This is a genomic window from Paenibacillus oryzisoli (assembly GCF_001653565.1).
In the GTDB taxonomy this organism is placed as follows: Bacteria; Bacillota; Bacilli; order Paenibacillales; family NBRC-103111; genus Paenibacillus_E; species Paenibacillus_E oryzisoli.
In genome coordinates this window covers 115,344-171,514 of sequence record NZ_LYPB01000074.1, presented here as the reverse complement: position 1 = coordinate 171,514, position 56,171 = coordinate 115,344, and the positions used below count along the sequence as shown (strand labels likewise).

The following is a 56,171-nucleotide window of genomic DNA, read 5'->3' as shown; positions in this document are numbered from 1 at the left end:
TGGTCCTGAGAAGGAAAAGACGAAACAAAAAGAAAAGAATAGAGATCCGTATATTAATCAAGCAGAAGAGCAATTGCGAGACATTTATCGGACATCCGTGAAAATTAAGAGTCAGCAGGATAAAGGAAAGATCGAGTTGCTCTATTATTCAAAGGACGATCTCAACCGACTGCTAGAGCTGTTGCAAGGTAAAATCTCTTAGAAATTGCTAGCGTACCTATGGGGAGGCTGTCTGTTCATTAATTATGAACGGATTGTCTCCTATGTTTTTCTTTCGAACAGAAGGAACAAACTAAGGTATGCTATCTTTTTGACCATATGGATGGATTTGTAGAACCTACTTCTGAAAGCAGACGTCTCATTCATGAAGGATCTGCTACAGAGTAGGGATTTCTCGAAAGGGGCTGGAGACATGAAAGACGTAATGTATTTCGATCAAGCAGCATCTTCGTGGCCAAAGCCACCAGCGGTAATGGATGCCATGATGCAATGCATGCAGGAGTATGCAGCTAATCCTGGCAGAGGCAGCCATCAGATGGCTGTGAAGGCAAGCCGCACGTTGTTCGAGGCAAGGAAGAATCTAGCTAAGTTATTCGGTGTGAAAAACCCAAACGATATTTCATTTGCACTTAATACAACACATGCACTAAACCAAGCGATCAAAGGGTTTGTTAAGCCTGGTGATCATGTGATTTGTACGCATGTTGAACACAATTCGGTGAGAAGACCGCTAGAATATTTAAAAGCCTCTGCTGGTGTTGAGCTTACTTATTTGACACATGATGAGCAGGGGAGTATGCAATTAAATGAGTTGAAAGAAGCGTTCCGCTCGAATACGACACTCGTTGTGGTAACTCACAGCTCTAATCTATTAGGCACAATTATGCCAATTGGAGAGATTGGGGAGCTCTGTAGAAGCCATGGTGCGAAGCTGCTTGTAGACGCGGCTCAGAGCGCCGGTGTACTGCCAATTCATGTCGCAGATATGAATATCGACATGCTCGCCTTCCCGGGCCACAAGGGGCTCCTGGGGCCTCAAGGGACGGGTGGGCTATACACCCATCCGGATATTGATTTGGAACCATTGCTGCATGGTGGTACGGGCAGTCAATCAGAGGCCATTCGCCAGCCGACGGTACGGCCTGATCGTTATGAAGCAGGGACTCAGAACACGCCAGGCATCGCTGGGTTGAATGAAGGTGTCAAGTTCATCCTAGGGGAAACCGTGGACAAGATTCATGCGAAAGAATGGGCGCATACGCAACAATTAATGGAAGGGCTACTGGGAATTGAAGGAGTTACGATTCTAGGGCCGAAGCTTGGACAAAATAAAACAGGAATCGTTTCCTTTAACATTCAAGATGTGGATTCATCGGAAGTTGCTTTCATCCTCGACCAGTCATTCCAAATTGCCGTACGTTCGGGCTATCATTGTACGCCACTTGCACATGAAGTTGCCGGCAGTTTGGCCAAAGGAGCTGTACGGTCGAGTATCGGGTATTTTACGACGGACGAAGAAATAACAGCACTCATTGAAGCTGTCAAAGAGATTCAAGCGCAATATGCGAAGTAGAAAGAGGGTTAAGGCATGGGGGAACTGTTTGGCTTGAATGCAGAATACGTAATGTTAGTTTGTTTCGCATTCATTCTAGTATTGTTGGTTATGGTTATCATTATTTCAATTCGTTTGTCATCCTTGAGGAAACGATACACACGAATGATGAATGGCTCAAGTGCGGAGAACATGGAGCAGTTACTCATTGATATGCAGAATGCGCTGAATGAGCAAAAGGCCGAATCCGTAAAGGCCTCGACCCAAATCTCTACTATTCAGCAGTCCATGAAGAAGATGACATCGAATATAAAAGTTCGTCGCTACAATGCCTTCAATGAAGGAGGTAGTGATCTCAGTTTCTCGTTGGCGATGCTGAACGAAGAGCAAGATGGTGTGATCATTACTGGCATACATAGTCGAGAGCAAATGTATGTATATGCTAAGCCAATCGCAAAGGGGCAATCTAGCTACACGCTAAGTCCAGAAGAGAAGGAAACACTTACTCAAACTTTAAAGCAGTCGTAGCACTTGGTGCAAAGGATTGTGTCCGTCTTATCGAAGCGTAGAGGGCATCGCCAATGACAGTCGCCATATTCATAACGAGGCTAAGCCGCGTATTTTGCAAGACGAAATATTCCATGAAGCCGCCAACGTTAACAATCCCAGTCACATGAATATCACCAACAGGAGGCAAATCTTTGTTGACTCCGGCACCTGGCTTGAGTGGCCCATGAGCGACTTGAATGCAGCCGACACTGGCAACTTGCCCTAAACATGCATCGACAGCAACGATGAAGGGGTTCTGGAATTGCTTGTGAATGGTTTCAACGGTTTCAGCTAAATTCATTGCATGGACAGGTTCATCTAAGGTGCCGAACAAATGTAGATTGCGAAGTGTGGTCGTACGATTTAAATGAGAGCCAACGAGAGGTCCGAGCGCATCACCTGTTGAACGATCTGTTCCTACGCAAATGACAACGATAGGTTGATAGGTTGGTAGTTTACTGAAAATAGATTGCAAATGCTTAGCGAGAAGATGCGGCGTGTTGGAATCGGTATGTTGAATTTTCAAAGGTTCTTGTACTGGGGTTTTATCGCCGTCGAATCCAAAGTTGAATTTCATGATATCCCTCCAAAGTAGTCCATCTTTTTTTACTAGTATATGGAGAGAGAGGCACATTTATACGTAGAGAGGAGAGGTTTCTCTGGAATTTTCTATTATGTTGCTAGCTTTCGATTCTACCCAACAAGCACTACGAGCTGAGATGTTGCTAGAATATGCAGATATTGAGATCGATATCAGGCCTACACCGAAAGAAATTACAGCAGGGTGCGCGCTTTCTATTGAATTCCCAGGAGCAGATCTTATGCGAGTTCAAGAGATTATAGAGAGCGAGAACGTCGAGATCAGAGGCATTTATTTTAAAAAAGAAGATGGATATGGTACCATAGTAGAAAAGTAAGGAGGCTTACTAGTGGCTTTTGAAACACATTATTTTGAAGATTTGATGCATTGGATTCGGGAGCATGTTAGTAAACCTGAAATTGTTGCCTCGATATTTTGGATCGCTATTAAAATTATACTTATCTATGTCATTGCTAGAATTGTCATCAAGGTTGCTGACAAAACAATAGATCATATGGTCATTGCGAGAGAGAAGTCACCGCTCAAGATTGATAGACGAAGATCGAATACGATTTCTATCCTAATACATAATCTTATCGCTTATACAGTAAATCTAGTTGCTATTATGTTGATTTTGGGCCAAGTCGGATTGAATTTAGGCCCCTTACTCGCGGGAGCAGGTGTTCTTGGGCTAGCAATAGGGTTTGGAGCACAGAGTTTGGTGAAGGATGTTATTACAGGGTTCTTTATTATCTTCGAAGATCAATTCGGTGTTGGCGATGTGATTCAAATCGATCAATTCAAAGGAACTGTTGAGGAAATAGGCATTCGTGTGACTCGGATCAAGAGCTGGACCGGTGAGGTTCACATCATCCCTAACGGAAACATTAAACAAGTGACCAACTTTTCCACTTATAATTCGATTGCGATCGTCGATGTATCACTCGCCTATGACGCTGATATTGATCGTGCGATAGTCTTATTAAATGAAGTTGTTGCTGAAGTGTATGAGCGCACAGAGAATATCGTTAAAGTCCCACAAGTACTTGGTGTGCAGATGGTTGGTACTACGGATTTGAAGATACGAGTGATTGCAGAATGTACGCCGAACAAACAAGGTGAAGTTGGGCGAATTCTAAATGCAGAAATTAAGAAGTATCTAGATACCCATGGCATCAAACAGGAAAAGGTGGAGGGGAACTAAGATGGATAAGAAGGAATACCAACTTGGCGATGTTGTACAAATGAAAAAGCCCCATCCATGCGGTACAAATGAAATGGAAATTATTCGAATGGGGATGGATATTCGGATTAAATGTGTAGGCTGTAAGCACAGTGTCTTAGTGCCGAGAACGAAGTTCGAAAGCAAGCTCAAAAAAATATTGCGCAGTAGTGCGGTGACAGAAGAAGAGTCGAGCTAACTTTTCATAAAATATAGGAAAGCACTTGCGAGAGACAGACTTTTTTGATACAATAAGTCCTGTTCTCATTTCTTGGAAAGGTACCCAAGTGGTCCAAGGGGGCTGACTCGAAATCAGTTAGGCGTCGCGAGGCGTGCGTGGGTTCGACTCCCACTCTTTCCGTACTAGAACACACCAGATGAAAGCCGTTTATATCCTTAGGGGGTATGGGCGGCTTTTTTAATTTATCTGTTTCGACATCGCATTAATGGTTTATATGAAAGGGAAGGGATAGAAAGTAAAGAATTGAAGCAACCTAACAGTTAGGTTATGGCTAATCGCTATGTAGGAGGACGAGATATATGAAGAAATGGATGCTAACTCTAGCAGTGATTGCTGTGATGGCCTCAGGCTGCTCTAAGAAGGACGATACGTCGACAAGTACCCCAACAGTTAGTCCAACAGTAAGTGCGACGGTACAGCCCTCAGCAGGGGCCTCAGCGACGCCTAGTGGGACGAATGGGGGAGGTGCTGTGACAACGGCACCTACAACTACACCAAAGGGAACTACAGGCGTTGGTGCGGCAGAGTCACCTTCCCCGATAACGAAGGAGCAAATTGAGAAGATCACTTTGACGGCGACTTACGATGAAGTGGTCAAACAGACAGGCACCAAAGGTGTGTTAGTTAAGGATGAGAATGGGAAGAAGACGTACCAGTATGTCATTACGAATCAGCCAGGGTATTACGCGGAGATTGTATTCTTTAGCGATGGCAAAATCTCGGAGAAGCGTGTATTTCAGAAGTAGCGTCTGGTCGATGGCCTTTGAATTGGAGTTGCTTTAACAGGAAATAGGAGAGAAGCAGTGGGCTATAAACTAGTCTGCTGCTTTTTTTATGGGAATCTGTCTATAAGAGGTTAATGTTACGAATAGGCGGTTTTGGAACGAAAAATATGTAAAAGTAGTTCGAAAGAAACGTCAACTATACCTTGTAAGAAATTGCTATAATTGTGGCAATTACAGGTGGTGGAGCGTTTTGAGCGACGATAGTAGTGGACACTCTACCTGGCAACAGAACCGTATCCAGATGAATCGATTATCTCATACCAGCATGCTGGTTGAAGGAAGGGAGTCTAGCCAATGAAATTCGCAGCGTTCAGCGGTGTGTTGATGGACCACAGTATACAAGAGGCAATGAAGATTACGAAGGAATTGGGCTTAGACGGAATTGAGATTGCAGCCCGCGATCATCATCTGTCGCCGACGACGAGCAGAAGCCGACTGAAGGAACTGCGCACATTATCCGAAGAATTGCAGCTGGCTATTCCCGCTATAGCCAGCTATACAGGCAGATTCTCAACGATCAGCGATCAGGAAGCGTCCGCGACTTTCGATGACTTCCGGCGTTTGCTTGAGGCAGCAGACCAGTTAGGGGCTACCATGATTCGCGTATTGACGGGAGGGCCTAATGCTTTCCTGGCGCACGAGTACCATTACGCAAAGGCCGCCTATTGGCTGGAGCGTTGCGCCGAAGATGCGAAGGCATATAACATGGACGTGCTGGTGGAATTGCATAATGAATCTCTCGTCGAGACGGCGGACGATGCGCTGAAGCTTCTTCAGCTCGTAAAGATGGATCGAATCGGCTTTATCCATGATGCAGGCAACATGTACATTACAGATACCGATTATGGGTATGAATCGGTGAAGAAGCTGGGCAAGCATTTGAAGCATGTACATGTCAAAGACGAACGCAGGACTTCGGACGGCAGTGAGCCAGGCGCTTTCTCGAACAGGACTCACAGAGGCATAGAGAATTTCGTGCCTTGTCTGTTGGGTAAGGGCGAAGCGGATCATAGCGCATTGTTTGAATCGCTGCGGGAAATCGGTTATAAGGACTGGGTAACGTTGGAGTGCCATACGCAGGGATCCGGATTCGAACGTCTACAGCATGATTTTCAAATTGCTCAGAAGCTGGCTAGTGGCCAAATACCTATGTAAGAGGTAGACTCTATAAAATAGAGGCCGACCCTCAGTCAGTTACGACTGCAGGGGCGGCCTTTTCAAACTTTTTAATAGAAGAAGCTACATCCGCTTGCCGCCTTTTTTATGCCACTTGCGATTATGATTGCTCGTTGCCGGAAAAGTGTCACCTTTTCTCAATGTAACCGTCTTGGGATTGTTAATCCCCATATGGAAGGCATTCTCGCCAATTTCCATATATTCGCCGTCGTTCGGAACATGATCGCCTTCATTAAAATGTGTCCATTCACCCATGACTGAATCACCTCTTGATTAGAATAACAATCGTAGTTAGATTGCCCTTAATTAGCCCGAGCATGTAATTTATTTCTTACCAGCTTCCTCCTCCAAAAAACGTAATATCGAAACTTGTAATTTATCGCCCGATTTGCTATAGTATTCAGGTGCGAGTTTTGAATAAGAATCCTCGCTCCTTGCTCCTTCACTTGCCTAGCAAGTTTGAATAGGAGCCGCTTAGTCCAAAAGGAGGTGAAATACATGCGCAAATATGAATTGATGTACATCATTCGTACTGACGTTGAGCAAGAAGTTGTTCAATCTACGGTTGAAAAGTTTCAAGGCATCATCTCGAACGGTGGGGGAGAAATCTCCAAACATGACCTGATGGGTAAACGCCGTCTTGCGTATGAGATCAATAAGTTCCGTGACGGGCACTACGTGCTTGTACACTTCAACGCAGAACCTGCTGTTGTAACTGAACTTGATCGCGTACTTAAGATTTCGGACGAAGTTATTCGTCACTTAATCGTAAACGACGTAGCTTAATCAATGCCAGTATTTTCGTCAGGAGGGTTATTCCATGTTGAACCGTGTCATTCTTATCGGTCGATTGACCAGAGATCCAGAGCTTCGTTATACACCAGCTGGGGTAGCAGTTACCCAATTCACACTTGCTGTAGATCGTCCTTTCACGAGCGGTGGCTCGAAAGAACGTGAAGCGGACTTTATCAATATCGTCACGTGGAGGCAGCTTGCCGAAACATGCGCGAATTACTTGCGTAAAGGTCGTTTAACAGCAGTTGAAGGACGCATTCAAGTGCGTAACTACGACAACAATGAAGGAAAGCGTGTTTACGTGACCGAAATTATTGCCGACAATGTACGTTTCCTTGAATCAAGCGGCGGCGGGAATCGCGAAGAAGGCGGATCCTCTAATGCAAATGCAGGCGGCTATAGCGGCGGCGGAAGCAGCAATCGTGGCGGTGGATCGCGCGAGCAGCAGGATCCTTTCATAGATGACGGAAAACCGATCGATATTTCCGATGATGATTTGCCATTTTAAACGTAGAAAGGACTGAAGAGACACAATGGCTTTCCAAAAAAGAGACAACAATGGTGATGATCGTGCTGATCGCAAATTTGCTCCTCGTGGCAAAGGCGGTAAAGGCAAGCGCCGTAAAGTTTGTTACTTCACAGTAAACAAAATCAAGCACATTGACTATAAAGATATCGAGACTCTTAAAAAGTTCATCAGTGAGCGCGGGAAGATTCTTCCTAGACGTGTAACTGGAACTTCCGCTAAGTACCAACGTGCTTTGACGATCGCTATCAAGCGTTCCCGTACAATCGCGTTGCTTCCTTACACAACGGAATAGGTTTCGGAATAAAGAGCAATCGGGCAACCGGTTGCTCTTTTTATTATGAACGAGAAGCGAGCCCACAAGGGCTCGCTTCTTTGGCGTTGGCCTTCTTTTGCCACCACCAGACCCAAGACACCTAGATTAATAATAACTACAAATCAAGCTAATATTCTGCTTACATACAACCTGCATACTGAGGTTAAGAACAAGCTTTCACCAATCGAAGGGAGATAGGAACCATGCCAACTGTACAGCTCGATGAAAAGAAGAACGTAACCATCTTTGAGGATCAGCTTGTAGCCACAGAGAAACGCCCTTGGTTTGGGAGCATGCCTAGTCAACTGGCCGAAGACTTCTCGTTCGTTGTGATGGGGGACCGTTGCGGAATGGCGACGGAGGGAGTATTTGAGAAAGCGCTTGACATGGTGAAGGATTTGAAACCTGACTTTGTCTTGGCGGTGGGTGATTTGATCGAAGGTTATTGGAATAACGCCGCGGATACGCATCAAGAATGGGATGAAATAGACGGCAAAATAGCCGCGATGGGACTGCCGTTCTTCCCCGTCATCGGCAATCACGACTATAGCAATGCCACGATGGCAGAGGTATGGCGCGAGCGTAAGGGCTTGGACTACTACGCATTTCGTGTAGGGGATTCACTGTTCTTATCCTTAAATACAGAGAAAACGCCAGATGAGTTCTCGGACACCTTTATCGATATCATCAAGCGAGTAACTGCGGACGTAAAGCGCGTACCTGAACGGTCCAATGAATACATGAGTGCTTTTATCAATGAACTAAAGGAGGGACTTTCGCCTGAGGAGTTACAAGGTTTCGGCAAGATCAAGCTGAGTCTTGGTGAGGAGCAACTGGCTTACTTTAGACGCGTATTGGCAAACAATGCGGATGCCAAGTGGACGTTCGTCAACATGCATAAGCCAGGTTGGAAATCAGAAAGCAGTGAATACCAGGAGCTCATTCAGATGCTAGGGGATCGCCCTTACACCATTTTTGCCGGGCACCTGCATGCGATGGAGTATTCACGCGTAGGCCATGCCGAGTTCATACAGCTGGGTAGAACAGGTGGTCTTGCACATGGGGACGGGTCAAATCCGGGGGATGAGAATGTCGTACTATGGGTAACCATGCGCGGAGGTGTTCCTACTTATCGAGTTATTCATCTTGATGGTGTCAACGAACTAACATCTTATCAGCCACATCAACACGTTCACGGGGAGAGTATCTAACAATGACAACGATGACAACAATGACAACAATGGAACCGATTTTCTTCATTCATTTAACGGATATACATATTAGCGTACCTGGAAAGAAACCATTATTCGACCTCGAAATGTCACATAAACTGCGCGCTGCTTGTGCTGAAATTCGCACATTGGAGACGAAACCATCCTTCGTGGTAATTAGCGGCGATTTGACGCATGACGGAGATTTGGAAGACTATCGTTTTCTCAAAAAACTACTAGATGAAGAAGAGGCGCTTCTTGGTATTCCCATTCATGTCGCATTAGGCAACCATGATTTCCGCGAGCCTTTCCGTGAGGGTTACTTAGAGGAAGAGCCTTCGAACGAATCCTATTACTATAGCTTCATGGCCAATGGTCTCCGCATCGTAATGTTAAATACGCAAGTGCCAGGTACCCATGGGGGTAGGCTTGATGAAGTGCAACTTGCTTGGCTTAAGGGGTTGCTAGCTGAACCTGCACCATCGGGTACGATCATTGTCCACCATCATCCAGTTATGGGAACACCTACGGTCATCATGGATGATCACTTGTTGGAAAATCCGCAGGATTTGGAAAACGTCATTGAAGGCAGTGATGTCATTGGTTTATTGTCCGGACACATTCATTATCATAATGTCGGGACATTGCGTGGTATTTTGTGTGCGGCTGCAGATGGTCTGGCTTTCGGTCTAGATCCGTCAGCTTCGAGCAACATGCGCTTCATCGATAGATCGGGCTACAACTTGATTACCGTGAAGAATGGGCAAATGAGCGTACAACCCATGACCCTTCCTGGAGAGCAGCGCTTGCTCTATGAACTGAATGTAACCAAGATTCATGCTGAGGCCTAATCCAACCTATAGAACGATAATAAGAAGGAGCTGTGACATGTCACGAGCCAAAACAAAGATCATGATGTTACTTTCATTAACTGTACTGGTAACTGCAGCATGTGGAAATGGCAAGGAGAGTGCCTCAACCGGTCCGGTTACGATTTCTTTCTATAGCTACAACTTAGCGATTGCTAGCCAAAAGGAAGGCACGCAGCAACTGATTACGGAATTCGAAGCGGCCCATCCGAACATTAAGATTGATGCGATTCCGGTATCTTCTACGGAAATTAATACGAAGGTACAGGCGGATATCGCGGCTGGTTCGCGACCTGACGTGGCACAGCTCGTATTCGATGGTTTGGATTATGCAGTTCAGAACTACAATGCGAAGGCATTGGAGGATATCGTACCTGCTGATGAGCTGAAGAAGAACTTCGAAGGCTTCTCGCCAAACGGGCTGAAATTAGGCCAATTGAAGGGCAAAACCTACGGACTTCCTTTTACATTCAGTACACCGGTCTTATTCTATAACGCGAAGCTATTCAAGGATGCGGGTCTTGACCCCGAAAATCCTCCCAAAACATGGGAGGAAGTGAAGACTTATGCGCTGCAGATTGCAGCCAAAACGAAAGCGTCAGGTGTGCATGTTGGCGGCGCTGCCGGAGCGGACTGGATTGTCCAAGCATTGATCGGCAGCAACGGCGGCAAGGTCCTATCGGATGATCGCAAGACGATCCAGTTCGGTGAACCCGCAGCGATCGGTGCGATCAAGATGTGGCAGGATCTCGTTCAAAGCGGCGCAAGCGACAAGATGAACGACACCGAAGTGATTCAAGCGTTCAGCGAATCGAAAGTGGGGATGTTGCTGTATACGAGCGCTTTACAGAGCGCATTGCTCAGCGCTTCCAAAGCGGGAGGCTGGGACCTGAAAGCTATCCAGATGCCCTCTTTCGGAAGTAAACCTACAACACCTGTAAACTCAGGAAGTGCTCTGTTCGTGTTATCGGATGATAAAGTGAAACAGCAAGCAGCATGGGAGTTCCTTAAGTTTGTTACGAGTGAGCGAGGGTATACGATCATTACGTCCAAAATCGGTTACCTGCCACTTCGTCCAGCGATTGTTGAAGATCCGAAGTACTTGAAAGACTGGGTCGCAGCCAATCCGCTGGTGAAACCAAATCTAGACCAACTTACTCGCTTACAGCCGTGGGTATCCTATCCAGGTTCGAAATGGAGTCAGATTGAGACAATCTTGCTTGAAGGCGTGCAGAAATCGATTCAAGGTTCGGGAGATGCCACGTCCATTATGCAGGATGCTCAGAAACGTGCACAATCTCTAATGCCATAATTGGTGTGAAGACAGGAGGCAGGAGGCAGCCGTATCCTTCTGTCTTCTGCCACATTCAGGAGGGATACCATGAATAGCAATGCAATCACGAGGACGGTTTCCAAGGCACGTCCGAAGTCGGTGCAGCGGGTAAAAAGACCGTTTCCTTATAAAAAGTTGATTCCCTATTTATATTTGTTGCCAGTTATGATTTCGATTGGTTTCTGGATCTATCGTCCCTTAATCGAGACCTTCCAGCTCAGCTTCTACGAATGGAACATGCTGCCCACATCACCGAAGGAATTCATGGGATTGGATAACTTCGAGAAGCTAGTTACGCTGCCCGAGATGAGTAGAGCTTTATTGAACACGTTATTTTACACGGTGGGTGTTATGCCATTTTCGCTCATTTTACCGCTGCTGATTGCAATCTCTACAGATAACATTGGGCAGCGTACTCGCAATGCGTACCGTGCATTAATTTTCGTGCCGATGATCATGGCACCTGTTGCGGTATCGGCTGTGTGGAACTGGATTATGAACCCGATGGGCGGCATTCTTAATAAAACGTTGCAGGCTGTCCTGCACATTCAGGAACCGATACGATTCTTCACCGATGAGCGATGGGCAATCTGGTCAATCACGTTCATCACGGGTTGGAAGTTACTCAGCTTCAGTACGTTGATCTTCTCAGCGGCGATGACGGGGATTAATAAGGATTACATAGAAGCCGCTAGAATCGATCGAGCGAATCGTTGGCAAATCATTTGGCATGTGCTGTTACCGCTATTGTCACCTACGATTATGTTTATGGCGATGCTCAGTACGTTGTTTGCTGCAGAATGGAGTTTCTCTTATGTCAATGTCTTGACGCAGGGAGGACCTTTAAATTCAACAACAAACATTTATTACTTGCTATGGACGTACGGGTTCAAAACGTTCTCCGTAGGTTGGAGTTCGGCAGCTGCTGTGTGCGTGTTTATTGGTTCGGGGCTTATTTCATTAGGTTTCATGAAACTATCCAAAAAGCTCTCGTTTTACGACAATTAAAGGAGGAGCTCCATGAAGAATCCGCGATTGAATGGATCCCGCAGCGCAACTGTTGGCAAACATACCGTTCTGATATTGCTTAGCTTTCTTGCCATTTTCCCATTCTATTGGATGTTGAATACATCCTTTAAACCAGCGGGTGAAGTGTACTCCACGTCACTGCTTCCTACACACTGGACGTTCGATAACTACGTGCAGGCATGGCACGCTATTCCGATGGCTCATATGATGACGAATTCCATTATCGTAGCTATTAGTCAAACAGCAGCCCAATTACTAACGAGTATATTGGCAGCTTATGCGTTCACACGCTGGGATTTCCGTGGCAAAGGCTTTTTCTACGGCTTAATTTCATTAACCTGGCTGGTTCCGTTTCAAGTCATCATGATTCCTAATTATGTAGTCATTAGCGGCTGGGGGCTGCGTAACTCCTTGATGGGGTTAATCATCCCTAACGTCGTGTCCGCATTCGCGGTACTCCAGCTGTACAACACGTTCAAATCGTTTCCGCGAACATTAATTGAAGCCGCTCATCTGGACGGGGCATCCGACTGGAGCGTGCTGTGGCGCACGATCTTCCCGAATCTGCGTGCATCGATTGCTTCTATAGGTGTGTTATTATTCATTTCCTCATGGAATGACTACTTCTGGCCGCTACTGGTTACGAACAAACCGGAGCATGCTACGCTCCAAATCGGATTACAGTCGTTCATGTCCACAGATGCTAATCTGTGGGGACCGATGATGGCGGCGACAACCATGGCGAGCTTACCCATTCTTCTGCTTTATTTTATTCTACAGCGTCAAATTATTGATTCGTTCGTCAAAGGCGGTTTGCGTTAATGAGTTCATTATTTGCACCACCAGGGTATCTTCTTCCTTCGAAAAGCGTGGCAAAACCATCGCTAGAAAAAAAAGCTTACCAAGAAATTCGGAATCAGATTATCCATGCGAATTATTTGCCTGGTACCCTTTTGTCAGAGAATGAATTGGCAGAACAGTTGAATATGAGTCGGACACCGATTCGGGCAGCTATTTCCTTATTGGAGCAAGAAGGATTCGTGGAGTCGGTTCGAGGCCGGGGCGTTTTTGTTAAAAATATTTCGTTCAAAGAGTTTTGTGACATGTTTGAAGTATTGGTTTCGATGCAGATTTATGTATGTGATGTTGCTGAAAAGCGCGGGCTTACCTTTGACTTGCCGTCATTACGAGGCCATTTGGATAGTCAAATTCAAGCAGCAGACAACGGTGACCATTGGCTCTATTACGAAAGTTCATTGTTATTTATAGAGACGATTCTAACTACCGTCAACAACCACAACATGATGCAGATCCTAGAGCAGATTAAAGGCAAATACATGTGCAAAGTCGTTTCTTATCGCACGATGAATCCGCAGTCACTATCTAACCCAAGACAGGGGAGAAGGATTAACACCCGCATTTATGAAGCGCTGCTGCAAGGGAACATTCTAGATGCAAGAGAAGCGATCTATGAAGTGAATGAGATTTTGTATGAGCAATTGAAACAATTCGATATTTGATGTACATAAAATATGCATTGAAGGCGGAGGAATTAGGATGACGACACATATGGCTAATGAGCAACGCGTTCTACAGGTTGAAGGCGCGTATAACTTGCGCGATCTAGGCGGATACAAGACCAAGGACGGGCGAATGACGCGTTGGGGAATATTCTTTCGAGCGGATGGGTTGCACAAACTGAGTACACTTAGCCAACAGGAACTGGTGGACAGGGGGGTACGGACGATTATTGATTTGCGAAATGCGCACGAGCTTGAGGAAAAGAAGAACGTATTCGCTGATTCCCAGCAAGTGAGCTATCATAATGTAAGCTTGATCAACCCCGCCACATCGAGTCTTACGCAAATTCGCAATCTAGGTGATTTATATATTAACTTGCTTCAAACTTCACAAGCCCAGTTGTTACGTGTTTTCACTTTGCTTGCAGAGGGGGGTATATACGGAAGTCTCTTTCATTGCGCAGCAGGTAAAGATCGGACGGGTGTTGTTTCAGCCCTATTATTGGACCTCGGAAATGTTCCACATGAAACAATTTTAGAAGATTATGTGCTTACGAATGCTTGTATATCGCCGATTTTGGAGGAATTGCGTAAGGGGAAACCAGCAAATGTACCTGATGATATGTACGAGAGCTTCTTAGGTTGTGACCCTGCTTATATGGTGAGCTTGTTGTCCCATTTGGAGCTTCGGTACGGCAATGCGGAGCATTATTTACGAACAATTGGGTTATCCGAAGGGCAAATCCTGACGTTGAAAGAGCAATTACTTACTAATTGAGGGAGGGAGTAATTCCGATCCCTAACCTCTAATTTCGTTCCATTTCTTCTAAAAGCATACAATTCCCTAACAAGGCAGCTGTTAAGATCAGCTGTCTTGTTCTATGGCTACAGAGAGCTGGATTAGAGGCTTTCTTTTCTAGTACCTTTTTGTGGTATAATTGATCAATATCGTTTCTGCTGAGATGAGGAGTGATGACGGTTGCTGAATAGGGATAAAGAAGTTGACCTAGCCAGACGGGCCAAAGTCATTGAGTGGCTCAAAACAGAAGTCGTAGATCATGTTGCTCACCTGCTCAAAGGCATGTGGGAAGGCAGTCATGTTAAGATGGTCGATGGATTAGCCAGTTTGATTTCGAGCGGTTACATTTTAGGCCGCAGACTGGGGATTTCTTATCGCAGTTTGGACGAAGCTATTGTTGAGAAAATGAAGAAGCACCGCCAAGAGGGCCATCAACTTGAGGACTGGTACGGCGACATTTCATCGCTCGAAGAACATTTACGTAAGAGGTGAGCCCGGTTGGGGAATCGAAGTTGGCAGAGTGTCATTTGGAGCGTTGTTATGATTATTTCATTGCTATCGCTGATGACACCATTTATTATTTTCACATGTAGTTTTCTGTTGGTACCCGTTCTTATGTTATATGTCAAAACAAGTACGAAGCGTTTCGTCCTAAGTTATGTACTCAGTCTGCTCGTTGTCTACATACTTACCCAGTGGATAGGTCTCTATTTAATAACGATTGCGTTATTCATACTACCTCCTGTGTTAGTGATGGGGAACCTATACAAACGTAAAGCACCAGCAAGATCCGTATTAACTGCGGGTATCGTTACCGTCTTGGCGGAGTCGTTATTAAGCTTGCTGCTAGGATTTGCTTTAGGTCTTGATCCGGTTACGAAGTTTAAGCAATTCATGATAGATAGTATTGCAACGATGCCGAGTAGCATTCAGGATATTCTACCTAAGGATCAAGACTGGTATGTTGGATTTATCGTGCAGGTTATCCCGTTGTATTTGATTTTTGTAGCGCTGTTCATTACGTTTGTGACGCATGGCGTAACGCGGTGGTTCTTGAACAAAACGGGAGAAGGTATCCCTGGTTTGCGCCCAATAAGAGAATGGAAGCTGCAAAGATCACTTGTCTGGATTTATTTAGTGGCTTTTGTCCTAGATTTATTCTCAAAGCCCGATGCAAGCTCGCTCATTTCAACACTGCTGATGAATGCGATGCCGCTGTTGATGCTCGTGTTCGCGGTTCAAGCGATAGGCTTTTTGTTCTTTGTGGCTCATGCGAATAAATGGAAACCGATCTTGCCTATTGTGGCTATTATCATTCTAATCTTTATGCCTCCACTATTTATCGTTTACAGCTTATTAGGGGTATTTGATGTTGCGTTTCCAATCCGTGAACGGTTTAAGAAAAATTTATAGGATTAGGGGCTAGTTCGAATGCCGAAGTTCCTTTTGAAGCGGTGGCACGGTCAGCATATTGTGTGGATGTTTGTTCTGCTCATTGTCTTGACAGCCATTATCTATATGTTCAAATGGTGGTTGGGCCTAACGGCTTTCTTACTCTGTGGAGCAATGGCGTATTTTACGCTGCAAGCGGAGACCGCTTTCCGCAAAGAATTGAATACGTACGTCGGGACGATAACCCATCGGGTGAAAAAAGCTGGCAATGAAGTCATGAGCGGGCTGCCGATCGGTATTATTCTTTACAATGAAGAGAAACGCATAGAGTGGCACAACCCTTTTATAGCGAAAATGCTAGGGCAAGACTCGGTGATTGGTGAGTCGCTCTTCGATTACTTTCCCGATCTCAAGAATAAGAAAGACAAAGCCGAAACACTAGAGCTTAAAGTTGGCCAATTTATTTATCAAGTGTTATCCAAACCCGAAGAAAGACTCCTCTATCTGCGTGAAATTACAGAGCAAGCTCTGCTGGCGAAGAAATACGAAGATAGCAAAACGGCGATTGGTATCGTGATGATGGATAACTTGGAGGAAGCAACACAAGGTCTGGATGATCAGACACGCAGCCTTCTGTTGGCCAAGGTTACTGGTGAAATTACCGAGTGGGCTCAGAAGAATCAGCTGTATTTACGCCGGACTTCATCGGATCGATTCCTTATCTTGATGGATCAGAAGGCGTTGCGACAGTTAGAACAAACGCGTTTTGAACTACTCGACGATGTCCGCGATCTTACGATTGAGAATAAGCTGCCGCTCACGCTCAGTATCGGGATTGCATCAGGGGCTGAACAGCTTACAGAACTTGGTCAGATGGCGCAAATGGGTCTAGACATGTCGCTCGGCCGCGGTGGCGATCAGGTTACGGTGAAGGTCGGACAGCGATTGTCTTTCTATGGTGGGAGAACGAACGCGGTCGAGAAACGTACGCGAGTTAGAGCAAGGGTGATCTCACATGCTCTGCGCGACCTGATGAAAGATAGTGACAAAGTCATCATCATGGGTCATCGATTCGCAGATATGGATTCCATCGGCGCGGCGATTGGTGTGCTCAAGGCGGTCCAAGTCGTCGGCAAAGAAGGCTATATCGTGCTAGAAGGCGTGAATCCAGCCATTCAGAAGGTGATGGAGACGATATCGGCCGATGAACGGCTGCATCGTTGGTTTATTACACCGGAACAGGGCATGGCGATTACGACACAGCGCTCTCTTGCGGTTGTGGTGGATACACACAAGGCTTCCATGGTTGCCGAGCCTAAGCTGCTACAGCTGACACACAGGGTCGTGGTGGTCGATCATCACCGTAGGAGTGAGGAGTTCATCCATGATGCTACACTCGTCTATATGGAGCCCTACGCGTCCTCTACGTGCGAACTAGTGACCGAACTGCTGCAGTATATTAACGAGAAGCTATCGATGGAGGTTCTAGAGGCCACGATGCTGCTCGCGGGTATTGTTGTAGATACGAAGAGTTTCAGTCTTCGGACAGGTGCTCGAACTTTCGAAGCGGCGTCGTATCTGCGACGCAATGGGGCAGATTCCGCTCTCATTCAGAAGCTGTTGAAGGAAGATTTGGATTCTTATATCGAGCGTTCCGAGATTATTAAGCATACAGAAACCATCTATGAACACGTAGCTTTGGCAGTTGCTGAGCCATCACGTAAATATTCTCAGTTGATGATCGCGCAAGTTGCTGATACATTGTTAAATATGACGAATATTATGGCTTCCTTCGTAATTGCCGAACGGCCGGATGGTTTAATTGGAATCAGTGCAAGATCGCTAGGCCAAATGAACGTTCAAGTTGTGATGGAGCGACTAGGTGGCGGCGGGCATTTAACCAATGCAGCGACGCAAACAGATTGCTCATTAGAAGAAGCAACGAAACGATTAAAACAAGTACTAGCCGATATACAGGAAGAGGAGGGACTTTTCGAATGAAAGTAATTTTACTCAAAGACGTTAAAGGCCAAGGTAAGAAGGGCGAAGTGAAGGAAGTATCCGAAGGGTACGCACAGAATTTCCTAATCGCACAAGGACTTGCAGCTCCAGCAACTCAGGGTACAGTCAAAGTGTTAGATAATCAGAAGAAAGCCGAGCAACGCCGCAAGGATCAAGAGAAGGCAGATGCACAGGCGTTAGGCGAGAAACTTAGTGAGATGACTGTTCAAATTAAAGCGAAGTCTGGCGAAGGTGGACGTTTGTTCGGAGCCATTCCTAGTAAACAGATTGCAGAAGTACTTGAGAAACAGTATAAAATCGTGATCGATAAGCGTAAAATTGTGCTGGAAGAACCGATTCGTACGCTAGGCGTAACGAAAGTTCCAATTAAGCTGCATGCGGAAGTAACATCTAGTGTGAACGTTCAAGTAACGGAAGAGAAGTAAGCTGATCTAGGGCAGGGTATATAGCTTTATGAATCGTATAACGTGTAATGAACAAGAGTCCCAGTCTGGGGCTCTTCTCTCTTGTAGACATAAACTAGTTCCACTATGAAATATGACAATGAAAGGCGGGCACAGTAGCATGAGCAACGGAGATAATATGTTTATGGATCGTGTTCCGCCTCAAAATATAGAAGCTGAGCAAGCCGTCTTAGGTGCGATCTTAATTAACGCAGATGCATTGATTACCGCGATGGAGCGGATATCTAGCGATGATTTCTATCGCGGCGCTCATCAGCGTATATTCGAGGCGATAGTTGAGCTCGCGGAAGATCAAGAACCCGTCGATCTCATTACGCTTACAGCGCTTCTTCAAAACAAGCAGCAGCTTGAGGAGATCGGCGGCGTAACGTACTTGTCCGAGTTGGCGAACGCGGTGCCAACCGCTGCCAATATCGACTATTACGCGGCAATCGTCGAGGAGAAGTCGATGCTTCGCCGCTTGATTCGGACAGCGACGCAGATCGTCACCAATGGCTATGCCAATGAGGACGATGTCGGGGCGATGCTCAGTGAGGCGGAATCTAAGATCCTGGAGATTTCGCAGCGGCGCAGTTCCAGTGGGTTCGTCGTCATTCGCGACGTACTCATGGAAGTATTCGAGAAGGTCGAGCAGCTCTACTCGAACAAGGGTGGGTCGACGGGAATCCCGTCAGGATTCATTGACCTCGACAAGATGACGTCTGGCTTCCAGCGCTCAGACTTGATTATTCTGGCGGCGCGTCCTTCCGTAGGGAAGACCGCGTTCGCACTGAACGTGGCGCAGAATGTCGGCGTCCGGGCCAAAGAGACCGTCGCCATCTTCTCGCTCGAGATGGGCGCCGCGCAGCTCGTACAACGTATGGTGTGCGCCGAAGCGAACGTCGATGCGAACCGGATGCGTACGGGGAACCTGGAAGGAGACGACTGGGAGAAGCTGACGATGGCGATCGGCGCTTTGTCCGAGGCGAATGTTTACATTGACGATACGCCGACGATTACGGTTGCGGACATCCGGGCGAAGTGCCGCCGACTGCAGCAGGAGAAGGGTCTCGGTATGATCCTCATCGACTACTTGCAGCTGATTGCCGGCCGTGGCGGTAAAGGCGGAGACAACCGTCAGCAGGAGGTCTCTGAGATCTCGCGTACACTGAAACAAATTGCCCGTGAGCTGAATGTTCCGGTCATCGCGCTCTCGCAGCTGAGCCGTGGCGTTGAGCAGCGGCAGGACAAGCGTCCGATGATGTCTGACCTTCGGGAATCCGGTTCCATTGAGCAAGATGCCGACATCGTAGCGTTCCTCTACCGGGACGATTACTACGATAAGGAATCCGAGAAGAAGAACATTATCGAGATTATTATTGCCAAACAGCGGAATGGTCCCGTAGGTACCGTCGAGCTGGCTTTCCTGAAACAATTCAATAAATTCGTGAATATGGATCGCACGCATCAAGAAGCAGCAGCCGCGCAGTATTGACGGCTGTTTTTTTGTTGCCTCGAGGGGTAGTCCATGGCAAGGTTGTCAGGTTGAGGAATCAGGGCATCCGGTGGGATGAGCTAGTGAGGATGGGGAAATGGGTAATTAGATGATGTGGATATATGGCGAGCGGAGTATTGTAGGCGTAGAGATAGCATGGCAACGGTGCAGAAAAGTAGTAGCTAGTTGTGTGTTGGATGGTGAGTATGTTGCATCAATCATAATCACACGTAATTCTCCCGTCTCTCAAAAATGCAAAAATACAACTTTTTTGGCCGATTTGTAGGTGGAATTGGGAAATCAGTGCAAATAGGCAATCTTTTTAACGTATATCTTGATAAATCCCTGAAATCAGTCCAAATTGATGCCTTTTTGCATCAATTTCTGATAATGGAGGGGGAAACTCATTTAGAAAGTGCTCTTTTGCACTTTTGAATGCGATAGGAGGACATAACAGGCGAGTTCACAGACATTTGTTGCCTATTAACCCTGCGTCTTTATTGCACATACTTCTCCAAAATCCCATGACCTCTAAATACGCCGCGACCTACCCTACACGAAATGACTACTGAACACGCCACATCTATTCCTACACCACATGCCTAAGTTTACTTAACATCTTGCTCCCTACATTACGCAACTTTCTTTATCCTCCTCACTACTTACTCATATGGGAAGATGGGGAGAAGTCCTGAACCGCACTATAAGTGCGTGTACACCGAAAGCATTTGCATATTTCGATCAAAAGACATAAAAATTCCCCGTAAGAGGAATCTTATGGGGAACAGAATCCATATGAAATGGGCAAAGCCAGAGGTTTTCCTGCTTCTAGTGGCAGCATCGAAATAGTTTGCCTAATATCCGAACAATTATACAGACACCCCTATAATCGTTCGTTTTTCATTGACTTTGACATGGGGGACTGCTACACTAGAGACGGTGAAAAAACCTTGATCGACGAGCCAGCCGTAGGCAGGTAACTCGAAATAAGGTCGTTTTTTCATGCCGAAGGGTGGGTTTCCTTCCTGCAGATCACTGCCGAAGAGACCAGATCTTCCTTTGCGGTGAGTAAGTGAGAGTTAGCTCTCTTGTCTGTTGCCGCGTGTAGCAGTGAATAGAGGTAGTTGTATCACCAGAATCGCCAGAGGGAAAGTGTAATGGACGCTGAACGCTTTAGCGCTTTAATGAAGTCCAACTTTCCACTGTGGTCTTACAGCCATAACGGCTCATTATGGGTGACTTGTCACCGTACGGAGGTAAGTGCATATGTCAACGGTTGTTGTTGTCGGTACGCAATGGGGAGATGAAGGTAAAGGTAAAATCACGGATTTCTTAGCGGAATCTGCTGAAGTTGTCGCTCGTTATCAAGGTGGTAACAATGCAGGCCACACGATCATTATTAGCGGGAAAAAGTACAAGCTGACGATGATTCCTTCCGGTATTTTTTACAAAGATAAAGCTTGTGTAATCGGGAATGGGATGGTTATTAATCCGGCTGCACTCATTGAAGAAATTAATTACATTCATGATAATGGTTTTACAACAACGAACTTGAACATCAGTGACCGCGCGCATGTTATTATGCCGTATCACTTAGTGCTTGACGGTCTGGAAGAGGATCGTAAAGGCGATAGCAAAATTGGTACGACGCGTAAAGGAATCGGCCCTGCTTACATGGATAAAGCTGCTCGTAACGGTATTCGTATCGCAGATTTGATGGATGCGGAAGAGTTCGAATTGAAGCTTCGTCGTATCGTTGCTGAGAAGAACGTATTGATCGAGCAAGTCTACGGTTCAACAGGTCTTGATGTGGAGCCAATCCTTAGAGAATACCTCGAGTACGCAGAAGTGATTCGTCCATATGTAAAAGATACGTCTGTGATCCTGAACGAATATATCGACCAAGGTCGTCGCGTGTTGTTCGAAGGCGCGCAAGGCGTAATGTTGGATATCGACCAAGGAACATACCCGTATGTAACTTCCTCCAACCCAACAGCTGGCGGCGTATGTATCGGATCCGGCGTAGGCCCAACGAAGATTCACAATATTATCGGTGTGGCTAAAGCTTATACGACACGTGTCGGCGACGGTCCTTTCCCAACGGAATTGGACAATGAAATTGGCGCTTGGATTCGTGAAAAAGGTTTCGAGTACGGTACGGTAACGGGTCGTCCTCGTCGTGTTGGCTGGTTCGACAGTGTTGTCGTGCGTCACGCAAGACGCGTGAGCGGTATCACGGGCTTGTCCTTGAACTCCATCGACGTTCTAACAGGTCTTGAAACGGTCAAAATCTGCACAGGCTACATGTACCGCGGTGAGTTGATTGAGCACTACCCAGCGAGCTTGAAAGCTATCTCAGAGTGCGAAGCGGTGTATGAAGAGCTTCCAGGTTGGACAGAAGACGTCTCTGAAGCGCGTACGCTTAGCGACCTTCCTGAGAATGCAAGACACTATGTAGAGCGTGTTTCTCAGCTAACAGGTATCCCAATCGCAATCTTCTCCGTAGGTCGTAACCGTGAGCAAACGAATCTGGTTCGTCCTATCTACGCTTAATTCATAGATAAAGTAAATAATCCTCTAGGCTGCTTATGCAGCTTAGGGGATTTTTCTTTTTCCAATAGGGATATAATGGCAGGGTTTTCGTCCATACTGGGAAGAGAAGCTTATCTTTCGTGTGAGCAATGTTAGGAGTGATACAACGACTATGAAACTATTAACTTGGTTAAGTAAAATCGTCATAAGCACCGTCCTTATTACATCAATTACGATGTTTACAACATGGTATGTCGTAAACATGTACGTGGAGGATATATTTCGACAGTATCAGCTACCCACGATGGGTAAAAAGATTCAATTTGGTGAATTTACGTCAAGATTGGCGGAAGAGCTGAATATAGTTAAGGGGAAAGACGGGGGGAAGAAGGCTGCGTTAGGGGAGACACCTACAACGAAGCCAACGCCTTCTCCTAGTCCCAACCCGTCAGGGGCGTTTCCAAGCCCGAGTTCAAGTCCAAATCCGAATGATCAACAACCTGTAGATGGTATTAGTTCGTCAAGCGGTGTAGGTGCATCTACAACGAATCAGGACGAGGCGATAGCCGTGATGGGAAGCGCTCGAACGGAGGAGAGCGAGAAGAGGGAGCTTGTTATGTCCACAGAGGATTTTGCGAAGAAGAAAGAAGCCCTCTCCAGCGATGATAAAATGAAAATATTTTCACTTGTAGTTGCTAAGCTGCCACAGACAGAGGTGCAGACACTCTCCGGAATTCTGGAAAATGGGATTACGACGGAAGAGCTTGATGAAGTAAATGCGACACTTAAGAAGTATTTGAACGACAAAGAGCTAGCCCAGTTAACAGACATTTTAAACAAGTATTAGGTTAAAGGGGAGTTGCTGACCCATGGATCGATTCCGTAGCTTCCCTACTAAGTTTCATGCCTTTTCGTCATTTCTCATAACTAGCAGGTAAATTAGTTGGGATTTCGAACAAAAATATAGACTTTTAGCGACTTCTTTTGGTGGTGGACACGAATCTATCACATGGTGATCGAGTATTTTGTTGAAATAGGCACGGAAAGTGTGTTAAATTTAACAAAAGAAAGACAACATAATGGATATTATGTCTAATCAAGGTTTATTTATGTATCTACGAGTATGTACTCTAGGGATGCAGGACCGTTCAAAGGGAGAAGATCATGACAGGTTTCAGGGGAATGCGTTTTGTCATGGATCTCGTTAAGAGATTCACGCCTAAGCGAGAAAGCTTGACCGGAAATGAATCATTATCAGACAAGCAGCTAGAGGAAGTTCAGCCAGTCGATGCAACGACATCCACGACACTATCGGTAATCAAGCGACATAAATGGTCTCTCGGACTTGGCGTAGGAGTTATTGCACTTACAGGTGCGATTACGTTCACCGGACATCAGTATGTAGAAGCGGGCATGGATGAAGTGTATCATGTGATGCTAAACAATCAAGAAGTCGGTATCGTTAGCGATATTAAGATAATTGATGAATATAAGAAGAACAAACCGTTAGATATTCAGAAGGATTTTCCAGATGTTCATGTCGTGCTCAAAACAGATGGTATCACCTACACGTCTGAAAGGGCTTACAATATGAAAACGGACGATTCTGCTGTTATTTCCTCCTTGAATCAATTGCTCATACCGCAACCTATGGGTGTGGCACTGAAAGTGGATGGTAAGACAGTAGCAATTGTGAAGGATCAGGCGACAGCCGATCAGATTCTGAATCAAGTTAGCGAGCCATTTACACCCAAAGGGAAAAATAGTGAAAAAGTAGCCGCCTTATCTACCGGTCTAGGTGAGGATATCTCAACAGCACCATCGGAGCTCGAAAAGGTGGAATTCGTTCAAAAGATTGATAAAGAGGAAGTTCCTATCGATCCGACGGAGTTAGCGAAGCCAGAAGATGTCGTGAAAACTCTGCAAACTGGCAATGTTGCACCAGCGAAGTACACGGTTGTTGAAGGTGACTGTGTTTCTTGTATTGCGAAGAAGTTAGGTATCACCAAGCAATTTATTTATGATAATAACCCGGGCATTCAAGATGATAAGCTCAAGATTGGGAATCAATTAGACGTTACAGTACTGAAACCAACACTCTCTGTGAAAACGACGGAGAAAATCGTTAAGAATCAAGAGATTCAGTACGATACCGAGTATGTGAAAGACGATTCGATGCGCTTAGGCGTTGTCCAACCGATTTCGCCAGGGAAGAATGGGCTTAAGAAAGTAACGATTCAAGTGACGAAAGTCGATGGTCTTATGACCGAAGAGCAAGTCGTGAATGAGGAAATTATTGATCAACCGGTCACCGCTAAGGTGAAAAAAGGGACGAAAGTCATCAAAGGTGAAGGTACAGGGAAGTTCGCATGGCCTGTCATTTCGCCTAGTATCTCCAGTACATTCGGTTATCGTTGGGGCAAGTTACATAAGGGCATCGACATCACAGGTAACAGAAATATTATGGCTGCCGATAATGGCAAAGTCATCGAAACAGGTTATAAGTCAGATTACGGCAATTATATTATTATTAACCATCTCAACGGATATGAAACACTTTATGGACATTTAAGCCAAATTACTACGAAATCAGGCACCATCGTCGAGAAGGGCGAGAAGATTGGCATTATGGGAAGCACAGGCGACTCGACTGGTGTGCATTTGCACTTTGAAGTTCACAGCAGCGGCAACCTGGAAAATCCTTTGAAATATTTGAATCGTTAGTTTGAAAAAATAGAGGCAAGGTCGAACCGGACAACTCGGGGGCCTTGTCTCTTTTTAGTTAAATGTATGTTAAAATGAGGGAGAGTATGTAGGAAATAACGGGTTGATCAATGGATCTAACTCTGGCAGTTGCACGTGAGTAGGCGTAGCAGTGTCAGTACCTTTATAGTAGGCGGTGGACGTATGTTTGGGAAAATTCTCGTGGTGGATGATGAACAACCAATTGCAGATATTTTGAAGTTCAACCTGGAGAAAGAGGGCTATCAAGTCATCTGTGCGTACGATGGTGGAAGCGCTGTAGAGCTTGCGTTCTCCGAACAGCCGGATCTGATTCTGCTTGACCTCATGCTGCCTGTCAAGGATGGCATGGATGTATGCCGTGAGGTGCGCTCTAAGCTCAATACGCCGATCATTATGCTGACAGCGAAGGATACGGAGCTGGACAAGGTTTTGGGCTTAGAGATGGGCGCAGACGACTATGTGACGAAGCCATTCGGCACCAGGGAGCTGCTGGCCCGTGTGAAGGCGCATCTGCGGAGACAGACGAAGGTGCAGACTGCACCGAATGAGCCGGAGGCGCAGCGCAATGGGATGCGCATTCATGCGCTTTTTATCGATAACGACATGTACATGGTGTATAAGGATGGAACCCCCCTTGATCTGACACATCGGGAGTTTGAGCTCATTCAATATTTGGCCAAGAATTCAGGCAAAGTGATGACCCGTGAGCATCTGCTGCAAGCGGTGTGGGGCTTTGAATATTTCGGCGACGTGCGAACCGTCGATGTGACGATTCGTCGCCTGCGCGAGAAGCTGGAGACAGATCCAAGTCGTCCAGAGTATATCATGACGCGCAGGGGCCTTGGCTACTTAATGCGCAGTCCTAAAGCCGGAGGCTTCTAAGCATGAAGGGCATCCGCTTCTTTCAATCGATTCAAGCGAAGCTAATTATTATTTATGTCCTGCTGATTCTGATTGCGATGCAGCTCATTGGGGTGTATTTCTATAAGACGGTAGAAACATATTTTAAGAATGATTTCTTAGCATCCCGCAATAGTCAGGTCACGCTGCTTGCTGGCTTCGTTGAATCGTATTTGACGGGGGATCAGGACAGCAAGAATGCGACGGAAGGTAAGAAAACCTACGCGGATTTAAATGAATTCGTAAGCAATCTTTTTTCTATTAATAATGCGGAAATTCAAATTATTGATGCGAATGGTAACGTAATCTCCACATCGGTTGCAAGCCATTTGAAGCAAAAAAATACACAGCCAGAAGTCATTCGGGCTTTGCAAGGGATTAAGGATAATCAGCGGATTTTCACGGACGAGGATGGGTATCGGAAGGTCATTATTGCGAAGCCAGTAGGCAGCGGGGCACGTGTCTTAGGGGCGGTGTATATCATCGCCTCCATGGAAGATGTGTACAAGACCATTCGCTCTATTAATCGGATTCTCATTTCGGCGACGTTGATTGCTCTAGGATTGACTGGCTTATTAGGCGTTCTCTTAACGAGCACGATTACGAACCCTATCAAAGAGATTACGAAACAAGCCACAGCTGTAGCTGAGGGTAATTTCGATCAACAAGTAGTGATTCAGGGGACGGATGAGATCGGTCAACTGGGACAAACCTTTAATTTTATGATGAACCGACTGAAAGAGGCACTCTCCCTCAATGAAGAAGAGAAGGAGAAACTGGCTTCTATTCTGACCAATATGAATGACGGCGTTATCGCTACGGATGATAGAGGGCAAGTGATTGTCTTGAATCGCCGGGCGAAGCAGATTCTCCAAGTGGAAGAGGAGACAACGCTGGGCTTGGATATCTCGGAAGTTATCGGGATTCCGATAGACACGATCCGCGGTTTGGTTACGGGGCAAGTGAATACGACGCTGCTTGATATTCAGCTCCCAGACGATGAGGATGAACAGCTGTCGGTTCGTATTACTTTTACGCCGATTCACCGCCGGGGAGAAGGTCAGCACGGGATTATTGCGGTGCTGCAGGACGTAACGGATCAGGAGAAGCTAGAGCAAGCGAGACGAGAGTTCGTAGCGAACGTCTCTCATGAGCTGCGCACGCCGCTGACGACGATCAAGAGCTACCTCGAGGCGCTCGATGACGGAGCGATCGAGGAGCCACAGCTTGCCTCACGCTTCATCAGCGTGACACGCAGCGAGACCGAGCGGATGATCCGCTTGGTAACGGATCTGTTGCATCTCTCGCGACTGGATTCGAAGCAGTCGATGATGAGCAAGTCCTCGACGCTCGTCAGCGAGATGCTGGAGGAGGTCGCGGACCGGTTCTCTTTTCAGCTGCAACAACGGAAAATTCAAATAATGTTACACGTGGAACATGGCGTAACAAGCCTATTGCTGGATCGCGACAAAATTGATCAAGTGCTCGATAATTTGGTATCCAATGCGATTAAATATACCGGTGACGAAGGTAAGATTCGCTTGGAGGCTCGCAAGATTGATAAAGATATACTGGAAATATCGGTGCAAGACAACGGGATGGGGATTCCGAAGAAGGACCTTTCCCGAATTTTCGACCGTTTCTATCGTGTGGATAAAGCGCGCTCTCGTAATATGGGAGGGACAGGCCTCGGTCTGTCCATTGCCCGGGAAATAGTGAAGGCGCATGGTGGAACGATTGCACTAGAGTCAGAGTTGGGCCAAGGAACGCGCGTCATATTTACGTTGCCGATCAGGCAGGAAGAGGAGGGGGAAGTATGATAGAGAGCCTGAAATCGGTCCTGCTCGTTCTATTGATTGGAACAAGCTTGTATCAGAGCTTTATCTTAGCTTCTTACAGCCCTCCGAAGATTGAGCCGATTAGGCAAAGCAACTACGTACAGACAGAGACTCTCGGCAAGCAAGCGGAGTTATCTGATATGTTATTTCCTGATCAGCTCATCATTCACTTAGGCAATCAGCAGCATTCTGTCTTGTATCCAAGTAATTACTACTACACCCGATTGCTCGATAATATTAAGCAGCGTAGTTTCAAAGGATTCCGCAAAACGTCAATGTACCTCGTCAACGTGAACTGGGAAGAAGTTCGGACGAAGCAGCTTGGTGTGGAGATTCGATTCAGAGAAGGCATTCCATTCTCCATTCTGCAACAGTTGTTCCGAATTGAAGGGGAAGTCCCCGTTGAAAATGATAAAATTACGAAGATTTGGATTTACTCCAAGGGGACGAATGATGAGGTTCGTGCGTTCTTTTTCACAGATTCGCCAGGTGTGGGATATGAAGTCATTGGCGCGGATTTCACGAGCAAAGACGTTGAGAATTTCGTCGCATATGGGGAGCCAACGAATTTATTCAAAGCAATGAATGGCGGCGATTATTATCTACCGTTAAAGGCGTTGCATGTACCCAGCTATACGTTCCCGTATACGCAGCTTACGGCAGATCAACTGAAGCAAAGCTTGTTCGTAGATCCAGGCATTACTCGCTATTTGAAAGAGCGGGATGGCTCCGAGATATACACGGATAGTAAGCGTGGTTTCCAATTGAATCGAGATCAGCGATGGGTGACCTATTTCGATCCCGTAGCACCAGCAGCTAGCAAAACCGAGGTGTTGGAAGATTTGATGGCTGGCATCAAATTTATTAATCAGCATATTGGTTGGGATGGCAAATACATGGTAGCTCGCACACCAGAGAAACTGTTGGACAACCAGACGTTCATATTCCGTCAATACTACGAATCCCTTCCGATTGTAACCCCGCAGCCAGAAGGATTTGGAACAATGAATATGCAAGTACAGAAAGGTGTTATCTCAGGATTTGAACGCTCGATGGTGATTCCTGATCTGAAATCGGGTCAGCGCAAAGAGAATGAATTGATGTCAGTCGAGGCAATAGAGCAACGCTTGCAGTACTATCAACGCCGATCTAGCATCATTTCGATATTCCCAGCGTATCGTCCGGCTGTTCTGGAGAAGACCTTAACCTTAACGAGCACGTGGGCAATCGAATTGCGCGATGGAACGTATGATTTTATTGAATAGACAAGATGACAGGGAATGGTTGGTGAGATTATGAATTGGAGTAGGGCTAAGACGATTTTGATCGCGTCATTTCTGCTGTTGAATATGATTCTTGGCTTCCAGCTGTGGTCCACCAATCGTTCCAACCAGACTGGCGTATCTTCGGATCCATCTAGTACTGTGGAGGATTTGAACCGTGCGCTCCGCAACAAAAATATTCGGCTTACGGACGAGCTTCCTTCAGATCCGCCTAAGTTGAAAGTCATCACGGTGAAGTATGACGACAGTATCAAGCCTGGCGAGGAGAAAACGCTCAAAACCCCTATTTACATGAGTGCGCTGCTAGGAAAAGGCGCTAGTAAGGAAGTTCAGTCACTTTCGGAGATTCCAAACTTCGCGATGTATCAGTTGGATTCAGCGATTAGCCGAGAAGGTATCTATGTATTCTCGCAACTGTATGCGAAGATTCCAATTTTTGACGTGATGGTTGAATTGAATGAGAAAAATGGAGAAATTACCAGTTACCGTCAAGCTTTCGTTGAAGTAGAATCAGAGGTAGAACAGACGGAGCAGAAGATGATTTCAGCTCAATTGGCGGTCCGCAGCTTGGTGGACAATTATTTAAGCGATGGTTCCATTATTACCGAGGTTCGATTAGGGTATCATGGACAACCATATAACTCGCAAACACAGCCCATGTATCCACATTGGCGGGTAACGATTGATAACGGAGATATTTATTATTTGCAAGCGTTCAATGGCGCGGTGGAAAAGGGAGCTGGACTTACCCCATTCGGCCTGAAAGGTGAGGGAGAGACATCCGCTGCTTCATCAGCCTCGGGTGCCAAGAACACGCCGAAGAAGTAACCATAGTACGGAATAAGAACTGGCACATGGATAGGTATAGTGGTATAGAGGAGTAGGGAAGATGGGAATTCGATTTACGGTGTTATCAAGTGGTTCAACGGGAAATGCAACAGTAGTCGATAACGGCGAGGTTAAGCTGTTAGTTGACGTAGGTTTCAGTGCGAAGAAGATGGAGCTGTTAATGAAGGAGCGGGAGCTCGCCGCGAGCAGTATTGACGGTATTCTCGTCACGCACGAGCATTCTGATCATATTAAGGGACTCGGTGCATTCGCTCGGAAATATGATGTGCCGATATACGCTAACGAGAAGACTTGGGTGGAGCTAGATCGTCAAATTGGCGTGATCGCTGAAGGCAATAAGCGTGTGATGGACACAGGCGGCCTAGAGGAGTTCGGCTCATTGAAGGTGGAATCCTTCGGGATTTCGCATGATGCCGCGGAGCCGGTGGGTTATGTTTTTTATGAAGGTGAGCAGAAGTTAAGTGTTGTGACTGATCTTGGGTATATGAGCGAAAAAGTGAAGGAAAAGATCTCGGATTCAGACGCCTTGGTTCTGGAAACCAATCATGATGTGGACATGCTGCGCGTGGGGCATTACCCATGGAGCATTAAGCGACGGATTCTCGGAGACAAGGGACATTTATCCAATGAAGCCGCAGGGGAAGCGCTCTGTGATATCATGACGAATAAGACGAAATCTGTCTATATGGCACACCTTAGCCGTGATCATAACTTAATGGATTTGGCCAGGCTAACCGTGAATAACATAGTACAAGAGCGAGCGCCAGAATCGAAGCAGCTGCGGCTGATGGATACGTATTATGACCGTTCTACGAAATGGGATGTATTGGATTCGGAGTAAGTGCAGCATCGAGTTCTTGAGACTTGAGCTGAATTTCTTGTGCGGTAATAAGCCCCTTATCAATTAAGACCTGAATGAGAGATGAGAGGACGAGCGACTGGTGATAATGGCTTTCCTTCAGGTCAGCAAGCTTACCGATCATATTAATTTCGTCAAAATGGGATGGAATCCGGTTCATGGCAGCATTCTCCTTTAAATAAGGTATAGTGGAAAAGTTTCATAACACTCTAGTAATTCGGTGAGAGATTTGGTTTACTATTATTGTAGGCAAGAAGTGAGTGAAACATTCCTATTTTTTGTAAAAAGGTAGCGCATGATGTTCTGTATGATGTGTTGTAACCCATCCATGGGTTGAAATAAAGCAAGGCAAGTGAGCTGCAAACCCCGTCAGCGAGGAGGGACCTGTTATGAGTTTGTTTGATGATGATTTTTATTCGACCAAAAGGTCCAGAAGGCGCGAACCGGTCTGGCGTCCCAAAGGGACAGGGAATTTCACGAGTTTCACAAGCTTCGCTGGTCGTAGACGGTATGTAGCCCTCATCGCAGGTGTCATTGGGGCAGTAGGCATGCTCATCGTGGTAGGGATTGTTCACGCTATTGGTGGTGGGGATGCGTCGAGAAGCGCAGCTGCGATTCCCGTAGTGGCCAAAGCGGATGTCCATCCGATGAATAGTAATGACTCGGTTGTTGCAGCGACGGACAAAATAAAACCAGCCGTCGTGAGCGTCATCTCGTCCAAGAAGGACGATGGGGGTCAAGAAACGGGCATTGGCATCGGATCAGGTGTCATGTTCGCACGCAGCGGAGATAAAGTTCGTATTGTGACGAACAGTCATGTCGTGGAGAACGGGAACCAGTTCGAAATCGTGAACTTCGAAGGTGAACATCGCAAAGCTACGCTGGTTGGGCGCGATCGGATAACCGATTTGGCCGTACTTGAGGCGGATGGTAAAGATGTGAAAGTACTTGCTGAGTTTGGCGACTCCGACAAGCTACGAGCAGGCGAAATGGCCATTGCCGTGGGCAATCCGTTAGGCCTGGGCTTCTCACCAACGGTGACGCAAGGCATCGTTTCTTCACCGAAGCGGACGATACCTGTTTCACTTTCACGTGAAGGCACCGACTATGACTGGGAAATGGACGTCATCCAAACGGATGCTGCGATTAACCAAGGGAACAGCGGCGGACCGCTGGTCAATATCGAGGGCAAAGTGATCGGCATCAATTCGATGAAAATTTCGGATACAGGTGTTGAAGGGTTAGGTTTTGCCATACCGATTAATAGTGTGACACCGATTATTGATAGTCTTATCAAGGACCACAAGGTGAAACGGCCATTGATTGGTGTGTCGACGCAGGAGCTGCAAGCTTTTAAGGGAACGGATGTATTAAAGTTGCCTGCAGATGTCAAAACTGGAGTTATCGTCTTCGATGTCTCTGGCCCTGCAAAGGAAGCGGGACTGAAAGCGCAGGATGTCATCGTACAGCTGGATGATCGCAAGATTGAAAGCACGATTGGGCTAAGGAAATACCTTTACAATGAGAAGAAGATCGGCGACAAAATCAATGTAGTATACTATCGCGCTGGGAAGAAGCTGACGACGGTGCTGACGCTGGTTGAGGCGACGGATAAGTAGTGGTTTGGAGAGTACGAGAATTAAAGAATCGCCGCGGATGAGAGGTAATTCAACATGCATGTCGTTTGTAAAGATCATGTGGAAATAGCTATAGATGAATTTGTTGATGAGTATGAGGAAGCTCCAGACGTTGTGGATTTGCAGAAAACCCACTTCGCCCACTGGGCACCGCCTGAGCACTGCGAGCATTGCCAGTCATTATCACGTTTTCTAATCGTATGAGAGAGGCCTAAGGGCCTCTTTTTTCTATATATAGACATGTATATGTTTTGGAATTGAGCTTTCCCACTCGAATAAATGGAAAATATACAGTTAATTATAGCGAATTCCTTCAAATTTCACGATTAGATGGAAATTATGTAGTTAAATCAGCGGATTTCATCCATATTCTCTTGAAATCTTGAAATTAAATGGATACTTTCCAGTTAAATCACTGAAATGCGAGTTAGACGTGAAATTAGATGTACAAAATACAGTTATTCTAGTATTTGGTCCACGGATGCTAGTACCCCTGCAGTAGAGAGGAGCGCTAACATGGCTGACGCAAACAAAAAGGGAACTGGGGGAGGGGAAGATGTTATTGCGTTTCTAGCATAAGCTCGATAAAATGCTGAGCAGCCTTGGAAACATGGCGATCCTTCAACCAGATTAGTCCGGTTGCTAATTTGAGCTGACTGTCTGCGATTTCATAAGCTTGGAACGCATATTCGCGATGCAATTTAACAATGGACTCCGGTACAATTGTTGTTGCATCCCCAGAGGATACCCAGTCCAATAGCGTGACCATATCGGAACATTCTCCGATTACGTTAGGCTGCAAGCCGCGTTCGGTGAATTGATCGATGATACTACGATACAACCCAAGACCCTCTGTACTAGGCAAAATGAGCGGATAACGTTGAATGTCAGCGAAAGTGAATGCATGTGATTCCGACGCGAAGGACTTGGCAGTAACGAAATAAAAAGGTTCAGGTTGCAGCTGGATGACTTCATAATCACCTAATTCCATTGGAAGTCGGATGATCGCAAGCTCGATGGTATGTTCTCGAATAAGCCGGAGCAGTTGTGCGGATTCATTCTGTTGTATTTTATAGGTAACCTCTGGGTAGCGGGTTTTAAAAATACGCAGCAGTTGCGGCAGTTGGGCCGAGGACAGCGTGTTAACGCCTATTCGTAACTTGCCGCGCGTACCCTTGCCGATCTCTTTTACATCATTCTCCGCTTCCTCTATAAGCTTGGTTACATGTAAGGCGTGCTTATATAAGACCTGTCCGGCTTCGGTCAGTTCGATGACTTTACCTGTTCGTAGAATAAGCTCGACGCCGAGCTCTTGCTCCATCAGCTTCAATTGTTGTCCTAAAGGGGGCTGCGTCATGTGCAATCTTTGGGCGGCTGCCGTAATTTGCTTCTCTTCAGCAATTGCGATGAAATAGCGAAGTTGGCGAATATCCATGGTAGAGGCATTCCTTTCCGAACGATAAAAGTATGTAAACTAAAGGATATAGATATTATTCGTATACTTATCGATATGATACCATAGAAGCCGACAGAAGGGGGGAGCCTTTATGCTTCGAAAGTATCATTCCAATCCGTATTTACATGTTTTACAATGGTTTATTTTTATGACCGCTAGTTCCGTGGCACTTCCTATCGTGATTGGTGGTCTGTTTCATTTGTCTCAGGATGAAATTGCCTCGTTGATGCAGCGTACATTTTTCGTAGTTGGACTCAGTTCCATGCTGCAAGCAGCACTTGGGCATCGATATCCGATTGTAGATGGCCCAGCGGGTTCATGGGTTAGCGTATTTGTCATGATGGCCGGTATCTCCGCGAATCAAGGTTACACGGCCAAAGAAGCGCTGCAGGTTCTAGAAGGCGGGCTGCTAATGGCCGGTGTGCTGTTGTTTTTACTGGGTATAACAGGCATCTTTTATAAACTCCTTAATCTATTTACACCACTCGTAACGAATTTATTCTTGTTCATCTTGTCTTTGCAGCTGAGTGGTGTGTTTCTGAAAGGCATGTTCGGCTTGAAAGCAGGGCAAGGGGCCGCAGATTATGGAACGATTCTGATCTCGTTAGCGGTATTTGGTGGCGTAGTGTTTCTGAATGTAAAAGGGAAAGGATGGACGCGCAACTATGCCGTACTACTAGGGATTATCGGCGGTTGGGTGCTACAAGCATTGGCCGTCGGGGGAATTTCTAATGGGGGTTCGGCCTCCGGTGCAAGGATCAAACTTCCCGATATATGGGCATGGGGATCCCCGCAGTTGAATCCAGGCATGGCTTTAACGGCCGCGCTGTTTACGTTGATCCTTGTTTCAAATCTTGTTGCTGCCATTACAGCGGCCCAGCAGGCCGTCCCGAGGAAGGAGCTCCCTGGCAAGGATGTCTACAACCGAGGCAGTCTAATTGCAGGCGTATCTCATGGACTTTCGGCTTTATTTTCCGCAGTCGCTGTCGTTTCGCTTCCGGTTACGGCGAGTTTTATCAGAATGACGGGACAAACGAGAAGAATGCCTTTCATCATCGCCTGCTTGGCGCTCTCGGCAATTGCTCTTGTCCCTTCGATCGTTCATTTCCTTGCTCAGCTGCCTACGTCCGTCGCTAGTGCGGTCTCGTTAGCGACTTTCGTGCAGATGACCAGTAACTCATTCTCCTCCTTATCGCGCGTCGTTCAAACACAGCGCCAGCTGACGATTCTGGGAATCGGAATTCTCATCGGTGCCGGCTTCACCCTCATCGCGGCTTCACCTCTGCCTGAACTTCCTGTCGTGATGCAGTATGCGTTTGGTAACGGGCTGTTAGTTGCCACTGTAGTGGTCATGGCCCTTGAGCGGTTCTGGAGGATTGACTCGAAATTAATCGTATCGAACTAAAAGAAAGAGCCAAGTTCCTCTAGGGAGGAATCTGGCTCTTTGTTCAGTTTATCGCGCTTTCAGGTAATCAATTAGAATGTGCTTGAGAATAGTCAACTGCTCCTCGTTGTCTAGATCGGACTCTAGGAGGAGAATGTTTTTCTGTAGTGACAGTTTTTTGGAAAAGAGACCGAACGTGTTAATAATCGTGGTCAAGGTCTCCTTAACCGGAAGGTCGGAACGAATGGATCCGTCCTCGAGGCCATTTTGAATAATCCTGCCATACTCACGTGAGATCTTACGGTTCAAGGCATTGAAGTCGAGAATACCTTCCAATGGCTCCAGCGAGTGAGATGCGTAGCTTTCAAAATCGACCATGAATTTAATGCTCGGATCGTTCTGATCTTCGATAAAGGAATCGAATAAACATTCAAGCTTTTCAAGACAAGACAGGGGCTGGTCAGCGACATATTGAAAACGATGAAGCATCGGTTCAAGCAATTTGGTAGCTACGGCAAAGATCAGTTTCTCTTTTTTGGGAAAATATCGAAATAAGGTTGCGATACCGATATTCGCGTCACTGGCGATATCTTGCATGGTGGTTTTTTCGATTCCCTTCAGCGTAAATACACGCTCAGCTGCGTCGAGAATGAGATATAGTCTTTGCTGCTTACCGTCAAACCGTTCTTTCTCGTATCTTGCTTTCGGATCCATAAGGGTTAGTAACCTTTCAACGTAGGTATTTCAATACAAGTATTATATCGACTGGGTATTCTTTCAGCAAGTGGAAGTTGAGTTCATAATACCATGGTGATATAATAAGTATTGTAGTGATAGTAACACTATCATTTAAGCGAAAAATTTAAAATTTATTTCATAAAAGGAGAGATCGCAATGACTCGTCTTACTAATAAAGTTGCTATCATTACCGGAGCGGGCAGTGGTATGGGGCGTGAAGAAGCACTTTTATTTGCCAAAGAAGGCGCTATGGTGGTAGCAACCGACATTAACGAAGCCGCTGTACAAGCTGTTGTGAAGGAAATTGAAGCTGCCGGAGGTCAAGCCATAGCTTATGCTCATAATGTTGTTTCTGAAGAAGAATGGATCAAAGTAGTCGAGGGAGCTGTTGCAACTTACGGCAAAGTGGACGTCTTGGTCAATAATGCGGGTATTTCCCTTGCCGTTGGATTGCTGGATACGACGATTGAACAATGGAATAAAGTCATGAGCATTAACCTGACGAGCACTTTCCTTGGCATGAAGCACGTTATCCCACATATGCAAGTGAATAAGGGTGGATCCATCGTCAACATTTCCTCTATCGCCGGACTAACTGGCAGCAGTGGAGCGGGTGCGTACACGGCTTCCAAAGGTGGTGTCCGCATGTTAAGCAAGGCGGCGGCTGTGGATTTCGGCAAGGATCACATCCGTGTCAATTCGGTTCATCCTGGCTTTATCGAAACGCCGATGAGCTCTGAATTCGTCAATAATAAGCAGATGCTGCAATGGTTCTTGTCTCAGACTGCACTGCCAAGAGTCGGGCGCGCGTCTGAGGTAGCCGAAGCCGTATTATTCCTGGCTTCTGATGAGTCAGCGTATATTACAGGTGTTGAACTACCTGTCGATGGCGGCGTCACAGCCAAATAAAGATTCGTATGCAATCATAATCAATTAAATGAGCATGAGTAGGGAGCCTGGAGTTGGTATAACTCTGGGCTTTTGTGCGTGGAGGGGTGCTATTGGTGCGTATATACAACGAATGGTATGATGGGAGGAATGGATGGTTATATGAGAGAAAGAATGGATGATGACATGAGAAAGAATAAACGATTAAATGAGAAATAGATGAAAGATTGAATATGAAAAGAATGAAAGATTAAATGAGAATGAATTGAAAAAAGATTGGGATAAAAGAAGGGGTACATTATGCATATACAAATACTGACCGTTGGGAAATTAAAAGAGCGCTATCTCGTGGACGGGATTGCGGAGTACGTGAAGCGTCTTGGCCCGTATGCCAAGATGCAAATGATTGAGGTGCCGGATGAGAAGGCACCGGAGAACATGAGCCCTGCTGAGGAACAGCAGGTTCGGGATCGTGAGGGCGCGCGGCTGCTGGCTGCGCTGCGCCCGGATGTGTACGTCGTGGCGCTGGCCATCGACGGTGAGATGTGGACGAGCGAGCAGCTGGCGAGCTCGCTCGATAAGTTGGCCACCTATGGGCGGAGCCAGGTGGCCTTCGTTATAGGGGGCTCGCTCGGGCTGTCGAGCGAGCTGCTGCGCCGTGCGGATATGCGGCTGAGTTTCGGCCGCATGACGCTGCCGCACCAGCTGATGCGGCTGGTGTTGGTGGAGCAGATTTATCGCGCGATGCGGATAAATCGGGGGGAGCCTTATCATAAGTGACGGCGAAAAAATTTAAATGTCAAGGAGGGTTCTGAGGGCTATAAGAGTAATGGAGAAAAGTGCTATTGAGATATGTTTGTCCCCCTAGTAGAGAAGGTTCTAGAGGGACATTTTGTGGCAAAATACGACAATTTTTTCCAAATTGGTGATATAATTGTGATACATGGAGGGCTTTTTGCTCGAACTTAGTGAATTCGTAAAAAAGATGTTAGGCGAAAATGCTTCAATAATAAAGAGGAGTGTTAAGTCATGGAAGACGAAAAGCAAAGAAAAGTCAAGGTGAATGACATTAGAATGTGTCAACCAGTTGGTTTTAGAAGCAAAGAAGAACAGCAAATAATCTTTGTGCAATTAACAGAGTCTTTTGAACATAATGAGAAAAACGTCTACTTCTACAGGCCTAATAATGTTTCTTTGTGCATGAACATCTCGAAAAAGGAATCTGAAAAAGCTAAAAAAATTTATAAACAATTAGTTGAACCCAAGCTATCAATTGAAGATACTAAATCCATTGAATTTAAAGAGGAAGAGACATCAACATTATATGATTATTTTGAGCATATTCACACAAGCCTGATTTTTATTTATACAGCTGTAGAGGCATTTGCTAATTTGGCTATTCCGAATACTTTTGAATATGAAAAGGTAAATAATAAAGGAATTAAGGAGATATGCAATAAAGAAAACATAGAAAGATGGATGCCAACATCAGAAAAATTAATTGAAATATTACCAATGGTACTTAAAACTACGTCTCCAAAGGATACTGACTACTGGAGCAAGTTTAAAAAATTAGAGGGAATGAGGAATGACTTAATCCACCAGAAGACAATTTCAGATATGAAAGTTTTTATACAATTTCTTGATAAGGAAATCTTTGAATTAATCGGTTCAGGGTTTAAATTGTTAACTTTTTTTTGCAAAGAGAGCTCTGACAATCCATTTTTTCCAATGGGGTTCGGTAAAAGGGACATTATTATCAATGATGTAGAAACATTTGATGATATTTTTGAATTAATCGAAGAAGGCAGCAACCGCGCCTAAAACCCCATGTTCACCCCGATGATTCGACTCTCGTTCCGACAGAGTTTGAAGTGAATTCGGTGAGGCATATAGCCGGACACACCCGACATTCGTCGGGCGTGGAGAATTCAACAACGTTATATGACATTCCCTAAAAGTTCTAATATGAGAGGAAAATTTATGAATAGAGTTCAAGAGACACTAATGAAATTTGCAGGTCAAGCAAGCTATATTTTGCATGATTATTTTGAATTGACTTCGGCATATTTTAATAAGGATTCAGAAATTTCTGATAATCACAGATATATCTTGAAACAATTACCAATAAGCTGCCAATTGACTAGTGAAAGTAGCTTAATACTAGTTGGAAATGTACGTATGTGGGATAACGAAATGCTTCTTCGATCAATAATGGAGGGAACAGTTAAATTTATATATTTGAGTTTAGGAAGTAATGAAGAAAGAGAAAGGAAGCTCACTGAATTCTGGGAAGTTTTGCCTACAATAAGTGAAATAAAACGGACAAAGCGGGCGAAGGAATTAATTAATGGTTTACCTAAGCCACTGACCAATGATATGGGGTTTATTAAAGAAGTAATTCTTGATAACGAAACAATCGAAGAACTTGAAAGGAAATTTCCAAGAAAACTTAGGAAGGAAATTGAACATAAATGGTCGTATAGCGAAATTGTAAAGGAGCTTTCTAAACATCCTTTATATAGTAACCTGCAAGGTCTATTCCATGGTTATGGTATTGGAAGTCAGTTAATACACCAAGATGCAGATGCAATTAATTTGTTAATTGATCATAACAGCAGAGCGACCGAAAGAAGAGAAGCCAAAGAGTTAGCCCATGGTTGCAGACAAATAAGTGACATTATTACTTTCGCAGCAATGAGATATTTTGCTTATTCTAAACTACATAATGAAAATATAGAAAAACTATTTTTAGAATCCTTCGACAAATTAAATTATGAAATGGAATCTTACCATAAGTTATTTCGAGAAGTTGAAGACAAACATAGAAGCTTATGATGATAATTCAAGAAGCAGGGAACGTCATATAACACCGTATCCACGCTGTGGGCTGTTCGGCCCTCGGTTCGCAAATATTAATAAGAAGAAGCTGTATCAGCAAACAACCCAGTTTTACCCCGTCCAGTTTCTCCACAAGTTGTGCAAACATAGTCGCCAGTCTTTCCATGCCGACAGGTTTCACTGACCACATGGGGGTGACTGCAAGGTTTGTTGCCCCATTTTTTTCGCAGTGCAGTTACTTCGCTTGTATGTCGCTCCTTTATCCAGCTTCTTACCACAATTATACTCCAGATGCTTGGATACAGCGCATGGATCATTCTGTTCCACAGGATATGAACTAATCGAGAATTCTAAGGAGTAAAAACCATGACTATGCCAACAAAAGCCCAGATTTTTGAACATTGGATGGATTGGCTAGACAAGAGGGGGCTCGACTGGGGGGAGCCATGTTGTTGGGCTTGTAAACGCCATTTTGATGTTAAATATGATTTGAACAAGCCTACTGCTAAACGTGTAGATATAATAAGTAATTGGGATAGCGTACCTCTTCAACGTTGCCACATAATTGCCCGTCAGTTCGGTGGAGAGAATGTCCCAGATAATCTATTTCTGATGTGTAAGAGCTGTCATGACCGGGCTCCGAACACGAAGTCTCGTGAATCGTTTTTAGATTGGGTAGAAAAGCAAGATTACACATCCTTGGTTCAAGAAGACATCATGAGAGAGTTGAGGAATTTTGAGCTCTTTGACCGCATTGTTGATGTAGGTGAGATGCTGGCAGATAAAGAGTTGATGAAACGCTTTTTTAGTAATTCTGGTTTTCATATGAATCAGGCTAGAGGTGGGTCGGAGATTACCCTTTCAAGTATATTTGTTCAGATAGCTGAGGAACTCAAAAGACGTAAGTAAGACGCACACTCCACCAAGCCAACACAAGGGAGAGCGCCCATCACATGCGTTCTCCTCTCATATCGGTATTCCCCTCATTTTTCCTATTATACAGTTTTACCAACTCAGCTTGATAAGCGTTAATCGATTGCTCGGTTAAACCAGCATCAGATGTTTGAGTGCCATAGAGCCTATCAAATCGGCTCCGCAATTCATCCCATTCCATTAGTTCATTCCCCCATATGCGGATTCGAGTAAAGCATAGAGGAGGAGCGGGACTAATTACAAATTTGATTTCGGTGAATGATTCGAGAAGGATTTTGGCGAACTTGCCCCGCTGCTTCCGCTCTCATGGTTTCTGGCAGTAGTTTGGTAAGCTTTGTAGAACGAAGAGGGGTTACCTCAGCGCGGCGCACTTTATATAGAGGCTCGGCATTGGTAGTTAATTTAATGAGAGAACGTTGATTTACATACGAAATGATTTTTTAAAATCCACAAAAAGCTTGTTTACAACGTCAATATCGAGTGGTATTATGGAAAAAAACATCATTGATGTTGACGATGTAAATAGGAGGCGTTGAAATGAAGAATATGGATGAAAAGCAGTCGGTTAATAAACGGATTGATCTCGCGAAACTTATTGAGTACATTTCCAAAGATCCAGAAAGTGAGTTAGTTGTGCAGGATACAGAGGAACTGTTGAAACTCATCGTTAATCAGCATACCATGACAACCGGAGAGGTAATGAACTGGTTTGAAGTGAGCCGACAAAGGTTGCTGGGGTTGAAGAACCAAGGATATTTGAACGAGCTCAAAGGAGGCTTGTACAGTCGGTCCAATGTTGAAACTATGCGCTGGCAGCAGATAGAAGGGGGACGACTTCGTTATGAGTTATACCCGGTTTTTCGTCTTCTTGACTGCTGCCTGATTATAGACAAACGGAGATTCTTTGATTGCCAGACTATGGTGAAAGTAGAGTCGAAAGGAGAACACTACAATCCAGTGAACCATCCATATAAACTGGCGCTAGAAGAGATGCTTTCTGCAGCGGTGGAAACCTACAAGAAAAATCAAACAGTTGTGTATTTGATGCAGAAGGGGTTTGATGAAGTTTATAACCTGGATGATCTTCAGCGAGTAGAAAAAGAAGGAATGTGGTTCGCCGGAGAGCATACGAAAGACGATTTCTTGGAAATGCTCGAGAGAACCAGCAAAACCGAAACTGGGCTTGAAAAAGCAGATAATTTCCAAGTAACGATAAACGAACTTGCATCGATGTGATTTCCGGTTTTCTTGTAACGATAAAAAAATGGATGAATAATTAAATGATGCAAAATAAGTGGCGGCTCAGTGGCCGCCACTTATTTTCGCCGATAGCCCCGTTAAGCTGAACCATATCACAAGTAACGGCTTTTTGTTTAAGAAACGCAGTTTTATTAGTCTAACGGTAGCCCTACCGGGCTGCCGTTTTTAAACGCATTTGCTCACTACATTAGAATCGCTGGCTTGAGCACCTTCTCGCACCATTCCATAAAGCTAGTCGAGGTGCGCTGAGCGATGCGCGATTCGGTGTCGTAAATACCTTGATCTTGTGCTGCAACCATGTCGATTAACCCCGTTGCCCAAGCCTCACTCATACCGTACTGCATCATCGTCTCAACATATTCTGTACGAGGGACTTGATGATAACGGATAGGCCGCTCCAGTACGTGTGACATGATCTGTGCCATATCTTCTGGGGAGAGGTCATCAGGACCGACTACGGGGATGCTGTCCTGACCAGTCCAAGATTGATCGAGTAATAACCTTGCAGCCATAGAGGCTATATCATGCGTAGCACAGGTTGCTAGGATACGATCTGACGAATTGGCCATGAAGAAGGTGCCTTGGTTCTTAATTGCTTGAACCTGATGGAGCAAGTTCTCCATGAAGAAAGGCATTAGGAGCGAACGGTAGCTCACGCCCGTGGACATTATTAGTTCATCCATAGCAAACGCAGGTGACAATAGTCCAGCGTTCTTACCGAAGGCATGGCCTAGGCTCGATATGCCGACTACATGCTTAATACCCTGCTGCTTAATCGCTTCGCATGCTGGACGTGTAAAATCTAAGTAATGGCTCATGGGGTTATCAGATCGGGGGTTTGGGGGCACCAACCATAATAAGCTTTCAGCACCTTTTAATGAATGGGTTAGGACATCAATGTCGTCGTGCGAACCTTGTATGATCTCGACACGCTTAATCAAGCGTTGGGGTAAACGGGATGGATCGCGCATTATCGCGCGAATGTCCTCTGAGCTGCTAGAGATAAGGTTAAGGACCTCTTGGCCGATTTGGCCGGTTGGTGTAGTAATTACTATCATAAGAATGGCCTCCTATATAAATTTCAATGAAACCATACAGTGTTGTCTATTCAAGAAAGTTCTGTATACTACATTGTATAGTGAATATTAAGGGATTGGATCGCATTGAGCAATCAATAAAAGGCCTCTAATGAGGCTTAAACGACATTTGCTCTTGTTTGTCTGTTGTCTTGAAATCATGAGGAGTGAATTGCGAAATGCCATTGAATGAGAACGATCCCCGAGTAAAGCGAACTCGCCAGTTAATGATTCAGTCGTTTATGGAGCTGCTTCTTGAAAAGAAGAATATTTACTCCATTTCTGTGCAAGATATTGCTGCTCGTGCGACTGTAAACCGAACCACGTTTTATGCACATTTCGAGGATAAATTTGCTTTTCTTGAGTGCTGGATGAGGGATAAATTTCAGAGAAAATTAAAGGAAGAATTGCCGAGTTCCCCCCTATCGAACATGAGTAGTCTGCGAACGCTTATTTTGTCCGTATTCGATTTTCTTGCACGTACTCGAGAATATATGAAGGCAGAAGAGGATCGTAAATTTGAACCGCTTTTTGAAATTGCGATGCAAAAAGAACTCTACCAGCTGTTGTTTGAATGGCTGAATAAGGAGTCGGAGACCGCAGTTCCACAAAAGATGGTGGAAGCCACGTCCCTCGTTGTAAGTTGGGGCATATTTGGGTCAGCTCTGCAATGGAGCAGAAATCCTGAGAATCGGACAATGGAAGAGATGGTTCAAGACCTATTGGTTGTTGTTGCTGCGAGTTTAGCACCTATTTTCAGCGAATCAAATTAACTAAAAATACTGCATTTAGGTGCGCAAGTACCAACTCGATTCGCTAAAATGCAACTCATAGGGCTCAATGATTCTATCCATTACAGCCCCGTATTTATCTGTATTTTCATACGAAACCAGCCTTTTCCTGGATATGTACTCTTGAAATGTCTTTAAGGTTTCAAGAATCTCGGACCGACCTTCCCAAGCATAAAATGACATTTGAATGGAACGATTAAGAGACAATGGACTAACCATTGCCTCTATTTTTTTATCGTTCTTTCCACAATCTTTAGTAAGGAGGAGTTGCATATCAGAGGCACTGCTTCGGTGAATAGTGGTTTTACACATAATCACGTTCAATCACAAGAAGTCGAAGAGGGGGTTGGTTTCTTTCAGCTGTTTTGGCCCTAATATTTAGAATCTCGTCCAGATTCCTAGCATATAATGACTCAAGTTGATCTTGGGAGGGGTAGAATTTGAAATCATTAAATAAATATGTAGCTGAATTCATTGGCACGTTCGTGCTTGTTCTGTTCGGTTGCGGAAGCGCAGCCACGGCGGGAGGCGAGCTGGGGTATCTGGGCATCGCAATGGCTTTCGGCCTGTCGATCGTGGCGCTCGCCTATGTGATCGGCCCTATTTCCGGCTGCCACGTTAATCCTGCCGTATCGCTCGTCATGCTCGTCAGCCGGAAGCTTTCTGCCAAGGATTTCTTCGGCTACGTCGTCGCCCAGGTCGCTGGTGCTATCGCCGGTTCGGCGCTGCTGTACGCGATCATCGACTCGACGGGCAAGGCGGTGACAAACCTCGGGCAGAATGGTTTCGGCGAAGGCTACGGCATCGGCATTACGGCGCTGATGGCTTTTGTGGTGGAGATTGTCTTGACGTTCGTTTTCGTCTACGCCATTCTCGGCGTGACCTCGGAGCCCGGTAACGGCAGAGTCGCCGGGTTGGTCATCGGCTTGACGCTCGCGTTCGTACATATTCTCGGCATCGGTTTGACGGGAACTTCAGTCAATCCGGCGAGAAGCTTCGGACCGGCGATTCTGCTCGGGGGAGAAGCATGGTCCGAGCTGTGGGTTTTCGTCACAGCTCCGTTCCTTGGGGCACTGCTGGCAGCTGCCGCTTATCGGCTGCTGAACGTTCGCAAAGCCTAACAATTCGCCTAATAGTTGAAATCAAACAGCGGCAGTCTAGAACTTTGAAGTCTTTATTTCCTCTAAAAAAAGGCCACAGCCGCGATTCCGGGCTGTGGCTTTTGAATGAGCAGAGAAAGGGTGTCAAAGCCTGCTACATATCTTCAATTATTCAGGTCGCAGACACTTATCTTTTAACCACAGGCACCCAAAATTCGCCGTAGAACGTGCCGTCGCCGTTATCTTTGCGATAAGTCGCATTGGGACCGCCGATGTAAGCATAGTCAGTGATTTGGGCTAGGACTTCGCCGAAGGCGCGGTAGGTCAGCTGATCGAACAAAGTTTCCTTATCGCCATTTCCTGCGACCACGATGTACTCGCTTTCTGGGAATTCGATGATGCGCGTTGCGTCAGCCACTGATTTACGAGCTTCTACCGCGAAATAATTCCACGGTTTTCCTTGATATACCTCATTGACTGACCATTCACGATCGTCCTTTGCGGCGTCCTTGAGCTTATCAAATCGCCCGTCGGCTCGGAGTCCGCCCCAAAACTCGTCTTTTTCCTTCTGCATGGCCGGCATGTCTTGGAAATTGGACTGGATTGAAAAACCATAAGCGGTCAATTCAAATGATTTTTTGTGTTCAAGTGAGTAATCTGTCATGTGAGTGCTCCTTTTTCCAATCGCCTATAGTTATATTCTACCAAAATTCAACAATAATTAACCTTCTACTTTTACTGCGCGAAGCCACATTTCCCCGTAGTATTCACCGTTATCAGCTGCTTTGACGAATACGGAGTTACCAGGCCCAACGTACTTGTAGTCTGTGATTGCTTGCAGCGCGCCGCCGAAAACATGGCCTGTGATTTCGTCGGCAAGGCGGTCTTTATCTGCGCCTGTGCCTGGTACAACGATGTAGTCGCCAGCGAGGAAATCGAGGACGACCGCGCCTTCCACATCGAACTCGCCCATCACGCCAAATCCGCGCCAAGCTTTACCGTCGATGACGTAGTTGATTTGATATTCTTGCCCTTCAGCGAGCGCGAGCAGTTCGGCAAGGTTGCCGTTTTCCGTAATTTCGGCTTTTTTCGCTGCCGTTCTTGCTGCATTGCCTGCCCAGTCGTTGAAGTCTTCAAAAGAAACACCGAAAGCGGTCATTTTGTAGTTGTCTGAGATGGTTTTGATAGCGTAGTTAGCCATAGCTTTCTCTCCTTTGAGAATGTATTTCTTACAAGATTGATACTACATGCTAAATGTATCAAAAAATGATACTTTTTTTCGGATGCGCTTGCTACATTTTTGATACAATAAAGGCATGAAAAAAACAGAACGAGTGAACCTAATTATGCGGTACATCAATAACCGCGCGCATTTCACCATTGCCGAGATTCAGCGGGAGTTCAAGATTTCCCGCGCGACGGCGATCCGCGACATTAACGAGGTTCAGGCAATGGGTTTTCCGCTGACGACGGAGCTTGGGCGAGGGGGTGGCTACCATGTCCTGCAAAATCAGTATCTGCCCGCCGCGCGCTTCACGCCAGATGAGCTGAAGGCAATGTTCATAAGCTTTATCGCCTCGAAAAATTCGCAGCTGCCTTATCTTCAAAATCGTCGCTCCATCACTGAAAAACTCATCGGCATCGCGTCGCAAGTCCAGCAAGATGAGTTGATCGAGCTGAATCATATCTTGCTTTTCGAAAATACGAATCCTGGTAACCCAAATCTGTTGGAGCTCGACGATGCGGCGCCTGCGGAGCTGAACCAGCTGATTTCGCTTGCTGTGCGAGATAGGCATTTGCGCGTGACGTATGAACGGAATCCTGGCTGGCCGCAGTTGATGGACGTTTATTTGCTGCATATTTTAAACTCGAATGCTCAGTGGCTGGTCGAGATTTATGATTTTGATACGGATGCGTTTCGCTATTTACCTGTTGAGATGCTGCGAGATTCGACGATCTCTGAGCAGGAGATGAAGTTGTCAGAGGAAGAGATTCTAAGCAAAAAACGGCTTGTTGCAAGGGAGTCCAATCTTGTTGTGAGGCTTGATGCGACTGGAATTCAGCGTTTTAAGCGTATGCACCCACCGGGGATTATTTTGGCCTTTACGGGGATGTTTCAATCGAGCGGAGTTTTCAATGTTCAGCTTGATGTGACCGATGTTGAGGTGCTGGCATACTACGCGGATTGGCTTTTGTTTTTGGGAAAAGGGGTCAAGTTTGAGCGGATTCCTGATGAGCTGCGCGAGATGTTGGAAGAGCGTTTAGCACGATGGAAGAAGCAGTAAGAATCGTAAAACTTGAAAGGACCATCCCACAAAAAGTATCACTAAAATTTGAACAAACGATAATCGATCAAATTGACCATATCGTGAGAGGCGTAAGATTCAGAAAAAGAAGCATAAAGGCTGCTCTTAGACTTTGTGCTTCCTGCGTGTCTATAACTCCAAAAAGGCAGCTAATAAGAATCAGTCATATAAGCCGAGCTGAGACCTTAATCAGAATAGTTCTGCATCATTTGGGATAAATAATTTCGAAAGTCTTCAACGTAGGTTTTGGGCTCTAGAACTTTTAGATGAGTGCCGAAGCTTGCTAATAATTGAAATCCCATATAATTTTGAGGGACAAACATGGTTGCTAACAAAAGTCCAGAACCTTGGTCTTCAATACTTTTTCTACCATACCTTTCGATGATTTGATCTTTTATGCTAGGCGATATCCATGCCTTAATGGTGACGAATTGCGGTAGATAACTTGCAACGCGACCTTGCTCTGACCAGTCGTCTCTATGGTGAAACGCGCGTTCATCCATGGTAATATGATCGATTCGGGCTAACTTGAATGTTCGATATCCCTGTCGATGTAAACAGAATCCTTTCAAGTACCAACTCGATTCGCTAAAATGCAGTTCATAGGGCTCGACCATTCTATTCGTTACAGCCCCGTCTTTATCTGTATAATCAAACGAAACCAGCCTTTTCTTGGATATGGATTCTTGACATGTCTTTAAGGTTTCAAGAATCTCGGACCGACCCTCCCAATCATAAAATGACAGTTGAATGGAACGATTCAGAGACAATGGACTAACCATTGCCTCTATTTTTTTTATTGTTCTTTCCACATCTTCAGTAAGGAGGAGTTGTTCCAATCCGCCGAGCGCAGTTAATATATTCTGTAAATCGGAGCTGCTTAAAAGGCGGTTATCAACCTTGTATTCATCCATTATGCCGTAGCCGCCTTTGACCCCATTGACAGAGTAGATCGGGATGTTCGATAAGCTCAATGTTTCCATATCGCGAAGGATCGTTCTCTTGGAAACATTGAATAGTTGCGTGAATTCCTTTGTAGAAACAACCTCTTTTTTCAGCAATATCATGATAATCGAAATAAGTCTCTCCACTTTGTCCATAATTGTCCTCTTTTTTTTACATGATTTCAGAAAGGTGACACTAAGGTGTCACCTTTTATCCATTATACTACATGTATCACAAGAAGGAGGTTTTGATTCAATGTTTAATACAACCGATTTTCCCAAGCCCACCACTATTTCAGTCAACGGTGTGGAACTCGAAGTTTTCGAAGCAGGCCGAAAAAACGCAGGAAAACCCATTGTACTCTGCCACGGCTGGCCAGAGCATGCCTTTTCTTGGCGCCATCAGATGGATGCACTGGCCGCAGCGGGCTACCATGTCATCGTCCCAAACCAGCGGGGTTACGGCAACTCGTCCCGCCCGACCGAGGTGACGGATTATGACATTGAACACTTGTCGGGCGATCTCGTCGCCCTTCTCGATCACTATGGATACGAGGACGCCACCTTTGTCGGTCATGATTGGGGGGCGATGGTCGTTTGGGGACTGACCTTGTTGCATCCAAACCGCGTCAACAAAGTGATAAATCTGAGCTTGCCTTACCAAGAGCGCGGAGAAAAACCTTGGATCGAGTTCATGGAAGAAATACTTGGCGGCGATTTTTATTTCGTCCACTTCAATCGACAGCCAGGTGTCGCGGACGCGGTATTTGAAGACAATACATACAGGTTTCTTCGTAACCTTTACCGGAAGAACGAACCTCTCAGAGCACCTGAGCCAGGAATGGCGTTAATCAACCTCGCCAGAGCAGAAGCGCCGCTCGGTGAGCCCGTAATGAGCGAAAACGAACTGGCCGTTTACGTCTCCGCTTTTGAAACATCAGGGTTCACAGGCAGCATAAATTGGTACAGGAATCTTGACCGCAACTGGCGTTTATTGGCGAAAGCGAACCCGATCATCCAACAGCCGACCCTCATGATCTACGGCGACCGGGATGTGGTTGCGAAGTCCGAAAACCTTACAAAGTTCGTGCCCAATGTGGAAGTGGTCAATCTGGATTGCGGTCACTGGATCCAGGAGGAAAAGCCGCAGGAAACAAATCAAACGATTTTGAGATGGCTGGAACAGATGGATGCCACCTAGTCTGTTTTGACGTGGAGTCCCCACAACATTCACATGGATAAACACTCTCCATGTAAAAGCAACGGGTGGATTCATAGTTGAAGCTTTGTTAATAGAATCGGGGAAAGTGAAAAGACACTCGAGCGAGAGTGTCTTTTTGCCTTAGGATAGGTTAAGCTGAACCGCATCACAAGTAACAGCGCAAATCTACTTTTGGGAAAAATTAGTAACATCGATTCTCAAATCGTGCATAGATTTGGATGCATCCGGCTGGGTTTTATTCCCATTAGGCGAAAAGGAAAAGATATTGGGCTGCGAATAAAGATCGGCACCTCCATTTGTTGCCAGCATCCTTTACAGTACACGCTCTTGAAATCACCCATATGCGCGATGGGTATGAAGCATGTTAATGGGTTGACAGCGCCGGATAACCGCCGCTCTATGATATGGAATTTTCGACAGCTTTGTGTTGTTCATTGTTTTCAATTGCCACAGTGAGACGTGGTAAAGGTATACTTAACTTTTTGGCTTCTCTTACAACTTCAAGTACCGCAAAACCTGCTTTACTATTGTTGTATTCAATGAAAAGTCGTGGTAGGCTACCCTTTGCAAAAATAATTTTATTGAATAGCGTGCCGAGAATTGCTGGTGGAATCTTAGTTAACAGTAGAGAAATCATATCAGCTTTTGCACCTCTTGCCTTAAGTACAGGGATAATTTCCCTCATATTCTTACCGACATTTGCGAATGAGTCACTATGATTCATGAGTGCAGGGAAACTTCCCATCTTTAATACTTCAGTCTCCATAGCCGCATTCATGGCAAAGTGATTCCATAGCCAGTTTTGCATATCCTTTATCCAACTAATTCTAAAATGGGCACTTTCAAATAGTTCTTTGACCTTGTTGTTAATATGTTCAGTGCCTATCCGTGGTTTTTCCAGAAATAGCATTTTCAAAAAGCCACCTCTAAGCCTATTGTCTGCAATGCCGCCACCGCCTCCAGGGAACCCAAAGACAACATTGTTCATAGACAATGGTGAGATCGAAGACTTCAGATCTTGCCAAACGTTATTGAATATGAGAACAGGGGTGTTTCCAGCAGCAGTTGATAGTAATTGTGCTGCTGCCGGGAGTTGTTCCGTGTTGACACTCACAATAATGAGATCATAATTGGGGCTCAGCTCCTCATGCAGTTTGACATTCCAGCTTTCTTTTATTAGCTGTTTCCCTCTTCGTGCGTCCCACATTTCAAGCTCTATGTTGCTTCCGAAGGTTTCTTTTCTCCCTTTCCTAACGTAAAACTCAACTGTATGTCCTGCCTTTTCAAAAGCCCAAGCGTATTGGGTCGATATTACACCTCTACCGAAGAATAAAATTCTCATATTGCCTCCTAAATATATATATATTAATCCTTGTCAATAATCAAACAACGTGTTGTATAATGTTATTGTATAGATTCAATATACGGTCATCAACCAACAGATTTTTAGTATCTGTCGTATAATCGATTGAATAGAACAATGGAGGCAAATAATGAATAAGCAACCTGAAATTACGGACAAAACAAGGCAAACCTTTATAAATGTATTCTGTGATTTATATAGCCAAAAACCAATTGAAAAAATATCCATTCAAGAGATTGCTAACCAATCAGGATATAATCGCAGTACATTTTATCAATACTTTACGGATATCTATGAGTTGTTGGACTGCGTTGAAAAGAGCGTTTTGAAATCCATTAACGAGGAAATGGCAGGCAGAGAGTTTTCTACACATACTTTCCAAGATGCACTTCAATGCTTGGAAAATGCAGAGGAAATATCAGTTCTTAAAGCCCTCTTGGGCGACTATGGTTCTGTTCATTTTGTTGAACGCCTGAAAAGAGAGATTCCCTTTGAGAGATTGATTGTGGACTTTCCAACAAATGATGTCTTAGCACCCTACATAATTGAGTTTTACATATCAACATTAATATCTATGTTTCGCCTTTGGATACGCAACGGCAAAGATCTATCGTCGGAAGAATTGGTGAAGTTGATAGATAGCCTATTTGCAAATGGGATAACACCCTATCATATCTTTGGTTCGGTCAATCCGCGGCGGCCTGATTCCAGATTGTGTTAATTTGTATCATGTTCTCATTGATAAAACACCAGAGATTACGGCTACTGTATCTTGCTTATTAAGGCGATACGTTGCCGCGCATTCGTAGATTACCCTAGACTAAATGGACCTGAACCGAAATACAGAAACACCAAAAGCGCGCCGCTTAAGGCTATATTCTTCATAAAGTGCCCTTGCTGATTCCCTGCTTCCATTGGATCGGCTGATTTCCAGAAAGGATGCATCGCGAATGTAACAGGCAGCAGGAAGAGCAGCAGTAAGACGACTCCGATTTCTACGTGAAATCCAAGAGTTAGACTAAGTCCTCCGAATACCGTGAGCATACTGGAAACGAATGAAAGCAATTGAGGGGCTGGAACACCAGCGGCAGCTGCCATTCGGGCGGTAAGCTTACGATCTTTCAAGTGCCCAATCCCGGACAGTAGGAAGACAGCCCCAATTAAAATACGACCTATTAGCAAAATTATATCCATATGACAATTCTCCTTCATTAAGGTGCTATTTTCATTTAAGGTAAGTCGATTAGCATAAAATGTGTGTCCTTCGTAGCGGACATATTCAACCGTTGCAGGCCGGTAATTTGAGCTGCGTCACGTCTCTCTAGAAGCGCTTCCTCGTTCAGAACGAGTTCTCCTTCGAGATTAAATACGTACATGTTGCGACCGGCTGACTGAGCGAATGAAAGCTCATGGCCTTCCTCCAACTTGGAAATAAAGATGGTGACGTTTTGATGAATAGGAAGCACCCGATCAACTGCCCAAGTGCGATTTGACACGATTGGCAATAGCCGATTTTTCATTTTATCCTGGTCATAAGAGAATTCGTGGTGTTGCGGCGGAATATCATATTGGTCCGGTTGAAACCATATTTGAAGATGGTTTTCTTCTTCGGTATCCGACGGATTCATGCCCTCATGGACAATCCCCGTTCCTGCTGAAACGACCTGAACCATACCAGGAGTGAGCAGGGATTCCTTGCCGGTACTATCTTTGTGGTAGTTTTGTCCTGTCACCATATAGGTCACGATCTCGATATTCTTGTGCGGATGCTTCCCAATTCCATCGTGAGCCCCGATGAAATCATCATTAAAAATAATCAACGGTCCGAAGCGCCGATTTGCGTAAAAGCTCATGATTGCCCGACTACGATCAATTTCCATCGCGTATCGCGTATGGGCCTTGCTGACTTCGATCATCTGGATTCCCCCTGCTTATGTTATGGTGTTGTGCAACGGCTCCATTATGGCGGAAGTCAGATCATCACGGAAGGAGGCACTTTAAGGTGGTATAGTTTCATTGATGAAACTAATAGGCGGGACGTGCTTTTCTACGTGGATTATGAAATGGACAAATCACTGGTTGGCCTGTATAATCACGATCAAGATCGCGAAGGAGGCGGGGACATTGGAAAAGTTGGAGCCGCATAATTGCAAAATTGGCATTGGAGAATGTTTACATATCATCGCGGGGAAGTGGAAGCCGATTATCCTGCTCCTTTTGCAATTGGAAGGAACGCAACGTTTCAGCGATTTGAAAAGGTGGATTCCGGGGATTACACAGAAAATGCTGACAGCACAATTGAAGGAACTGGAACAAGAAGATTTAATTCAACGAACAGTTTATGCCGAGGTTCCTCCGAGAGTGGAATACAGCATCACGGAGCATGGGAGAACGTTGGAGCACATCTTGAGGCAATTAAATGAGTGGGGCATCCAACATATAAACTATGTGAACGAGAAAAGAGTCGATCAAAGTTGAGGCATTGATATGGCGATTCCCCGGATAACGTTGCTATGGCATATAATTTTCGTAACAGATCTCGTCACGCAGACCTATGAAGGTTTTGCATCATGACGAGATTTTTTTGTATGGAGATAAACTGTCGTCGCGCTCTGGTCCAATACCCTACGGTTAGCCTATTTATTAACGATAGACAAACATTCTTTTACGTTTTATGAATAATATTATGAATGTTGCAACGTTTAAATTTATTGGTTGCGCTCCAGCGTTGAAGGCAGCGATCACGCCATCACACAATGCACTGCGGCATCAGCACCGATTATGTAGGATTATGTATATTATTGTCGAAATAGTAATCATTCGAAAAAACTGCAGGTGTAAGAGGACTGTACAGAATCCAAATAAAAGCCGACTTCCAATGGGGAGAGAAAATATAGAATGTATCCTGGAGGGTTACCAGATGATTGTTCAAACGAAGCTTTACATCCCCCATACGCGTAACAGTTTAGTGCCTCGCCCAAGGTTGGTACGCAAACTTGACGAGGGGCTGGGAGCCAAGCTGACGCTGATTACTGCTTCGGCCGGTTACGGGAAGACAACGGTATTAAGCGAATGGGCGAGACAAAGCGACGCCCAAGTGGCTTGGGTATCGTTGGACAAGCAGGACGATGCATGGATTCCGTTCTGGAGCTGTGTTACCGCTTCGATTGGAGAGAAGGTTCCCGGTTTTGTCCAAACGGTTTCGCTGCTTTTGGATAACGGGCCGTCAGCGTCTTCTGTATCTCTGGAGCCTGCAATCTCGGCCATGCTGAACGCGCTGAACCAACAATCCGGGGAACTGGTGATCGTTCTAGACGATTACCATCTCATCGAGCATCCTGATATTCAGAAGTCGATGATTTATCTGTTGGAGCACTTGCCTTCTCATATTCATCTCTATATCGCGAGCCGAACGGAATTGGTCATTCCTACTGCCAGACTGCTGGCTAAAGGGGAAATGCGACGAATTACGGTACAGGATTTGCGGTTTCATCCGAACGAAGGGGTGATCTTCTTTCGAGACACGACGGATTTGTCGCTATCTAAGGAGCAAGTCGCGGAGCTGTTCCATCAGACAGAAGGCTGGATCAGCGGCTTGCAGCTCGCAGCGCTCATACTGAAGAGCAGCGATAACATCTCGGAATCCATAAGGCAATTCAGCGGTAATCAGCATCATATCTCTGACTACTTACTGGAGGAAGTATTCCGTGATCTACCGGAAGACATGCGTTCTTTTATGCTCCGTACGTCTATTTTAAGCCGCATGACTGATTCCCTATGTCAAGCCGTTACGGGGCATTCGGACGGTCAGGTATTTTTGGAAAAATTAGAACAGTTAAATTTGTTTACGATTTCGCTGGATGAGCATAGGCAATGGTACCGATATCACCATTTGCTATCCGAATTTTTGCAGAGACAGTTTGCCCGAACGGCTCGCGAGCTAAGGCTGCAAGCCCATGTTCATGCGGCACAGTGGCACGAGTCTCATGGGTTTGAGGAAGAGGCGGCCGAGCATTTCCTGGAAGGGTGTCAGTACGATGACGCTGTTCGGGTAATCGAAAACAATCTTCTTGATTTTTTACATAAAAAGGCTGGAAAAGTAAGCGGATGGGTTTTGCAATTGCCGGATAGCTTTCTTTCGAAACGGCCAATGGTGGAAATGTTTCATTTGTCCCTCTTAATCGGCATTCGGCAATGGGAAGCGGCCAGTCGAAAGATAGAGGGGGCGAAAATCCGTTATGAAGCTATGCGAGGGAGCATGGACGAGGCGGAATGGAAACAGATGATGGGCAACATGTACTTTTTATGTGCAAGCGCGAGTTATTTTCGAAAAGATTTGGATGGCATATCAGCATATTTTGAGCTGTCGGAGCACGTTGCCCCGGGAGGCAGTCTCTTTGAATCCATGGGGGACAATAGATTTTACGGTTATGATGAATTCGATGATCACATGTCTTATATTAACGATTACCATGCGGCCGCCGCATTTTTGATCAAGTGGATTCAACATTGGGGAGACCGGAAAGCTCATACGTCTGCCGCGATCTTTTATGCTTCTTACAGTTCTGTGCTGTATGAATGGAACCGTTTGGAGGAGGCCGAAGTGCTTCTGGATCAGGTGTTGAAACCGAGTGGCCAGAAATACAATCCGCGGAGTTTGTTGCAAATATACGTCAGCGCTTCGCGAATTCAGCAGGCGTTGGGAAATCCAGTCCGAGCCCTAGAACTGCTGGAGGAGTTGAAATTGCGGATTGAATCGCCGGATTATGAACGATTTTTGCAGAAAATTGAAGCGGAGCAAGCTTGCTTAGCTGTGCGGCAAGGTTCCATGCCTTATGCGTTGGAATGGTTGGAACGGTGTGGGATGACTTCTTCGGATAAAGTATCGCTGCATGGCGTGGGGGCATATATGGCATTGGCGAGAGTACTTGCTGCCTGCGGACGCACGGCTGAAGCCCTATCAGTATCCCAATCTTTGCAACGGTTGTTCGGGCAAGAGGATCGTCTTCGGGATCGTATCAAGATGGTTATCCTGCAAAGTGTGACGTTATATCGCAATGGCCAAACGCAGGAGGGGCTCCGTACGCTGGAAACGGCTTTGCGCTTAGCGGAGCCGGAAGGATTCATTCGCAGCTTTGCGGATGAAGGCGATGTCATGACGGATATGTTGTCCGCCTATTCGAGATCATATGAGGACGGCCTTTCGGGGCGTGGTTCCTCTGTTTTATGCGATTATTCGAATCGTTTGATACAGGTTCTGAAAATCCCGCAAGATGAATTGGACAAAGGGATACGTGTCGAAGTACGTTGTTTTGGTCGATTCCATGTGCGTAGTGGACAAGCAGATAAGGATGAAATTAAGTGGCGCACC

At 45.5% G+C, this 56,171-nt stretch carries 62 protein-coding genes and 1 tRNA gene (2 of these 63 cut by a window edge); 48 read left to right on the top strand and 15 right to left on the bottom strand.

The annotated features are described in order from the left end of the window. The 3 genes from A8708_RS20930 to A8708_RS20920 all read left to right on the top strand — a co-directional run. A protein-coding gene (locus tag A8708_RS20930; protein ID WP_068667015.1) for a ParB/RepB/Spo0J family partition protein crosses the window boundary here: on the top strand, positions 1 to 202 show its 3' portion. 671 nt of this gene lie to the left of the window's left edge; 202 of the gene's 873 nt are visible here — the last part of the coding sequence; the start codon falls outside the window, past its left edge; it ends in the stop codon at positions 200 to 202. A 210-nt stretch (positions 203 to 412) separates the two neighbouring features. Beyond that, the gene (locus A8708_RS20925) at positions 413 to 1,573 is read left to right on the top strand and encodes an aminotransferase class V-fold PLP-dependent enzyme (RefSeq protein ID WP_068667013.1); all 1,161 of its coding nucleotides are present in this window, start codon (positions 413 to 415) and stop codon (positions 1,571 to 1,573) included. Between the two features lie 15 nt (positions 1,574 to 1,588). Then, complete coding sequence (locus tag A8708_RS20920; RefSeq protein ID WP_068667011.1) at positions 1,589 to 2,080, top strand: DUF4446 family protein; 492 nt, start codon at positions 1,589 to 1,591, stop codon at positions 2,078 to 2,080. Here the strand turns inward: A8708_RS20920 and yyaC are convergent. Continuing rightward, on the bottom strand, positions 2,055 to 2,678 hold the full coding sequence (gene yyaC, locus A8708_RS20915) for a spore protease YyaC (protein WP_068667009.1): 624 nt from the start codon (positions 2,676 to 2,678) through the stop codon (positions 2,055 to 2,057). The genes A8708_RS20920 and yyaC overlap by 26 nt on opposite strands. Before the next feature lie 97 nt (positions 2,679 to 2,775). On the opposite strand from yyaC, the gene A8708_RS20910 reads away from it, so the two are divergent. The 6 genes from A8708_RS20910 (at position 2,776) to A8708_RS20885 (ending at position 6,084) form a co-directional block, all read left to right on the top strand. Next, positions 2,776 to 3,018 (top strand): DUF3343 domain-containing protein, encoded by a 243-nt coding sequence (locus A8708_RS20910; protein ID WP_068667007.1) that lies wholly within the window; start codon positions 2,776 to 2,778, stop codon positions 3,016 to 3,018. A 12-nt stretch (positions 3,019 to 3,030) separates the two neighbouring features. After that, on the top strand, positions 3,031 to 3,885 hold the full coding sequence (locus tag A8708_RS20905) for a mechanosensitive ion channel family protein (protein ID WP_239696781.1): 855 nt from the start codon (positions 3,031 to 3,033) through the stop codon (positions 3,883 to 3,885). A 1-nt stretch (position 3,886) separates the two neighbouring features. Further along, positions 3,887 to 4,102: a DUF951 domain-containing protein gene (locus A8708_RS20900; RefSeq protein ID WP_068667005.1), complete on the top strand. Its 216-nt coding sequence runs from the start codon at positions 3,887 to 3,889 to the stop codon at positions 4,100 to 4,102. Between the two features lie 74 nt (positions 4,103 to 4,176). Then, a tRNA-Ser gene (locus tag A8708_RS20895) sits at positions 4,177 to 4,264 on the top strand. 179 nt (positions 4,265 to 4,443) lie between these two features. Further along, entirely contained in the window at positions 4,444 to 4,890 is a 447-nt protein-coding gene (locus A8708_RS20890; protein WP_068667003.1) for a hypothetical protein, read from the top strand. Positions 4,891 to 5,223: 333 nt separating this feature from the next. Beyond that, a complete protein-coding gene (locus A8708_RS20885; RefSeq protein ID WP_068667001.1) occupies positions 5,224 to 6,084 on the top strand; it encodes a sugar phosphate isomerase/epimerase family protein in 861 nt (286 codons plus the stop codon). Between the two features lie 84 nt (positions 6,085 to 6,168). Here A8708_RS20885 and A8708_RS20880 read toward each other — a convergent pair whose 3' ends face one another. Next, positions 6,169 to 6,360, bottom strand: coding sequence for a YjzC family protein (locus A8708_RS20880; protein ID WP_028557224.1), 192 nt, complete (start codon positions 6,358 to 6,360; stop codon positions 6,169 to 6,171). Positions 6,361 to 6,603: 243 nt separating this feature from the next. On the opposite strand from A8708_RS20880, the gene rpsF reads away from it, so the two are divergent. The 15 genes from rpsF (at position 6,604) to dnaB (ending at position 19,855) form a co-directional block, all read left to right on the top strand. Next, positions 6,604 to 6,891: a 30S ribosomal protein S6 gene (gene rpsF / locus A8708_RS20875; protein WP_057314906.1), complete on the top strand. Its 288-nt coding sequence runs from the start codon at positions 6,604 to 6,606 to the stop codon at positions 6,889 to 6,891. A 34-nt stretch (positions 6,892 to 6,925) separates the two neighbouring features. Then, a complete protein-coding gene (gene ssb / locus A8708_RS20870; RefSeq protein ID WP_056622646.1) occupies positions 6,926 to 7,408 on the top strand; it encodes a single-stranded DNA-binding protein in 483 nt (160 codons plus the stop codon). Between the two features lie 25 nt (positions 7,409 to 7,433). Beyond that, a complete protein-coding gene (gene rpsR / locus A8708_RS20865; protein ID WP_028557221.1) occupies positions 7,434 to 7,721 on the top strand; it encodes a 30S ribosomal protein S18 in 288 nt (95 codons plus the stop codon). Between the two features lie 224 nt (positions 7,722 to 7,945). Further along, complete coding sequence (locus A8708_RS20860) at positions 7,946 to 8,953, top strand: metallophosphoesterase family protein (RefSeq protein WP_068666999.1); 1,008 nt, start codon at positions 7,946 to 7,948, stop codon at positions 8,951 to 8,953. A gap of 2 nt (positions 8,954 to 8,955) precedes the next feature. Further along, on the top strand, positions 8,956 to 9,804 hold the full coding sequence (locus tag A8708_RS20855) for a metallophosphoesterase family protein (RefSeq protein ID WP_068666997.1): 849 nt from the start codon (positions 8,956 to 8,958) through the stop codon (positions 9,802 to 9,804). A 37-nt stretch (positions 9,805 to 9,841) separates the two neighbouring features. Next, on the top strand, positions 9,842 to 11,134 hold the full coding sequence (locus tag A8708_RS20850; RefSeq protein WP_068666995.1) for an ABC transporter substrate-binding protein: 1,293 nt from the start codon (positions 9,842 to 9,844) through the stop codon (positions 11,132 to 11,134). Positions 11,135 to 11,203: 69 nt separating this feature from the next. Then, positions 11,204 to 12,163 (top strand): carbohydrate ABC transporter permease, encoded by a 960-nt coding sequence (locus A8708_RS20845; protein WP_068666993.1) that lies wholly within the window; start codon positions 11,204 to 11,206, stop codon positions 12,161 to 12,163. 12 nt (positions 12,164 to 12,175) lie between these two features. Further along, positions 12,176 to 13,006, top strand: a complete 831-nt coding sequence (locus A8708_RS20840; RefSeq protein WP_068666992.1) for a carbohydrate ABC transporter permease — start codon at positions 12,176 to 12,178, stop codon at positions 13,004 to 13,006. Continuing rightward, a complete protein-coding gene (locus tag A8708_RS20835; protein ID WP_068666989.1) occupies positions 13,006 to 13,704 on the top strand; it encodes a GntR family transcriptional regulator in 699 nt (232 codons plus the stop codon). Before A8708_RS20840 ends, A8708_RS20835 begins: the two co-directional genes overlap by 1 nt. Before the next feature lie 37 nt (positions 13,705 to 13,741). Continuing rightward, positions 13,742 to 14,482, top strand: coding sequence for a tyrosine-protein phosphatase (locus A8708_RS20830; protein WP_068666988.1), 741 nt, complete (start codon positions 13,742 to 13,744; stop codon positions 14,480 to 14,482). A 201-nt stretch (positions 14,483 to 14,683) separates the two neighbouring features. Next, the gene (locus tag A8708_RS20825; RefSeq protein WP_056622632.1) at positions 14,684 to 14,995 is read left to right on the top strand and encodes a MazG-like family protein; all 312 of its coding nucleotides are present in this window, start codon (positions 14,684 to 14,686) and stop codon (positions 14,993 to 14,995) included. Positions 14,996 to 15,001: 6 nt separating this feature from the next. Beyond that, positions 15,002 to 15,916 (top strand): DUF2232 domain-containing protein, encoded by a 915-nt coding sequence (locus A8708_RS20820; protein WP_082927675.1) that lies wholly within the window; start codon positions 15,002 to 15,004, stop codon positions 15,914 to 15,916. 18 nt (positions 15,917 to 15,934) lie between these two features. Next, positions 15,935 to 17,896, top strand: a complete 1,962-nt coding sequence (locus A8708_RS20815) for a DHH family phosphoesterase (protein ID WP_068666986.1) — start codon at positions 15,935 to 15,937, stop codon at positions 17,894 to 17,896. Next, on the top strand, positions 17,893 to 18,342 hold the full coding sequence (gene rplI / locus A8708_RS20810; RefSeq protein WP_068666984.1) for a 50S ribosomal protein L9: 450 nt from the start codon (positions 17,893 to 17,895) through the stop codon (positions 18,340 to 18,342). Before A8708_RS20815 ends, rplI begins: the two co-directional genes overlap by 4 nt. Before the next feature lie 139 nt (positions 18,343 to 18,481). Continuing rightward, the gene (dnaB, locus tag A8708_RS20805) at positions 18,482 to 19,855 is read left to right on the top strand and encodes a replicative DNA helicase (RefSeq protein WP_068666982.1); all 1,374 of its coding nucleotides are present in this window, start codon (positions 18,482 to 18,484) and stop codon (positions 19,853 to 19,855) included. An 869-nt stretch (positions 19,856 to 20,724) separates the two neighbouring features. Here the strand turns inward: dnaB and A8708_RS36880 are convergent. Continuing rightward, the gene (locus A8708_RS36880) at positions 20,725 to 20,859 is read right to left on the bottom strand and encodes a hypothetical protein (protein ID WP_275667921.1); all 135 of its coding nucleotides are present in this window, start codon (positions 20,857 to 20,859) and stop codon (positions 20,725 to 20,727) included. Positions 20,860 to 21,121: 262 nt separating this feature from the next. Between A8708_RS36880 and A8708_RS20800 the strand changes: the two genes are divergently transcribed. From A8708_RS20800 to A8708_RS20765, 8 genes are all read left to right on the top strand, one after another. After that, positions 21,122 to 22,408, top strand: a complete 1,287-nt coding sequence (locus A8708_RS20800; RefSeq protein ID WP_068666980.1) for an adenylosuccinate synthase — start codon at positions 21,122 to 21,124, stop codon at positions 22,406 to 22,408. Between the two features lie 151 nt (positions 22,409 to 22,559). Then, complete coding sequence (locus A8708_RS20795; protein WP_068666978.1) at positions 22,560 to 23,234, top strand: hypothetical protein; 675 nt, start codon at positions 22,560 to 22,562, stop codon at positions 23,232 to 23,234. A gap of 317 nt (positions 23,235 to 23,551) precedes the next feature. Then, a complete protein-coding gene (locus A8708_RS20790) occupies positions 23,552 to 25,111 on the top strand; it encodes a M23 family metallopeptidase (protein WP_068666977.1) in 1,560 nt (519 codons plus the stop codon). A gap of 183 nt (positions 25,112 to 25,294) precedes the next feature. Continuing rightward, the gene (gene yycF / locus A8708_RS20785) at positions 25,295 to 26,014 is read left to right on the top strand and encodes a response regulator YycF (protein WP_056622616.1); all 720 of its coding nucleotides are present in this window, start codon (positions 25,295 to 25,297) and stop codon (positions 26,012 to 26,014) included. A gap of 2 nt (positions 26,015 to 26,016) precedes the next feature. Continuing rightward, positions 26,017 to 27,852, top strand: coding sequence for a cell wall metabolism sensor histidine kinase WalK (gene walK / locus A8708_RS20780; RefSeq protein WP_068666975.1), 1,836 nt, complete (start codon positions 26,017 to 26,019; stop codon positions 27,850 to 27,852). Further along, on the top strand, positions 27,849 to 29,135 hold the full coding sequence (locus A8708_RS20775) for a YycH family regulatory protein (protein ID WP_068666973.1): 1,287 nt from the start codon (positions 27,849 to 27,851) through the stop codon (positions 29,133 to 29,135). The genes walK and A8708_RS20775 overlap by 4 nt, the downstream gene beginning before the upstream one ends. Before the next feature lie 30 nt (positions 29,136 to 29,165). Continuing rightward, positions 29,166 to 29,981: a two-component system regulatory protein YycI gene (yycI, locus tag A8708_RS20770; RefSeq protein WP_082927680.1), complete on the top strand. Its 816-nt coding sequence runs from the start codon at positions 29,166 to 29,168 to the stop codon at positions 29,979 to 29,981. A 61-nt stretch (positions 29,982 to 30,042) separates the two neighbouring features. Continuing rightward, positions 30,043 to 30,843 carry an MBL fold metallo-hydrolase gene (locus A8708_RS20765; RefSeq protein ID WP_068666969.1) on the top strand — a complete coding sequence of 267 codons (801 nt, stop codon included), beginning with the start codon at positions 30,043 to 30,045 and terminating at the stop codon, positions 30,841 to 30,843. Here the strand turns inward: A8708_RS20765 and A8708_RS20760 are convergent. After that, complete coding sequence (locus A8708_RS20760; protein ID WP_028557203.1) at positions 30,812 to 31,021, bottom strand: hypothetical protein; 210 nt, start codon at positions 31,019 to 31,021, stop codon at positions 30,812 to 30,814. The genes A8708_RS20765 and A8708_RS20760 overlap by 32 nt on opposite strands. Positions 31,022 to 31,250: 229 nt before the next feature. Between A8708_RS20760 and A8708_RS20755 the strand changes: the two genes are divergently transcribed. Together A8708_RS20755 and A8708_RS20750 are read left to right on the top strand one after the other, a co-directional pair. Next, positions 31,251 to 32,480: a S1C family serine protease gene (locus tag A8708_RS20755; RefSeq protein ID WP_068666965.1), complete on the top strand. Its 1,230-nt coding sequence runs from the start codon at positions 31,251 to 31,253 to the stop codon at positions 32,478 to 32,480. A 54-nt stretch (positions 32,481 to 32,534) separates the two neighbouring features. Next, on the top strand, positions 32,535 to 32,702 hold the full coding sequence (locus A8708_RS20750) for a CxxH/CxxC protein (RefSeq protein ID WP_063795715.1): 168 nt from the start codon (positions 32,535 to 32,537) through the stop codon (positions 32,700 to 32,702). 355 nt (positions 32,703 to 33,057) lie between these two features. On the opposite strand, the gene A8708_RS20745 is transcribed toward A8708_RS20750, so the two are convergent. Next, a complete protein-coding gene (locus tag A8708_RS20745; RefSeq protein WP_068666963.1) occupies positions 33,058 to 33,933 on the bottom strand; it encodes a LysR family transcriptional regulator in 876 nt (291 codons plus the stop codon). Between the two features lie 112 nt (positions 33,934 to 34,045). Here A8708_RS20745 and A8708_RS20740 point away from each other — a divergent pair, with 112 nt between their 5' ends. After that, complete coding sequence (locus tag A8708_RS20740) at positions 34,046 to 35,359, top strand: purine/pyrimidine permease (protein ID WP_068666961.1); 1,314 nt, start codon at positions 34,046 to 34,048, stop codon at positions 35,357 to 35,359. A gap of 48 nt (positions 35,360 to 35,407) precedes the next feature. Here A8708_RS20740 and A8708_RS20735 read toward each other — a convergent pair whose 3' ends face one another. Beyond that, positions 35,408 to 36,052, bottom strand: coding sequence for a TetR/AcrR family transcriptional regulator (locus A8708_RS20735; RefSeq protein WP_068666959.1), 645 nt, complete (start codon positions 36,050 to 36,052; stop codon positions 35,408 to 35,410). Between the two features lie 180 nt (positions 36,053 to 36,232). Between A8708_RS20735 and A8708_RS20730 the strand changes: the two genes are divergently transcribed. The 5 genes from A8708_RS20730 (at position 36,233) to A8708_RS20710 (ending at position 40,714) form a co-directional block, all read left to right on the top strand. Further along, entirely contained in the window at positions 36,233 to 36,985 is a 753-nt protein-coding gene (locus A8708_RS20730) for an SDR family NAD(P)-dependent oxidoreductase (protein ID WP_068666957.1), read from the top strand. A 279-nt stretch (positions 36,986 to 37,264) separates the two neighbouring features. Further along, positions 37,265 to 37,744 carry a 23S rRNA (pseudouridine(1915)-N(3))-methyltransferase RlmH gene (gene rlmH / locus A8708_RS20725; protein WP_068666955.1) on the top strand — a complete coding sequence of 160 codons (480 nt, stop codon included), beginning with the start codon at positions 37,265 to 37,267 and terminating at the stop codon, positions 37,742 to 37,744. A gap of 249 nt (positions 37,745 to 37,993) precedes the next feature. Beyond that, positions 37,994 to 38,788 (top strand): hypothetical protein, encoded by a 795-nt coding sequence (locus A8708_RS20720; RefSeq protein WP_068666953.1) that lies wholly within the window; start codon positions 37,994 to 37,996, stop codon positions 38,786 to 38,788. A 159-nt stretch (positions 38,789 to 38,947) separates the two neighbouring features. After that, positions 38,948 to 39,802 (top strand): DUF5677 domain-containing protein, encoded by an 855-nt coding sequence (locus A8708_RS20715; protein WP_068666951.1) that lies wholly within the window; start codon positions 38,948 to 38,950, stop codon positions 39,800 to 39,802. Positions 39,803 to 40,171: 369 nt separating this feature from the next. Then, on the top strand, positions 40,172 to 40,714 hold the full coding sequence (locus A8708_RS20710; protein ID WP_068666949.1) for an HNH endonuclease: 543 nt from the start codon (positions 40,172 to 40,174) through the stop codon (positions 40,712 to 40,714). Between the two features lie 40 nt (positions 40,715 to 40,754). Here A8708_RS20710 and A8708_RS35555 read toward each other — a convergent pair whose 3' ends face one another. Then, on the bottom strand, positions 40,755 to 40,919 hold the full coding sequence (locus A8708_RS35555; protein WP_157264915.1) for a hypothetical protein: 165 nt from the start codon (positions 40,917 to 40,919) through the stop codon (positions 40,755 to 40,757). A 356-nt stretch (positions 40,920 to 41,275) separates the two neighbouring features. Here A8708_RS35555 and A8708_RS20705 point away from each other — a divergent pair, with 356 nt between their 5' ends. After that, positions 41,276 to 41,974: a hypothetical protein gene (locus A8708_RS20705; protein WP_068666947.1), complete on the top strand. Its 699-nt coding sequence runs from the start codon at positions 41,276 to 41,278 to the stop codon at positions 41,972 to 41,974. Positions 41,975 to 42,180: 206 nt separating this feature from the next. On the opposite strand, the gene A8708_RS20700 is transcribed toward A8708_RS20705, so the two are convergent. Then, positions 42,181 to 43,056: an NmrA family NAD(P)-binding protein gene (locus A8708_RS20700; RefSeq protein ID WP_068666945.1), complete on the bottom strand. Its 876-nt coding sequence runs from the start codon at positions 43,054 to 43,056 to the stop codon at positions 42,181 to 42,183. A gap of 197 nt (positions 43,057 to 43,253) precedes the next feature. Between A8708_RS20700 and A8708_RS20695 the strand changes: the two genes are divergently transcribed. Beyond that, positions 43,254 to 43,847: a TetR/AcrR family transcriptional regulator gene (locus A8708_RS20695; protein ID WP_068666943.1), complete on the top strand. Its 594-nt coding sequence runs from the start codon at positions 43,254 to 43,256 to the stop codon at positions 43,845 to 43,847. A 15-nt stretch (positions 43,848 to 43,862) separates the two neighbouring features. Here the strand turns inward: A8708_RS20695 and A8708_RS37205 are convergent, their stop codons facing one another. Then, positions 43,863 to 44,048, bottom strand: a complete 186-nt coding sequence (locus A8708_RS37205) for a WYL domain-containing protein (protein ID WP_461824337.1) — start codon at positions 44,046 to 44,048, stop codon at positions 43,863 to 43,865. Between the two features lie 257 nt (positions 44,049 to 44,305). Between A8708_RS37205 and A8708_RS20685 the strand changes: the two genes are divergently transcribed. Next, on the top strand, positions 44,306 to 44,986 hold the full coding sequence (locus tag A8708_RS20685) for an MIP/aquaporin family protein (RefSeq protein WP_068666939.1): 681 nt from the start codon (positions 44,306 to 44,308) through the stop codon (positions 44,984 to 44,986). A 166-nt stretch (positions 44,987 to 45,152) separates the two neighbouring features. On the opposite strand, the gene A8708_RS20680 is transcribed toward A8708_RS20685, so the two are convergent. Both A8708_RS20680 and A8708_RS20675 read right to left on the bottom strand, forming a co-directional pair. Further along, a complete protein-coding gene (locus A8708_RS20680; RefSeq protein WP_068666937.1) occupies positions 45,153 to 45,629 on the bottom strand; it encodes a GyrI-like domain-containing protein in 477 nt (158 codons plus the stop codon). A 57-nt stretch (positions 45,630 to 45,686) separates the two neighbouring features. Next, positions 45,687 to 46,166 (bottom strand): early set domain-containing protein, encoded by a 480-nt coding sequence (locus A8708_RS20675; protein ID WP_068666935.1) that lies wholly within the window; start codon positions 46,164 to 46,166, stop codon positions 45,687 to 45,689. A gap of 115 nt (positions 46,167 to 46,281) precedes the next feature. Here A8708_RS20675 and A8708_RS20670 point away from each other — a divergent pair, with 115 nt between their 5' ends. Further along, entirely contained in the window at positions 46,282 to 47,250 is a 969-nt protein-coding gene (locus A8708_RS20670) for a helix-turn-helix transcriptional regulator (protein ID WP_068666933.1), read from the top strand. A gap of 206 nt (positions 47,251 to 47,456) precedes the next feature. Here the strand turns inward: A8708_RS20670 and A8708_RS20665 are convergent, their stop codons facing one another. Continuing rightward, on the bottom strand, positions 47,457 to 48,371 hold the full coding sequence (locus A8708_RS20665; protein WP_068666931.1) for a helix-turn-helix transcriptional regulator: 915 nt from the start codon (positions 48,369 to 48,371) through the stop codon (positions 47,457 to 47,459). A gap of 100 nt (positions 48,372 to 48,471) precedes the next feature. Between A8708_RS20665 and A8708_RS20660 the strand changes: the two genes are divergently transcribed. Then, a complete protein-coding gene (locus A8708_RS20660) occupies positions 48,472 to 49,416 on the top strand; it encodes an alpha/beta fold hydrolase (RefSeq protein ID WP_068666929.1) in 945 nt (314 codons plus the stop codon). Positions 49,417 to 49,834: 418 nt separating this feature from the next. Here the strand turns inward: A8708_RS20660 and A8708_RS20655 are convergent, their stop codons facing one another. Next, positions 49,835 to 50,779 (bottom strand): ketopantoate reductase family protein, encoded by a 945-nt coding sequence (locus A8708_RS20655; protein WP_068666927.1) that lies wholly within the window; start codon positions 50,777 to 50,779, stop codon positions 49,835 to 49,837. Between the two features lie 151 nt (positions 50,780 to 50,930). Here A8708_RS20655 and A8708_RS20650 point away from each other — a divergent pair, with 151 nt between their 5' ends. Next, complete coding sequence (locus A8708_RS20650; RefSeq protein WP_068666926.1) at positions 50,931 to 51,521, top strand: TetR/AcrR family transcriptional regulator; 591 nt, start codon at positions 50,931 to 50,933, stop codon at positions 51,519 to 51,521. A gap of 89 nt (positions 51,522 to 51,610) precedes the next feature. Here the strand turns inward: A8708_RS20650 and A8708_RS20645 are convergent, their stop codons facing one another. Then, positions 51,611 to 51,994, bottom strand: coding sequence for a DoxX family protein (locus A8708_RS20645; protein ID WP_068666924.1), 384 nt, complete (start codon positions 51,992 to 51,994; stop codon positions 51,611 to 51,613). Between the two features lie 35 nt (positions 51,995 to 52,029). Then, positions 52,030 to 52,716: a pirin family protein gene (locus A8708_RS20640; protein WP_068666922.1), complete on the bottom strand. Its 687-nt coding sequence runs from the start codon at positions 52,714 to 52,716 to the stop codon at positions 52,030 to 52,032. A 208-nt stretch (positions 52,717 to 52,924) separates the two neighbouring features. Here A8708_RS20640 and A8708_RS20635 point away from each other — a divergent pair, with 208 nt between their 5' ends. Beyond that, positions 52,925 to 53,278 (top strand): winged helix-turn-helix transcriptional regulator, encoded by a 354-nt coding sequence (locus A8708_RS20635; RefSeq protein WP_068667051.1) that lies wholly within the window; start codon positions 52,925 to 52,927, stop codon positions 53,276 to 53,278. Positions 53,279 to 53,720: 442 nt separating this feature from the next. Beyond that, positions 53,721 to 56,171 carry the 5' portion of a BTAD domain-containing putative transcriptional regulator gene (locus A8708_RS20630; protein WP_068666920.1) on the top strand. 648 nt of this gene lie beyond the right edge of the window, so 2,451 of the gene's 3,099 nt are visible here — the first part of the coding sequence; its start codon is at positions 53,721 to 53,723; its stop codon lies off the right edge, out of view.

Bases quoted from the DNA above. Each gene is read 5' to 3' on its own strand.
- A8708_RS20925 (WP_068667013.1), top strand. From the start codon at position 413: ATGAAAGACGTAATGTATTTCGATCAAGCAGCATCTTCGTGGCCAAAG.
- A8708_RS20920 (WP_068667011.1), top strand. From the start codon at position 1,589: ATGGGGGAACTGTTTGGCTTGAATGCAGAATACGTAATGTTAGTTTGT.
- yyaC (WP_068667009.1), bottom strand. From the start codon at position 2,678: ATGAAATTCAACTTTGGATTCGACGGCGATAAAACCCCAGTACAAGAA.
- A8708_RS20910 (WP_068667007.1), top strand. From the start codon at position 2,776: ATGTTGCTAGCTTTCGATTCTACCCAACAAGCACTACGAGCTGAGATG.
- A8708_RS20900 (WP_068667005.1), top strand. From the start codon at position 3,887: ATGGATAAGAAGGAATACCAACTTGGCGATGTTGTACAAATGAAAAAG.
- A8708_RS20890 (WP_068667003.1), top strand. From the start codon at position 4,444: ATGAAGAAATGGATGCTAACTCTAGCAGTGATTGCTGTGATGGCCTCA.
- A8708_RS20885 (WP_068667001.1), top strand. From the start codon at position 5,224: ATGAAATTCGCAGCGTTCAGCGGTGTGTTGATGGACCACAGTATACAA.
- A8708_RS20880 (WP_028557224.1), bottom strand. From the start codon at position 6,360: ATGGGTGAATGGACACATTTTAATGAAGGCGATCATGTTCCGAACGAC.
- rpsF (WP_057314906.1), top strand. From the start codon at position 6,604: ATGCGCAAATATGAATTGATGTACATCATTCGTACTGACGTTGAGCAA.
- ssb (WP_056622646.1), top strand. From the start codon at position 6,926: ATGTTGAACCGTGTCATTCTTATCGGTCGATTGACCAGAGATCCAGAG.
- rpsR (WP_028557221.1), top strand. From the start codon at position 7,434: ATGGCTTTCCAAAAAAGAGACAACAATGGTGATGATCGTGCTGATCGC.
- A8708_RS20860 (WP_068666999.1), top strand. From the start codon at position 7,946: ATGCCAACTGTACAGCTCGATGAAAAGAAGAACGTAACCATCTTTGAG.
- A8708_RS20855 (WP_068666997.1), top strand. From the start codon at position 8,956: ATGACAACGATGACAACAATGACAACAATGGAACCGATTTTCTTCATT.
- A8708_RS20850 (WP_068666995.1), top strand. From the start codon at position 9,842: ATGTCACGAGCCAAAACAAAGATCATGATGTTACTTTCATTAACTGTA.
- A8708_RS20845 (WP_068666993.1), top strand. From the start codon at position 11,204: ATGAATAGCAATGCAATCACGAGGACGGTTTCCAAGGCACGTCCGAAG.
- A8708_RS20840 (WP_068666992.1), top strand. From the start codon at position 12,176: ATGAAGAATCCGCGATTGAATGGATCCCGCAGCGCAACTGTTGGCAAA.
- A8708_RS20835 (WP_068666989.1), top strand. From the start codon at position 13,006: ATGAGTTCATTATTTGCACCACCAGGGTATCTTCTTCCTTCGAAAAGC.
- A8708_RS20830 (WP_068666988.1), top strand. From the start codon at position 13,742: ATGACGACACATATGGCTAATGAGCAACGCGTTCTACAGGTTGAAGGC.
- A8708_RS20815 (WP_068666986.1), top strand. From the start codon at position 15,935: ATGCCGAAGTTCCTTTTGAAGCGGTGGCACGGTCAGCATATTGTGTGG.
- rplI (WP_068666984.1), top strand. From the start codon at position 17,893: ATGAAAGTAATTTTACTCAAAGACGTTAAAGGCCAAGGTAAGAAGGGC.
- dnaB (WP_068666982.1), top strand. From the start codon at position 18,482: ATGAGCAACGGAGATAATATGTTTATGGATCGTGTTCCGCCTCAAAAT.
- A8708_RS36880 (WP_275667921.1), bottom strand. From the start codon at position 20,859: ATGAAAAAACGACCTTATTTCGAGTTACCTGCCTACGGCTGGCTCGTC.
- A8708_RS20800 (WP_068666980.1), top strand. From the start codon at position 21,122: ATGTCAACGGTTGTTGTTGTCGGTACGCAATGGGGAGATGAAGGTAAA.
- A8708_RS20795 (WP_068666978.1), top strand. From the start codon at position 22,560: ATGAAACTATTAACTTGGTTAAGTAAAATCGTCATAAGCACCGTCCTT.
- A8708_RS20790 (WP_068666977.1), top strand. From the start codon at position 23,552: ATGACAGGTTTCAGGGGAATGCGTTTTGTCATGGATCTCGTTAAGAGA.
- yycF (WP_056622616.1), top strand. From the start codon at position 25,295: ATGTTTGGGAAAATTCTCGTGGTGGATGATGAACAACCAATTGCAGAT.
- walK (WP_068666975.1), top strand. From the start codon at position 26,017: ATGAAGGGCATCCGCTTCTTTCAATCGATTCAAGCGAAGCTAATTATT.
- A8708_RS20775 (WP_068666973.1), top strand. From the start codon at position 27,849: ATGATAGAGAGCCTGAAATCGGTCCTGCTCGTTCTATTGATTGGAACA.
- yycI (WP_082927680.1), top strand. From the start codon at position 29,166: ATGAATTGGAGTAGGGCTAAGACGATTTTGATCGCGTCATTTCTGCTG.
- A8708_RS20765 (WP_068666969.1), top strand. From the start codon at position 30,043: ATGGGAATTCGATTTACGGTGTTATCAAGTGGTTCAACGGGAAATGCA.
- A8708_RS20760 (WP_028557203.1), bottom strand. From the start codon at position 31,021: ATGAACCGGATTCCATCCCATTTTGACGAAATTAATATGATCGGTAAG.
- A8708_RS20755 (WP_068666965.1), top strand. From the start codon at position 31,251: ATGAGTTTGTTTGATGATGATTTTTATTCGACCAAAAGGTCCAGAAGG.
- A8708_RS20750 (WP_063795715.1), top strand. From the start codon at position 32,535: ATGCATGTCGTTTGTAAAGATCATGTGGAAATAGCTATAGATGAATTT.
- A8708_RS20745 (WP_068666963.1), bottom strand. From the start codon at position 33,933: ATGGATATTCGCCAACTTCGCTATTTCATCGCAATTGCTGAAGAGAAG.
- A8708_RS20740 (WP_068666961.1), top strand. From the start codon at position 34,046: ATGCTTCGAAAGTATCATTCCAATCCGTATTTACATGTTTTACAATGG.
- A8708_RS20735 (WP_068666959.1), bottom strand. From the start codon at position 36,052: ATGGATCCGAAAGCAAGATACGAGAAAGAACGGTTTGACGGTAAGCAG.
- A8708_RS20730 (WP_068666957.1), top strand. From the start codon at position 36,233: ATGACTCGTCTTACTAATAAAGTTGCTATCATTACCGGAGCGGGCAGT.
- rlmH (WP_068666955.1), top strand. From the start codon at position 37,265: ATGCATATACAAATACTGACCGTTGGGAAATTAAAAGAGCGCTATCTC.
- A8708_RS20720 (WP_068666953.1), top strand. From the start codon at position 37,994: ATGGAAGACGAAAAGCAAAGAAAAGTCAAGGTGAATGACATTAGAATG.
- A8708_RS20715 (WP_068666951.1), top strand. From the start codon at position 38,948: ATGAATAGAGTTCAAGAGACACTAATGAAATTTGCAGGTCAAGCAAGC.
- A8708_RS20710 (WP_068666949.1), top strand. From the start codon at position 40,172: ATGACTATGCCAACAAAAGCCCAGATTTTTGAACATTGGATGGATTGG.
- A8708_RS35555 (WP_157264915.1), bottom strand. From the start codon at position 40,919: ATGGAATGGGATGAATTGCGGAGCCGATTTGATAGGCTCTATGGCACT.
- A8708_RS20705 (WP_068666947.1), top strand. From the start codon at position 41,276: ATGAAGAATATGGATGAAAAGCAGTCGGTTAATAAACGGATTGATCTC.
- A8708_RS20700 (WP_068666945.1), bottom strand. From the start codon at position 43,056: ATGATAGTAATTACTACACCAACCGGCCAAATCGGCCAAGAGGTCCTT.
- A8708_RS20695 (WP_068666943.1), top strand. From the start codon at position 43,254: ATGCCATTGAATGAGAACGATCCCCGAGTAAAGCGAACTCGCCAGTTA.
- A8708_RS37205 (WP_461824337.1), bottom strand. From the start codon at position 44,048: ATGTCATTTTATGCTTGGGAAGGTCGGTCCGAGATTCTTGAAACCTTA.
- A8708_RS20680 (WP_068666937.1), bottom strand. From the start codon at position 45,629: ATGACAGATTACTCACTTGAACACAAAAAATCATTTGAATTGACCGCT.
- A8708_RS20675 (WP_068666935.1), bottom strand. From the start codon at position 46,166: ATGGCTAACTACGCTATCAAAACCATCTCAGACAACTACAAAATGACC.
- A8708_RS20670 (WP_068666933.1), top strand. From the start codon at position 46,282: ATGAAAAAAACAGAACGAGTGAACCTAATTATGCGGTACATCAATAAC.
- A8708_RS20665 (WP_068666931.1), bottom strand. From the start codon at position 48,371: ATGGACAAAGTGGAGAGACTTATTTCGATTATCATGATATTGCTGAAA.
- A8708_RS20660 (WP_068666929.1), top strand. From the start codon at position 48,472: ATGTTTAATACAACCGATTTTCCCAAGCCCACCACTATTTCAGTCAAC.
- A8708_RS20655 (WP_068666927.1), bottom strand. From the start codon at position 50,779: ATGAGAATTTTATTCTTCGGTAGAGGTGTAATATCGACCCAATACGCT.
- A8708_RS20650 (WP_068666926.1), top strand. From the start codon at position 50,931: ATGAATAAGCAACCTGAAATTACGGACAAAACAAGGCAAACCTTTATA.
- A8708_RS20645 (WP_068666924.1), bottom strand. From the start codon at position 51,994: ATGGATATAATTTTGCTAATAGGTCGTATTTTAATTGGGGCTGTCTTC.
- A8708_RS20640 (WP_068666922.1), bottom strand. From the start codon at position 52,716: ATGATCGAAGTCAGCAAGGCCCATACGCGATACGCGATGGAAATTGAT.